Consider the following 40,958-nt stretch of genomic DNA (forward strand, 5'->3'; position numbering starts at 1 on the left):
GGTCGAAGGGGTCGCGACGGTCGGCGACGTGGACAAGGCCGTCTCTGCCGGCCCGGGCCTGCGATGGTCGGTCATGGGGCCGCACATGCTGTTCAACCTCGGCAGCGGCGGCCATGGGCTCGGCGTCTTCTGCGAGCGTTTTGCGCCGTCGTTCCATCGCTGGTGGGACGATCTCGGCCATCCGACGCTCGATCCGGAGACGATCCGGATGCTGGTCGATGGCGTGAAGGCGGAAGAAGACGGCCGGCAATTCCATGACCTGGCGGCGGAGCGCGACCGCAAGATCGTCGAAGCGAGCAAGGCGATCATGGAGGCGGCGTACCCGACCCGCGCGATCGATGTGGTGGGCGAGCGCAAGGTCGCGGCCCGATGAAACCCGCCGGGCGCCGGGCAGGACGCCGCTGCCCGGCATACGTTGACGACACGTCGAAGGAAGGCGCCAGATGCACGCGGAACTCGTGGTCCATGAAGGGCAGGTACGCGCGGAGTGGATCGACTACAACGGGCATATGAACGACGCGTGCTACGTGCGCGTGTTCAGCGAGTCGATCGACCGTTGGCTGGACGGCATCGGGATGGACGACGCATTCAGGTCCCGCGAGCGGGTGTCGGTCTATACGCTGCAGACCGTCGTTCATTACCTGAAGGAAATCGGCACGGGTGCGCCGTTCGTCGTCACGGCCCGCGTGCTCGAGCACGACAGCAAGAAATGTCGGGTTTTCCTGACCATGCGGCACCCGATCGACACCGAACACTTTGCTACGATGGAAGCCCTTTTGCTGCACGTGGACATGACGCATCGGCGCAGCACGGCGTTTCGCGTGCAGACCCTGGCGCGGCTCGACGCGCTGCTCGCGGCGCAACGAGATACTCCCTGGCCGGTGCAGGCGGGTCGAGGCATTTCACTGGTGAAAGCGCAGTGATGTTCGCGTCGATCAACCTGCGCGGCTCAGGCGGCAACGCGCGTTGCGCCGGTCCGGCGGCACGCCCGCTTCGACGCGCCGCAATACGACCGACTTCCGTCCCGAGAGAAGCCCCCGACATGGTTAGCCGCTTGAAGCACCTCCCGCCGCTGTCGTATCTCACCGCGTTCGAGGCGGCGGCCCGGCACGAAAGTTTCACGAGTGCCGCCGAGGAACTGTGCGTGACCCAGAGCGCGATCAGCCGGCAGATTCGGCTGCTCGAGGAAACGCTGGGCTGCGCGTTGTTCGTGCGGTCACACAAGGCCGTATCGCTCACCGACGGCGGGCGGAAGTTTCAGCGGACCGTCAATGCGGCGCTGGATCTGCTCGCGGCCGCCGCCTACGAGTTGCGCGTGCAGGCTTCCACGTCGACGGTCACGGTGTCGGCGGATCTGGCGATCGCATCGCACTGGCTGATTCCGCGCCTGCCGAAGTTCCGGGCCGAGCATCCGGAAATCATCATTCACGTCGATGCGTCGGACGAGGACACGCGAAACCTCCGGGAAGGCGCGGACCTGGCGATCCAGTTCGGCGACGGCTACTGGCCGGCCTGCAACGCGCGGTTCCTGCTCGAGGAAGAGATCTTCCCGGTGTGCACACCGGCGTATCTGGCCCGACTCGCGCCGATGGAACACACGCAGGATCTGCTGCGCGCGACGCTGATCCATCTCGAGACGCGTCATTGGGACTGGATGGACTGGGCCACCTGGTTCGCGCATCACGACATCGCGTTGACCGAGCCGCGGCAGGATCTCTACATCAACAACTATCCGGCGGTCCTGCAGGCCGCGATGGGCGGGCAGGGCATCGCGATGGGGTGGCGTTATCTGGCCGACGACATGCTGGCGACCGGGGTGCTGGTGCGGCCGATCGAGACCTCGGTGCGGACCGGCCGCGGGTTTTATCTGCTGCACCCGAGCGATACCTTGCTGAGCCCGGAGGCGCGGATCTTCTGCGACTGGATCGTCGGGCAATGCGCGCAATAGGGGCGGCCGGCGGCGGGTGTAAGCGGGTGCCGTCCGGCAGGCATGATGCCGGTTGAATAGAGGTTGAGAGGATCGATGCGATGAAATCGACATTCAGTCATTTCGGATTCCTGATATTGGAAAAGTATTCGATGATTGCGCTGACGAGTGCGATCGAGGCACTGCGAATGGCCAACCAGCTGCTCGGCCTCACCCGCTACGACTGGACCATTTACTCGGTCGACGAAACGGCGATCCGCGCCAGCAACGGCATCGTCGCGGGGCCGGCGTGCCCGCTGGACCTCGCCGCGAGCTTGCCCGACGTGATGTTCGTCTGCGGCGGATGGGACGTACGGGACGCCGTGGACGAAGGGACGAAACGACTGCTCCGGACCCTGGCCGGGCGCGGGGTCTCGGTGGGCGGACTGTGCACGGGGGCCTATGCGCTGATGGCCAGCGGCCTGCTCGACGGGTATCGCTGCGCGGTTCACTGGGAAGTGCTGTCCGGGCTGCATGCCGAGTTTCCGGACGTCCGCTTCGTCGACGAACTCTTCGCCATCGACCGCGACCGCCTCACCTGCACCGGTGGCACGGCACCGCTGGACCTGATGCTGCACCTGATTGCGTCGGATCTCGGCCCGTCGATGGCTCGACACATCTCGGAGCAATTCTCGATCGAGCGCGTCAGGGCCGTGTCCGATCCCCAGCCGATTCCGATCGCGTCACGCGTGGGCTTTTCGCGCGAGGAACTGATCGAGACGGTGCGGCTGATGGAGGCGAATATCGAGGAGCCGCTCACCGTGCCGGATCTGGCCCGGTTGACAGGCGTATCGATGCGCCACTTGCAGCGCGTCTTCAGGGAAGCACTGGACGTGACGCCGCACGAGTACTACGTCGGCCTCCGGTTGAAGCAGGCGCGGAAATTGATCCGCTACTCGAACATGTCGATCGCGAACGTCACGAGGATCTGCGGATTCCAGAGCGTCACGCATTTCAGCAAGGCCTTTCGCACTTTTTTCGGACACGCACCGAGTCACGAACGCCGGGCCCGCGAATCGGCCGGTGCGCTGGCCTGAACCCGATCATTTCAACGACGCAACCCGAGGTATCACCATGAATCGAACTGGTATGGCGGCACTGGTCGCCGCGCTGTGCATGTCCGCGGCGGCACCTTCCGCCGGCGCGGCCGAGCCGGCGGCCTGCAGAAACGTGCGAATGGCCGATGTCGGCTGGAGCGACATCGCGGCGACGACCGGGCTGGCCACCACGATGCTGTCCGCGCTGGGCTACAACCCGTCGAAGACCATCGCATCGGTGCCGATCACGTTTGCCGGGGTCAAGAGCAAGCAGATCGACATTTTCCTCGGCTACTGGTCGCCGTCGATGGACCCGATCATCGCGCCGTTCGTCAAGAGCGGCTCGATCAAGGTCCTTCCCGAGCCGAACCTGAAAGGCGCGAAATTCACGCTGGCGGTGCCGGACTACGTGTATCAGGCGGGGCTCAGGACGTTCGCGGATCTGCCGAAGTATGCGGACAAGCTGCAGAACCGCATTTACGGGATCGAACCGGGGAACGACGGCAACCAGTTGATCGGCAAGATGATCCGGGAGAACAAGGACGGGATCGGTAAGTTCAAGCTGGTCGAGTCGAGCGAGGCGGGCATGCTCGTCGAGCTCAACCGGGCCGTTCGCGACAAGCAGTGGATCGTGTTTCTGGCGTGGGAGCCTCATCCGATGAATGCGCAATACAGGATCAATTACCTGTCGGGTGGCGATGACGTGTTCGGCCCGAACTATGGCGAGGCCAAGGTGTTCACGGTCGAGCCGCCGGATTACGAGGCGCGGTGCCCGAATGTCGCGAAGTTTGCGTCAAACCTGCACTTCACGACCGCGCTCGAGAATCATTTGATGATTCCGATCATGAACCATCAGGATCCGAATCAGGCAGCGGCGGAATGGCTGAAAAGGAACACGTCGATGCTGGATGCGTGGCTGGCCGGCGTCACGACGTTCGATGGCAAGCCGGCGCTACCGGCGGTGAAAGCGTATCTCGCGGCGCACTAGCCGCGATTCGACGCAGGCATGCGAGTGTGCGGCGCGGCGCGGAGGGGCGATTTCGCGTCTTCCGCGCGGCAGGGTGCGACGGTGTAGTCGCAGGATCGCGATCGACGCGAATGGCGGTGCCGGGCTTGCTGCGTCGACACGCCGTCAGGTGAAGCGCCGCGGTTACCTGGCGCTGGCGACAGCCAACGGCCATCGGCGCGGAACAATATGTCCGTGGCTTACGACTCGTCGTCGCGGGTCGTTTCGGAACGTGATTTTTCCACCGCGGGAAACGTGCCGCCGCCGCGCGGCCGTTTCGGTTCGATCCGCATCTGCCGGATCACGCGCCGGAAATCGATCTCGTGCGCGGCCATCGTGCCGATCAGTTTCGCGATCACCGCGAGATGGGAGGGCACCGTGCCCTTGCTCGAATAGTTCGTGATCGAACTTTCATTCATCCGGATCAGGCGGGCGAACTCGCGCGCCGTCAACTGCGCTTTCTTCAACTCCTGTTGGAATTCCGCATACGCCATTGCACACATGATGCTTTCGTCTCCGTGAATCAGAAATCGGCCCGCGCGGCGCCGGCGCCGACGGGTGGCGTTCCCGTCGTGCCGGCGCCGCGTCGGGTTACATCTTCACCTGGTCGAGGAAGGTCTTCTTGCCGCTCTTGTAGCCGTAGATCGAGATGATCCCGTGCGTCAGGTCGCCCTTCGAATCGAACGTCGTCGTGCCGATCACGCCTTCGTACTTCGTCGACGGCATCGCCGCGAGGATCTTCGCCGGGTCGGTCGAGTTCGCGCGCTTCATCGCGTCGACCGCGATGTAGACCGCGTCATACGCGAACGGCGCATCGAACTTGATGCCCTGGTTGAAACGCTTCTGGTACTTCGCGAGGAAGTCCGCGCCGCCCGGCATCTTCTCGAGCGCAGCGCCGGCCTGCGAGCACAGCACGTTGTCGGCCGCCGGGCCGGCCAGTTCGGCCAGCGAGTCGGTGCACACACCGTCGCCGGACAGGATCTTCGCGCGCAGGCCGAGCTGCTTCGCCTGCTTCGCGAGCGGGCCGCCCGTCGCGTCCATGCCGCCGTACATGATCGCGTCCGGGTTCTCGCCCTTGACCTTCGTCAGAATCGCGCGGAAGTCGACGGCCTTGTCGTTGGTCGCGTCATGCGACAGCACCTTCAGGCCGAGCGCCTTCGCCTTCTTCTCGAACTCGTTCGCGAGGCCCTGGCCGTATGCGGTCGAATCGTCGATCACCGCGACGCTCTTCACGCCCTTCGACTGCGCATAGCTCGCGAGTGCCGGGCCTTGCTGCGCATCGGTTGCGACGACGCGGTAGGTCGTCTTGAAGCCTTGCTGCGTGTAGGTCGGGTTGGTGGCCGACGGCGAGATCTGCACGATGCCCGCATCGCTGTAGATCTTCGAGGCCGGGATCGACGTGCCCGAGTTCAGGTGGCCGATGACGGCGACGACCTTGTCGTCGACCAGCTTCTGCGCGACCTGCGTGGCCTGGCGCGGGTCGGCCGCGTCATCCTGCGCGTCGAGTTGCAGCGTGATCTTCTTGCCGCCGATCGTCAGCCCCTTCGCATTGATTTCCTCGACCGCGAGGCGCGCGCCGTTCTCGTTGTCCTTGCCGAGGTGCGAGATGCCGCCCGTCGTCGGTTCGACGCTGCCGATCTTGACGACCTGGTCGGCCATCGCGGTCGACGCGGCCGCGAACGCGGCGGCAGCCAGTGCAACGGTGATCAGGGGTTTGCAGCGCATGCCGACAGTGCTTCGTTCCATCTGCCATCTCCGAATTGAATGATCTTTCTATTGACGTCTCGACCGGCCGACGGCGAGGTCGGGGCGATCGGACGAGTCTCCATACCCATCATGGGCTTCACTTGCATCGTGTCCTGGCCTTCGACGTGCCGCCCGGGTGAGCGGGCGAATCGGGGCCTGATACGGTGCAATTCGTGTGAATATATATGAAGCCGATTTTGCGCGCTGCGGCGAATCGCGTCGCGGCGCGGCCGGCGCCCGGATTTCGAAGGGGCAGGATGCCGGAAATCGTGCGCCGCAGCAGGCCGCAGGCTGCGATTCGCTGTCGACGGCCTTACGGCCGCATCCATTATTCGGCCGGTGGCCGGGACGAAGCCATGGACACTGAGGTGCGGTCAATCCGGAACTGTTCGGTCGATTTGTCTGCACAGTTTGGACGATTTCGATTGCGCATCCGGTGGCATGGCCATGCTTCATCGGGATCGATGCCCTCGTCTAACGCAACTAACGGTCAAGTCCGGCAGTCTCGGCGAACGGGCGCGAAGGCGACCGCCCGCGCCACACAATCCGTTTCGCAGAGGCCGGGGGGCGTCCCGACCGGCGCGCTGGCGGATCGCCGGGTCGATATTTCCGGTCGATGCGGCTGCGATCCTAGGAACGTCCGCGCAACGCCACGAAGATCACGCCGGCAATCGCCAGCAGGCCGCCGCATACCGTCTCGATACCGGGCCGCTCGCCCGTGAGCGCCATCGACAGGACCGTCGCGACCGCCGGCGTCAGATAGAGGAAGTTGGCGGCGCGTGCCGCGCCGAAGTAGCCGAGTGCGAACGTCCAGGTCGCATAGCCCAGCGCGGCGGGGAAGATGCCGAGCATCAGGACGGCCAGCGTCGTGTCGCGCGACCCGTTGCCCAGCGCCACGAGCGCGCCCGGCAGCCACGGCGTGAGCAGCAGCGCGCCGGCCAGCAGCGTGTAGGCGGTGCACGCCAGCGCGCCGTACACCGGAATCAGCCGCCGCTGCAGCACGAAATAGCTGGCCGAACACAACGCGGCGCCGAGGATCAGCGTGCTGCCCGCACCGAGGACGAGGCCGCCCGGCTGTCCGCGCGCGATCACCGCGATGCCGGCGAGGCTGACCAGCGAGCCGAGCCAGCCCCAGCGATTGAAGCGCTCGCCGAGAAACACGGCGGCCAGCAGCGCCGTGAAGATCGGCAGGGTGTTCACGATGAAGCTTGCGGCGCCGGCCGAGACGGTCTGCTCGCCGGTATTGAGCAGCGCGTTATAGAGCGCGATGCCGAGAAAGCCGCACAGCAGGAAGCGTAGCGCGTCGCCCCGTGTCGGCACGCGCGGCCGCCGCGCGATCAGCCACGCAATGATCAGCACGGCCGCGGTGGCGAAGCGCGCCGCCGCGAGTTGCAGCGGGGTCAGGCCATGCAGGCCGATCCGGATGAAGGGGAAAGCGGACGCCCACGAAACGATCGTGAAAGCGACCGCGCCGGCCGCGATCAGCGGCTGCCGCGCATGGCGCGACGACGGGGTGGAGAGCGTGTTCATGCGGCAATGATGCGATGTGGCGAGATGCTAAGCTAGCGCACAGATCAGCACGCGGATATGACCATGATTCACAGCTCGGGCCGGCGGCCGGCCGGCGCTTCAACCCGCGCGAAGCGCGCGCCAGCGGCGTCGCCGGCCGCCGCGCCGGTGCCGGGTTCGCGGCCGCCGCTCGCGAGCCTGGAGACGGTGTGCACGGTCGCGCGCGAGGGTTCGTTCCTGGCTGCGGCCGACGTCTCCGGCGTGACGCACGGCGCGATCAGCCGGCGGGTGGCCGCCGTTGAAAACTGGCTCGGCCTGCGGTTGTTCGAACGTCATGCGCGCGGCGTGCGCCTCACGCCGGACGGGCAGCGCTTCGTCGGCCGGATCGAGCAGGCGTTCGCGATCATCGACAGTGCGGCCGATCAGTGGCGCTCGCCGCGTACGCCGCGGCTGGTCAGGATGAGCGTGGTGCCGGCCTTCGCGCAGCTCTGGCTGCTCGAGCGCCAGCACGCGCTCGAGAGTGAGGCGCCTGCGTTGCGGATCGAGCTCGGCATCGAGCTTCGCAACGTGGATATCGCCGGCGGCGAAGCGGATCTGTCGATTCGCTACGGGCGCGGCAACTGGCGTCAGCTCGAAACCCGTGCGTTCATGCCGGAGCGGCTTTATCCGGTCGCGCATCCGCGGCTCGCCGCGCAACTGGCCACGGAGCGCCGCCGGCGCGGCGATGCCGCGCTGCTCGACCTGCCGTTGCTGCACGATTCCGACGTGACAGGCTGGCGCACGTGGTTCGATGCATTGGGCGTGCCGTTCAAGCCGCGCGCGCAGGATCGCCGTTTCGAGGATTACAACCTGGTGCTGGCCGCGGCCGAGGCAGGGCTCGGCGTGGCGCTGGCGCGCGTGCCGCTCGCCGACGCCTATCTCAAGCGCAGCGACCTCGTGCGCGTGAGCCGGCACGAGGTCGATTCGGTGCTCAGGTATTACTTTGTGCACGCGAAGGGGGAGAATCGGCCGGAGGTGCTGGCGTTGATGGAACGGATGCGGGCGGCGGTGGGCGAAGGCCGCTAGCCCTGGCCGGTGTATCGTGACGGCCCGCCACGATACGCTCGTGGGGGCCGAGAAAGCGTTGTGCGATACACGGCACTAGGCTCGGGCCGCCGGATCGACGACAATGCGACCGCGAAAAACGATGAGGTGGAGAGATGAACGAGAATCGAAAAGGTATGCATCCGTGCGGATGCAAGCGAGGTCAACAATGAACAAGCCAGACAAGTCGTCGAAAGCGCGTGCGGCGCTCGACCAGCTGTTTTCGGGCATGGCGCCCGCGGACGAGACGCGTGCGTCACGTCCCGGCAATCCGTTCAATCCGTTCGAAGCGGCGGGAGATGAAGCGTCAGCGGGTTCGGGTGGGCGCGGCGGTGTCGAAGTCACGCTGTCGACCCGGATTCAGTTGCGCGGCTATCCGAATGCGAACGCATTCATGAAGCGCATGGCCGAAGCCTGGGGACTGGAGTGGGGGATGTACGACAGCGTCAAGGCCATCGCGACGCTGCCCGCCGGATGGCGCGCGCGCCGGCTTCCGGAAGTCACGCAGATCGTCGACGGACACGACGTGCTGCGCGCGGAGAGCAGCCTGCAGGGCGGCGAGATGTCGTATCTGAAAGTGCATCCGCGGTACTACATCGACGCACGCAAGGGGTTCGGCTGGGGCAAGTCGTCGAAGGCGTCGGACGATCCGGATCTCGACGGCCCCGACTGGAACTGCTTCGTGGTCGATCGCGAAAAATCCGTCGAAGTGCACGAACTGACGACCTCGTCGCTGAAAGCCGACATGGACAATGCGCGGGCGACGTTGCTGAAGTGGCTGGACGAGAATTATCCGAAACATCGCGATCCGTTCGCGTACTGGTCGGACTGCGAAGGGGCGTCGTAATTTTGCGTGGCCGCCCGGTTCGGTATCGCGGGCACACGTTGGTCGACCGGCGCCGGCGCGGGTGGGGCGCGCGCCGCTTCGACGCATCGGCCGGTTGCGATGGGAGCGCCCATTGAAGCGAGCCCGTCTCGTCCCGGTGCTCTGGGCCGCGTTCGGCGCGGCGGTCGGCTCGACCGTCGTCGAATTGCTGCTCTGGCCGATCGTCGGTGACGACGCCATCGGGAACCTGTTGCGAGACACGCGCCTCACGGCGGCCATCGTGATGGGGCGCCGCGTGCTCGGCGGGTCCGGCGGCTTCGATCCGTGGGTCATGGCGGTGGCGACCCTCGTGCATCTGGCGCTGTCGCTGGTCTATGCGGCCGTGCTGGCGAAAGTGATTCGCACTATGTCGCTCGCAGCCGCGCTACTCGCCGGCGGCGTGTTCGGCCTCATCCTGTACGGCGTCAACCTGTACGCCTTTACCACGATCTTCCCGTGGTTCATCCCGGCTCGCGGCGCGATCACGCTGGTGGCCCATCTGGCATTCGGGATCACGGCAGCGGCTGCCTATCGCATCGCGAGGCGCTAGGCCGGACGTCAACCGCGACAACGATTGCCGGGGTTGTCCGCATCGATCATTCGCACCAGACCCCTGGAATAAGCAGGCGCGCTGCATCGTTTAGCCGGCAGGAGACCCTGTATGAAGCGGCGGCACGTGAGCGCCGCGTGATGAATCGTGTGCAAGCAATCCGGTCAGCCGGGCGCCGCCAGCGGCGCCTGCGATCGAGTGGTCGGGGGCAATCAGGCAGGAGCCGATCATGTGCAACTGGTTTAGATCCGGGATAGGTATCGTCTGTCTCGGCTGTTCCGCGGCGGTCTTTGCGCAAACGTACGACGATCTGGCGGACGCCAGTACGAACTGCCGTGCGGTCGTCGCGCAGGCGAACATCGACGGCACGGAGCAGCAAATCGTGGGGCGTGCGTGCCTGCAGGACGATGGCACATGGCAGTTCGTGCAGAGCCCCGACGGTAGCGTCATGTGGTATCCGGCGGTGGATTATCCGTATGCGGACCTGTGGTACTGGGGGCCGCCGCTTTTCATCGGCGCGGGTGTGGGCTTCGTCTTCGTCGATCGGTTCCACCACTTCCACCATTTTCACCACTTCGATCACGTCGGCCATTTCAACGGGATGGAGCATCGCCGCTTCGGCATGCCGGTCGGTGCCGGTTTTCACCATGGCGCGTTTCCGGTGGGTGCCGGCGGCCACGGATTCGGCGGCATGCATCAGTTCGGCGGTGTGAGTGGATTTGGCGGTGGCGGCATGCGGCGCCATTAGGCGCGGATTCCGGGCAGATCGGCCGCCGCCCGGACATCCGCTAATCGAGCCGCCCGCGCAAGTCGTCGAACGGTACTGCGTTCAGTCTGCATCGGATTGCGCGACCTTCCCGCGGACGACCTCCCAAAGCAGCTTGATATCGAGCGCCTGATCAGCAACGAGCAACTTCAGACGATTGTTCTCGTCCTCCAGCTGTTTGATACGTCGTGCTTCAGCGGCATCCCTGCTGCCGGGCATGGCACGCCACGCATCGAGGCCGTCGTAGGCGATGCCATGCTTGCGATAGGGCTTGTTGGCAGTTGGGCCGACCTCGGCGTGGTCGGGCATTGCGTTGATCCGTTCTGCGTTGCATTCATGCTTGCTCATGTTCGCTCAGGCTCCACGAGATACCGGTTCTTCTATCAGCGACGTCTTTCAAGGGCGCAATGCGTATCGCTCAGGCCGTATCGACCGAGAACGCTTTGCGCTGCGCCGAACCGGCTTGCCGGAGAATAGACGCCGAAATCTTCTCCGCCAGCATGGTTACAGGTGAATTGAGGTTTGCGGATGGGATGGTCGGAAAAATTGAAGCATCGACTACCCGGACTCGTTCGACGCCAAACACCCTGCCCTCCGAATCCGTCACCGTCCCCATGCGCAAGGTGCAGGACGGGTGGTAATTGGATTCCGCGGTTGCTTTCGCCCACGCCAGAATTTCCGCGTCGCTGCGAGCTTGCGCAACGTCGTCTGCCTCCCCCAGAACGCGCTTGGCCATGGCAGGCTGGCTCATGATCTCTCGCACGGACTTGATCGCTTTGATCGCCAGCTTCTTGTCATGGTCGGTAGTCAGATAATTGAAGCTGAACGCGGGTGTTGCCAGTGGGTCGGCGGAGCGTAGCCATACCCGGCCGGTGCTCGTGGGCCGCTGCAGACTCAATGAGCAGTGGTATCCGGGATTGATGCGTATTGCGTCGTGCCCGAAGTAAGGTCGAAACGCCACGCACTCCATCTGAATATCCGGTCGCCCGGAGCCGTCGGTGGAAATCATCGCGCCGGCTTCGAAGAGATTGGAAGCGCCAATGCCTCGACGTGTCAGCATCCATTGCGCCCCGATCAGCGGACGGCGCGGCAGGGACAACTCGCGGGCCATCGAATCGCGCTCGTTCCTGACATGCCAGTCGACGACGAGCGCCGTGTGATCGGATAAGCCGCGTCCGACCTCCGGATGGTGGACTACCGGTGTAATGCCATGGTCGCGGAGCGCGTCCGCATCGCCGATGCCCGACAGCATCAGCAGGTGCGGGGACATCAAGGCGCCCGCACAAAGAATTGCCTCGCGCCCTACGGCGATACGATGATTTCTGCCCTGGCGGGTGGCCTGGACGGCGACACAGGTTGTGCCCGAAAACAGCAGTCGCGTCACCCGGGTATGCAACATGACATCGAGGTTGCGCATGGGCTTTTGCCGCAGATAGGCATAAGAAGCGCTGATGCGCCGGCCATCGCAGATGTTGCGCTGGATTCGATGCATGCCTGCTTGCTGCTCGCCGTTTTGATCCGGATTCAGCGCATGCCCGGCTTGCTGCCCAGCCTCGAGGAATGCCTCGAACAGCCGGTTTCTGCAGGGTGCTCTCTCGACCTTGATCGGGCCGCTCCCGCCTCGCCAGGGACTCTCGCCATCTTCGAATGTTTCCATTTTTTTGAAGAAGGGGAGAACGTTCTTGTAATCCCACCCTGTCACGCCGAAATCGGACCAGGTATCGTAGTCCTCGGCGTTGCCGCGCATCCAGTTCATGCCGTTAACCGATGACGACCCGCCCAGCACGCGGCCTCGCGGCTCGTAAACGGGCCCCGGGCCGTCATCCGAAAACAGCTTCCAGTTCGTCTTGTTGCTGAGCAACGGCAGACCCATCGCGCATGGCATGACGATCCCGATATTGATATCGGATCCGCCCGCCTCGATCAGAAGGATGCTTAACGATGTGTCTTCTGCCAATCGACCGGCAATCGTGCTTCCAGCGGATCCGGATCCGATGACGACATAATCGTAGCCATCGGCCGCTGGCTCCGAAACGATATTCAGCATGGCGCCCCCTGTGTATCGGGAATCACGTTTCATTCAAGGATCAACGCGCGTTCACGGGCAGTTGCAAACTCTTCAGTTCGAAGAATTCATGCATGCCGAAATCGCCACACTCGCGGCCGTTGCCTGATTGCTTGTAGCCGCCCAAGGGCGCTTCATAGCTGAATTCGCCGCCGTTGATCGAGCAGGCGCCCGCCCTGATTTTCCTGGCAATGTCGATTGCGTCCGCAACGGTTCCGGACCAGACCGCCGACGATAGTCCGTAAGGCGTGTCATTGGCCATGAAGATGGCATCCTCCATCCGGTCGTATGAAATCATGCAGATGACCGGTCCGAATATTTCTTCCTGTGCGATCGTCATCCTGTTGTGCACGTCGCGAAAGATCGTCGGTCTTACAAACGCCCCCTTGTCGATGCCTTCGGGAAGATCGGGGCCGCCGGTCACCAATTTGGCGCCTTCCTTCAGCCCCTGGTTGATGTACGCGATGACGGTCTCTCGCTGGTATCGGGAGCTCATCGGGCCCATGTAAGTCGTTTCATCCGCCGGGTTGCCGATCCTGATGCGCTCGACGATACGCTTGGCGATGGTTACGGCCTCTTCGTACCTGGATGTCGGAATCAGCATGCGCGACAAGCAGACGCAAGTCTGGCCGGAGTTGATCATCACGTCTTCGACACCGAACCTGATTGCCGCCTCGAGATCTGCACTTTCAGTGATGATGAACGGACTCTTGCCGCCGAGTTCCAGGCAGACCCGCTTGATCGACCGGGCGGCAAGTTCCTGGATGCGGGCGCCATTGGCCGTCGATCCGGTGAACGACACCATGTCCGCGGCCGGGTGGGTGACCATCAGGTCGCCGAGTACGCTCCCCCGGCCGGTCAACAGGTTGAAGACGCCTTTGGGAAGTCCGATCGAGTCGACAATCTCCGCCAGGATCAGGCCTTGCAGCGGTGTTACCGACGATTCTTTGACCACGACCGTACATCCTGCGGCCAGCGCGGATCCGACTTTGGTCAGCAACTGGAACAGCGGATAGTTCCACGGGGTAATGAGAACGCATACACCGACGGGCTCCCGGATGATCACGACATTGTCGACCTCCGTCGTCTCGTCCAGCATCGCGCTGCGCGCGGCAAAATTCCGGAATGCACCGATACAGGAGGTCTGTATCTGCCGTGTCATGTCGATCGGGCAACCCATCGATGCCGAGATGGCGTTTGCCAGATCCTCACGACGGCTTTCCAGTGCATCGTGGATTTTCACTATCCAGTCATGACGCTCCCTGGATGTGGTTTTTGACCATGTGCCGAATGCTTGCCTGGCAGCGCGGAATGCTTTATCCACATCTTCGGCGGTTGCATTGCATATCTCGGCGATGACTTCTTCGGTAGCCGGATTGATGACCGCGCTGAAATCGCTGCCATGCGGGGTAACCCAGTCCCCATTGATGAACAATTTATCGAAGCGCCGAATCATCGGGAGTCTCCTTCGCTGCCTGGCTGGAATGGAAAATATTCGTTATCGGCGTGCGTCGTAATCGCGCCGATATCGCGAGTTTATTCATCGCAACGCGCAATCTTTTTCTGACCTTGAAATGGTATTCTCTTTCCCCCGGTAGCAGGCACTTCGCGAGTTCGAAAGGTGCCTTGCGCTTTGCGCAAAATATGAATCGAGTGATCCATGGACACCATCGCCGCAGTTCGACTGTTCCTTGAAGTTGCCGATCAGGGGAGCTTCTCCGCAGTTGCGCGCACCCGTCAGGTCGCCATTTCTTCGATCACGCGCCTCATCAACCAGCTGGAGCAAAACCTGGGCGCGACGTTGTTCATCCGCTCGACGCGCCAGCTATCGCTGACCGAAGCCGGGTACCGGCTTCTGCAATCGCGCGTCCAGCTGACCCAACTGGACGAGACGCTGAAGGCGATCAGAGGCGTGACGGAAGATATGTCGGGAAGGATGCGTATCACGGCGCCTGAGAACTTTGGACGCCGTTATCTGATCGACATCATTCCGGCATTGCTTGACGAATTCCCGGAGCTCGAAATAGAGCTTGATCTCAGTGATGAATACCGTGATCTGGTGACTCAGGGTTTTGATATGGGAATTCGGGTCGGCGAGGATCAATCCTTGTCGTTGATTCAGCACCGGCTCACGCCGAATACGCATGTGCTGTGCGCGAGCCCGAAGTATTTGTCTCGATACGGCGTTCCGGAAGAAATCGATGAATTGAAAAATCATCGCTGCATACGGCACGAAATACTTGGTCTCGACAAACATTGGGTATTCGAGGACAAGGCAGGTGTGACGCACTTCCTGCCTCAAGGCGCATTCTCGTCCAATATGTCGGATGCGGTTATTTCTGCGGCGATTTCAAACCAGGGCATTATTCTGATGCCATATTGGCTGGTGGGTGCCGAGTTGGCTGCCGGAAAACTCGTTCCGATCATGGAGACCAGTTCCGCCAAGCCATTGCCCAAATACGGCGATTGGCTCTTTATCGCCTATCCGCCACATAATCGCCATTCGATCAAGGTTCAGACCGTCAGGCAGAGATTGATCGCGTCGTTGCGTGACGTAGGGCATCCGGTCGACGCTGCGCCAGAAAGCCGATAGCGGCCGCATCGGTCGCCCCGATCATCGCATCACCGGCGCTCGCTGCGATACGGTGGACGGCGTGGGTTGGGCGTATCTGATCGTTGCCGTGGACGATCACGCTCGGATTGTCTTCAAAGCGATGCATTCAGACGAAGTGGGCCGATGCGTCGACGTATCAGAACGCCGGGCATCGCAGCGACGCCCGGGCGAGCTGGCAGCATCACGACAACCGGTATCGTGCTCACGGCACCATGCGATGGCATGGCGCGGATGGCCAGACTTCCCGCGTTGAGAAGCTACCTCCTGACGCTTCACGGTTAATCGAGCCGCCCGCGCAAGTCGTCGAACGGAATCATCACATGCGTGCGATACGCGGGCCGCGCTTTCAGCCGTTCGTACCACGCTTGCACGTGCGGGATGTCCGGCCGTGCGATGTCGAGCTCGAAATAGCGATACAGGTGCGTGCCGGCCGCGATGTCGGCGAGCGTGAGCGCGTCGCCTGCGAGGAACGGCTGCCCGGCCAGCGCCGCATCGAGCGCCTGGAAGTGCTGCGCGCACTGCGCGATGCTTTGCTCGACGCGCGCCGTGTCGCGCTGCTCGGGCGGCGTCCGGAAGAAGCCCCGGAACACGCCGTTCAGGAACGTCGGCTGCAGCGTGGTTTGCGACCAGTCCATCCAGCGATCGGCGCGCGACTGCTCGGCGGGATCGTCACGCCAGAAGCCGGGGCGTCCGTAACGCGCGGCGAGGTAGCGCAGGATGCTGTGCGATTCCCAGACGACCGTGCCGCCGTCGTCGATCACCGGCACGCGCCCGTGCGGGTTCATCGCGAGAAAGCCGGGCGTGTCGAGCACGCCGAATTGCCCGCCGGCCGGCACGTGCCGATGCGCGAGCGCGAGTTCGTCGACGAGCCACATCACTTTCTGGACGTTGAATGCATTGCGGCGCCCCCATACGGTCAGCATGCCGGCCTCCTTGTGTCGTGCGGAACGGGATCGCGGACAGTGTAAACGCCGGCAGGCGCGCACCGCGGTGCGCGCCTGCCGAATGTCGTCGTTGTCGTTGTCGTTGTCGCCGTGCGGCGACGCACTCAGAACTTGTGGCGAATCCCGACGATCGCAGAGTTCCTGCGTATCGGTGCCGGAGTTCACGCCATACGAGCCGACCGACGCGGCGGCCTTCACGACTGCGCCGTCCGCGTTGAGCGCGATCAGTGACGACTTTGAAAACGGTGACAACTTCGATTTGGTCTACGGATGGACGTGTCTAAACTCGACTCTGGCACATGGATGCCGATTGGCTCCGGAGCACCTCTGCGCATCTGCCGGACCTGCGTCCCCAAAGGGCGGGCGATGTCCATTCCATCTCGGCCAGAAGTGGCCATTCATATCAATTAAAGCATCAGACGACTTTGATGTATTCGGTGATTTACCGTAAGATGAAACAAATGCGATGGATTGTTGAATCAGTTACTCGATATTCAGGGAAAGTGCCGTGTCTGTACAAATTCAGATTTTGGAAAATGCAACTGAAGCAGAACGACTGAAAATTCTGATCCCGTTGCTGGCCCATAACCTGGCCAACGGCGGGGACGACGCCCATGAAGCATTTGCGCTATTGCTGCGGGACCCCGGCACCAATGAAGTCATTGGCGGACTGTTCGGGAAGATCTCCTATCGATGGCTACTCATCGATCTTGTTAGCGTTCCAGAGCAAATGCGTAACCAGGGTATTGGAGAGCGGCTGATGCGCATGGCCGAAGAAATGGCGCAGAAAAAACACTGCATCGGTATCTGGCTTGAGACCTTCAGCTTTCAAGCGCCAGGGTTTTATCGAAAGCTTGGCTACTCCGAGTTCGGACATCTGGTGGATTATCCACCGGGACATACCCGATTCTATTTCCAAAAGACGTTGTGATGACGGTGCCGTGAATTGGCTTTGTTCCGATAGCCGCCCTTCGTGATCGGCACCAATGGGTCGAGGCCGTGTGGAAACGCAGATTCATCCGAAGCACACTCGGCCACCTGCGCGTCTTGCCTTGCTTTACTGTTTCTGCTGCCAATTCGGCGATGACGAACGCCTGAACGGCTCTGTTGTCTTGTGAACCATCGTCTTCGGTGCGCTTGGCGGGCACAACGGGTAGGTGCTTGCGCACCCGCTTGCCGCGTCGCTTTCATTGATCTCGAACACCCCGGTATTTTCAGCACGCTCTTGAGGTGGTAGGCCAGCACGTGCCGACTCGTCCCGGTACCTACGTTGGCCAGCCTGCGTGCCAGGAAGCGCGGGCAGCCCATCCAGTGCTTGAACGCTCCGAAGACATGTTCGACGGTGGTTCGCCTGCGAACTGTCATCGCGTCCGGGGTCTTGTCGAGCCGAAGTTGGGCTTGCTCCGGCACCGATACATGCTCCTATCGTGAGATTCGTTGTTGCGAGCAATGTAGATGAAGTTTGCCCCGTCAAGTCGGCCATGACACTTCGCGCTCGACGTCATTTGCTTCGACATCCTATTCAACTTTTTCGATCATCTTGAGCATGCTGTCTGAAATGTCTTTGCCCAGGAGGTGGGCGACGACCCAACCGCAGAGGTCTTGGGTGGCCAGACATCCACCGGCCGTGGCGATGCGGCCGTGCGTGACAAGCGGCTCACGGACCGTCTCCACGCCCATTGCCTCGAGCTCCGGAAAAACTCCCGGGTATGTCGTCGCGGTCAGGCCATCGAGCAGGCCGAGCTTAGCCATGAATAGAACGCCCGAGTCGATGCCAGCAATTACCTGCTTTTCGGGGTTCAGCTTCAGTCGACGCATAAAGACCGGATCCGCAAGCTTTGCACGGGAGCCGGGGCCGCTGACGATGAAAACGGCGTCAGCCACCTGAAGTGCTTCCAGATTTGAATGAGACGCGATCGTAATCCCCGTGTTTGACGTAAGTTGTGGCGTATCCGAACAGATTCTCACGGACCACGGGCCTTTGTATGCGACGTAGTCGGGATCCTGAACCCGATTGAAAAGGTCCCACGGCAGGAACAGGTCGACGTCAGTGAAACCATCGTAGGCGAGAATGGCGACCTTCATCCTTGGTCTCCTATAAGGTGTTGGGGACTAGATTCTCCTCAAGCTCGCGGTCTATCTGTATAGTCAGTTAATCGAATTTATGAGCTATACAGATGAAAGATGCCATTCCCTCGTATCAGTCCATCGCTGAACGGCTGCGGGCCGCGATTCGTCGCGGGGACCTCGCTCCAGGGGCAAGGCTCCCGTCGGTTCGGCATCTTGCCCAGATTGAAGAAGTGAGCGCGCCGACGGCGGAGCATGCGCTCCGTTTGCTGGAGGCGAGTGGCCTGGCGGTGGCCCGGCCCCGGTCAGGATTTTTCGTCACTCGGGAAATACCGCCGGAACCGGGTCTTTCGCGCCCGAAATTGAAAGCTCGCCCCGTCACCCTGACGTCGAACATTCACAGGTTTTTCACCCAACTGAGATCGCCTGAGCTCGTGGCACTGGGTGCCGCGTCGCCCTGTGCCGAATGGCTTCCCAAGGCAGCCCTGATGCGTGCCACGGCGAATGTCAGTCGCAGGCTGGGGGCAGCGGCGCTCTCCTACAGTGTGCCCCCGGGCCGCGTCGATCTGCGCAATCAGATCGCTCGACGTGCCGGGCGCTGGGGGCTGCATATCTCGCCCGATCAGCTTGTCGTCACGGATGGTCAAAGCCAGGCCATGAGGCTGGCGCTGATGGCGACCTGTCGTCCTGGCGACATCGTTGCGGTGGAGTCTCCCTGCTACTTCGGCACGCTGATGCATCTGCGGAGTTTGGGGCTGCGGGCAATAGAAGTGCCGACCCATCCGCGCACCGGGATGGAGTTGGGGGCGCTTGAGCAGATTCTGCAATGCCGAAGAGTCAGTGCGGTGGTGTCCATACCCACCGCGAACAATCCCTTGGGATTCACGATGCCGGTGGAGCAAAAGCGCGCGCTGGTTCGTCTCCTGGACGATGCTGGGGTGCCCCTCATCGAGGATGATGTGTATGGTGATCTTTCTGCCGGGAAACCTCGCGCGCCAGCATGCAAGGCCTTTGATGAGTCGGGCAATGTTCTCTATTGCACTTCGGTTTCGAAGACCTTGGCTCCGGGTTGGCGCATCGGTTGGCTTGCGCCGGGCCGTTACTTCGACGCGGTTCTGGAGGCACGCGTTGAGGCAAGCCTGGCCGGTGCGCCGTTGCTTGAGGCAGCCGTAGCCGAGATGCTTTCGACCGGTGACTATGATCGCCACCTTCGTCGCTACGCCGAGCGCATCAAAGCATCGGTGCGCACAATCTCATCGCGCATCGCCGCAACCTGGCCGCACGGTACCAAGCTGTGTTACCCCGAAGACGGATTCCTGCTGTGGGTGGAACTTCCGGAATATGTCGACGCAGTGTTGCTTCACGAGGCCGCTGGCCGGGAGGGGATCAGCATTTGCCCCGGCTCCATGTTCTGCCCTGAAGGGACGAAGTACGCGCATCATGTACGCGTCAATTGCGCGCAGTCGATCACACCTAAATTACTGGCCGCACTTGACCGCGTCGGTGCGCTCGCCACTGCGCAAGTCCCCAGGGCATCCAAGGCGAAGGCAAGAGCGGGCTAGCTGCAGGTCTGCCGCGGGCCGTCGCTGACCTGCCATGAGTGCATTTCAGCCTACGCTGGACCGGGCTGACCGACAGTGGCCTCGCGAGGCGCCTGCCGCCGGGAGTCCGGAAATCGCGGTCAAAATCCGACGTTGTCGCGCCCTTTCAGTTTCAGCATGGTCCGCGCTTCTTCAGGGGTGGCAATGTCCAGCGACAGGGCTTCGATGATGCTGCGTACGCGCAGCACCTGTGCAGCATTGCATTCGGCCAATTTGCCAACCCCGTCCCATAGCGAATCCTCCAGGCCGACGCGCACGTTCCCGCCTATCGAGGCCGAGATCGCCGCTGCAGGCATCTGATGCCGTCCAGCTCCCAGCACCGACCACACATAGTCCCTGCCGAAGAGCCGGTCGGCGGTGCGGCGCATATGCAGGATGTCCTCGGCGTGCGCACCGATGCCGCCCCGCAGCCCAAACACCGACTGGATGAGCAACGGCGGCTTCAGGAGCGCGCGATCGAGGAAGTGAGCCGCGGTGTACAGGTGCCCGATGTCGTAGCATTCGATCTCGAATCGCGTCTGGTTCTCGCTGCACGACTGCAGAATGTAGGCAATATCCTTGAACGTATTTTTGAAGATTCCGTCCTCGCTTCGCTCGAGGTACGGGCGCTCCCAATCGTGTTTGAATTCCTTGAAGCGGCCGAGAAGCTCATACAGCCCGAAGTTCATCGAGCCCATGTTGAGGGAGGCGACTTCAGGCTGCAGTCGCAGCGCCGGCTGCAAGCGCTCCTCGACACTCATCGAGGGGGCACCACCGGTGGTCAGGTTGATCACGACGTCCGATGCCTCCTTGATGACAGGCACGAATCGGCGAAATAGCGCGAGATCCTGCGAAGGCCGTCCGTCCACGGGATCGCGCGCGTGGAGGTGGACGATGGCGGCGCCTGCCTGCGCAGCGCCGATCGCGCTGGAGGCAATCTCTTCGGGCGTAAGGGGAAGATACCCGCGCGAACATGCCAGCATCATGATGACCGGCATGCTCACGGCCATTCAATCCGCCACGCATCTGGCGAAGCGGGTCTATGGCGTCGGACCGATGACTGCCGAGCAGACGGAGCAGCATGCGGAGCAGGCCATCGATGCACTGCTGAACGGCATGCTGGTGCGACGCGCCAATCGCTGGCGGCCATCGCGCGGCAGGTAGTACCGCGTCGGGAGCGATGCGCAGGCTCGGGCAGGGACCTTGGCAGGTACCGAACTCAACGTCGACGAGCTCGTTATCCCGCAGGGCGTTCCACCTGACATCACGTCGCCATTTCAGTCTCGATACACTCGCCGCCGACCTTATCCAGCGCGTTCAGCAGCCCTGCGCGCAGTGCGCTCAGCGCATGACTCTTTTCATCAAGCTCCTTGAGCTTTGCGTGCAGACAGGCGACCTTCCGTGCAGTCCCAAAGTTCGGGCTATCCCAAACCTCGATAACGTCGCGAATTTCCGCCAGCGTGAAGCCGAGCGCCTTGGCGTGGACGATCAGTCGTATCCGCTGCAACGAAAGCGCGGAGTACTGCTTGTAGGTATTGGTTACGTGAGGCTGCGTTGCCTTGTCCAATAGCCCCATTCTTTCGTAGTAGCGAACGGTATCGCGAGAAACGCCCGCCTGCCTGCATAGTTCGCCAATGCGCATGCCACCTCCATCCGAAGTCTTGAAACGATATTAGGGCTTGACCGTAGCCTATAGTCAACGGTTTACCGTGCCGCTCATCCTTGACTCTGTCGGCACGCGATGACAACCCGCTTTGATTTCCGTGGAAAAACAGCACTCATGACGGGCGCATCGTCCGGCATCGGACGTGCGTTTGCTTACGCCCTGGCCAGACAAGGAGCCAGGCTGCTGCTGGTGGCTCGCTCGCACGACACGCTGCACGACCTCTCCGAGGAGCTACGACGCGATTACGCGTGCGACGCGGATTTTCTGGCTGCCGATTTGAGAACATCCGGCGCCGTAGACGCGGTTGCCGATCACCTGAGGGCTAGCGGAAAGGTGGTTGATGTACTGGTCAACAACGCGGGCTTTGCAGCGTACGGGCGCTTCGAAGCCATTCCGTTGGCCCGTCAACGCGACGAAGTGCTGGTAAATTGCATGGCCGCGGTCGAGCTAACCCATCTTGTGTTGCCGGGAATGCAGGCGAAATCCAACGGCGTCGTCATTAACGTTGCGTCGACGGCGGCATTTCAGCCCGATCCGTACATGGCCATCTACGGCGCCACGAAGGCGTTTCTTCTTTCATTTTCCGAAGCCGTTTGGGCTGAGAACCGGCATCGAGGCGTCCGGGTGGTCGCGCTGTGTCCGGGGGCGACGCAAACCGCCTTCTTCGACGTCGTTGGCGCAAAAGAGGCCGCCGTCGGCACGCCGATGCCCGTTGCGCGTGTGATCCAGGAAGCATTTTGGGCGGTGGATCGCAACAGGAGCCACCGGGTCGTGGGGGCGAAGAACCGGCTGCTCGCGAACCTGCAGCGACTATTGAGCCGTCAAGGCGCCGCTCTGCTCGTCGAGAAGATCCTCAGGCCGCGGCAAGCTTAGGAGCTTGCTCTGGACGTTGAATGCATTGCGGCGGACCCATACGGTCAGCATGCCGGCCTCCTTGTGTCGTGCGGAACGGGATCGCGACAGTGTAAACGCCGGCAGGCGCGCACCGCGGTGCGCGCCTGCCGAATGTCGTCGTGGTGGCCGCGCGGCGACGCGATCAGAACTTGTGGCGAATCCCGACGATCGCGAGTTCCTGCGTATCGGTGCCGGAGTTCACGCCATACGAGCCGACCGACGCGGCGGCCTTCACGACCGCGCCGTTTGCGTTAAGCGTGTTGCCGCTCGCCTTCTGGTAGCCGAACAGCGCATACAGGTCGGTGCGTTTCGACAGCGCGTAGTCCGCGCCGAGGTTGACCTGGTTGTAGTGCGCGGAAGACGGGCCCGTCAGCGACGTGTAGTTGTAGCCGACCCCCGCGCGCAATGCCGGCGAGAACTGCCAGTTGAAGAACGCCGAGCCGTTGTTGAACTTCGCGTTCTGGCTGAACGCCGACAGCGTGTCCGCGCCGTACTGCGTATTCGAATACGCGAGGCCGAAGGTGGCGGGTCCGGCCACGTACTGGCCGGCCACGCGCACGATCTGGATCGACTTCGCGCTCGAGAAGCCCTGGTTGATCACGGTGTTGAACAGCGTGTCCGAGCTGCTCGACCAGTTGCGCACGCCGTTCGCCACGGTGGAGCCGCCGTTCGCGTAGAAGAAGCCGGCACCGAGCGACAGCGGCCCGTTCGCGTAACTCGCGCCGAAGCTGTACGTGCGGCCGCTGCCGGTGGCGCCCGCGACGCCGCCGAAGCCGTACAGGCCCTCGAACTGGAAGCCCGAGATCAGCGGGCTCGTGTACTTCACCGAGTTGCTGACGCGCAGGCTGTTGTCGTAGTTGTCGAGGTCACCCGGCGTCGCGAACACGCCGCCGAAGTAGTTGTCCTGCGTGAGACCCTGCACGAGATCGACGACCGGATCGTACTGGCGGCCGAGCGTCACGGTGCCGTACGTGCTGCTTGCGAGGCCGACGACGGCCTTGCGTCCGAATTCGCGCTGGCCCTGGCCGAGTGCGCCGGTGCCGACGTTGAAGCCGTTCTCGAGCTGGAACAGCGCGGCCAGGCCGCCGCCGAGATCCTCGGTGCCGCGCAGCCCCCAGCGGCTGCCCGACAGGTTGCCGCTGCTGAACTTGACGAGGCTCGACGCGTTGCTGCCGTTCGCGTTCTGCGCGTTGTGCACGTAGGCGATGCCGGCATCGACGATGCCGTACAGCGTGACACTGCTTTGTGCGTGAGCGCCGGCGGCATAGAGCGCGGCCGGCAGCGCGAGCAGTGCGAATGAACGGATCTGTTTCATTGTTGGATTCCCCCGTTGGTCGAATGGTCTGGCGAGTCGGTGAACGATACGGACAGCGCATCGTCAAGGGAACCAATAAATTGTCGGATCGTTATGAGGCGGCGCGGAGATGGATGCGCGCGCAACGGGCTGGCAGGAGTCGACGCCGAGCTTCGCGAACGCACGCCTCGCGTAGGTGTCGACGGTGGGCGTCTTGAGTCCCATCGACCGCGCGATGGCGGCCGAGGTCAAGCACCTGGATCAAGCCAGGGACGTGGGAAACGGGCTTTCGGTGGTGTGTTCGAGCATGCTGCGCATCAATCTTTCCATCAACGCGTGACGGGTGCCGGCGCATCCCGCATCGTCCCACCTGTTGTTGAGCTCGTCTGGATCCTTTCTCAGATCATAGAGTTCGCCCCAGTCCGTGCCATCGTAGACGGTAAGACGGTACCCGTCGGACAGAAGCGTGCGGCACCGAATCCGGCTATCGAAACCCAGCGTGATTCGCTGCCCCTCTTCCTCGATCAGCAGGTGCTCGCGCAGTTGTGACTTCGCGCCGGACATCAGGTCGAGCATATTTTTGCCCTGGACGCCGTTGAAAGGCTTTACCCCCGCGCGGGCGAGAATCGTCGGGGCGATATCCACGGTGCTGGTCAACGCGCTGCTGCGGCACGCCCCGTCCGGTAAAGCGGGATCCGACCAGATGAACGGGGTGCGGATGAGCCCGCGATAGTGAATCGGTCCCTTCAGCAGAAGACGGTGATCGCCCATGTAGTCGCCATGGTCGCTCGTGAATACGATGACGGTGTTTTCGCGCAAGCCAAGCGCCGTCAATGCGTCGACGACCTTGCCGATCTGGGTGTCGATGTTCGTGATTGACGCGTAATTCAACGCGATCGCCTCGCGGGCCTCGCGCTCGTCACAGGCAAACGAAGAAGTCGTGCTGAAACTCAGGATGCCTCGTTCCCGCTGTTCGTATAACCATCGAACATGGGGCGGTGGTGCAACGTTACCGTGAAACGAGGCGGGCAATTCGACGTCCTCGGGGGCATACATGTCCCAGAAGCGTCCGGGCGGGGTGAACGGCTGATGCGGGTCGGGGAAAGAGCATTGCAGGAAGAACGGCTGGTCGCGGGACGCGTACTCCTTCAGTTTGTCGATGGTCCGATCCGCGATGTATGCGCTCGGATACAGTTCTTCCGGGACGCGGGTGCGCCACGCCTGGCCAATCTCCGTCAGCTTGTAGGCCGGCGCCGGCATTGCCGCCTAGGGGCCGATCAGGGCCTCGATCTCTGGATGATGCTTGCGTAGCCAGTGTCGATAGTGGCCATGCACCGCGTCGCCATGATCGTCGACAAGGTCGACGTGCTCGAATCCGTAAAACGGCCGGTCGACATCGAAGTCTTCACCCGCAAGCCAGCAGCCCCGTTTTTCCTGGTTATAGCGTCCCGGTTCATCTGCGAAGGCCTCGAGAGTCGGATGAGCTTCCGTATCCCTGTTCAGCGGCCACACCGGCAAATCATCGGTCATGCCCTGGATATGCGCCTTGCCGACGAGCGCGGTGGCATACCCTGCCTGTCGCAGAACCTCGACAAATGTCGTGGCGCGCAACGACAGCGGAATGCCGTTGTGACGGACGCCATGAACGGACGGATAACGCCCCGTCAGCAGGCTCGCACGATTGGGCATGCAGATTGGCGACGCAACATGCATTTCGTCTGCGAGCCAGCCATGGGCGGCGATCCGGTCGAGGTTGGGCGTGGCAACGATGCGATTGCCGTACGCGCCCAGATGATCCGCGCGCTGCTGGTCAGTGATGATGAACAGAAAATTCGGAGAAGTCGGTGAGGTTTTCATATGGTTCGCCAGCACTATCGTTCAATTCGATGAGCCAGTCATACGAAGCATGCGACGGCATGATTGTGTGAAAGCTCAAGGTTACGGGTGTTGCGTGTCATCCGATTCGAGGGCTCGCCGATGTCGTCCCGCTGCGGATGCCGGACGACATGGGCGGAAGAAACAAGGTCGAGACGAGGCCAAGCACAACGCCAAACGTAACGTAATAGGCAATCGAGAGCAGATCGCCTGTTCTCTGAATCAACAACGTAATGATGAACGGTGTGAAGCCGCCGAAAACGGTCGATGCGACATTGTAGGAAACGGAAACGGATGTCGATCGGATCTCCGTCGGGAAAATCTCCGCCACCGTGGTCGAGACCGGCCCAAGGCACATCGCGGACAGGATGCTGAACACGATTTCCGCCGTGAACAAGGTAAAGAAGCTCGGTGCATGCACAACCCAGACAAAGAGCGGATAGACGGATACGAGCATCAATGCGTACCCCCATGCCATCACGGGTTTGCGCCCGAGGCGATCGGACAGCGCACCAAAAGCAGGACACACGATCATTCGCAATATCGCTGTGATCGAGATAATGATGAACGGAATTTGGGGCGAAAGCTTCAGATACCGTGTCGCAAAAGTTGGCATGAACACACCAAACACGAACTGAAGAATGGCCATCCCGCCAACCAGCCCCGTCGTCACCAGCAGCTCCCGAGGATGAGCGCGCAGCACGCTCCACAGTATTGCGGCGGCCGAGCGTTTCCCCGCCGTGCGGGATGCGACCTTGAACTCTTCGGGCTCATCGATTTTCCGTCGCACGTAGAGCCCCACGGGGCCGATCAGCAGACCAAACAGGAACGGCACGCGCCATCCCCACGCATCAAGCTGCGCGGGGGTGAGTGCAAGCGTGATAAGCGCCCCCGTCACAGCGGCCAGAAAGCCGGCGGCATATTGGGAGAACAGTTGGAAGCTGCCGTACAACCCGCGCTTTTCGGCGGGCGCTGATTCGATCAGCAGCGACGTCGCGCTGCCGAACTCGCCGCCGGCCGAAGCGCCTTGCAGCAAACGGGCCACAACCAGCAGCACGCTGGCGACGACGCCTATGCTCTGGTAGGTGGGCGAGAACCCGATCATCGCGGTCGACAGAGACATGAGCGCGATGACCCACAGGAGCGCCGATTTTCTGCCGTGCCGATCCGCATAGATACCGAAAATCACACCGCCGATCGGACGCATGACATACGCGGCGCCGAATGTGCCGGCGCTCATCAGAAGCGCACTGGTCGGACTCGACGAAGGAAAGAAGTGGTTCGAAATGATGTTTAGCATGAAGCCAAACGAAATGAAGTCGTACCATTCCAGAATGTTTCCGGCAGTCGATGCAAAAATGAGGCGCCGGCGCCTGAGAATCTCGTTCATGCTGTCTCCTTGTACCCCGTCTCGGGGTAGCGAATATGTGCCGCCTTCAAATGCGCCTGCGTGAATTGCTTGCTCCATGGCGAATCGCACCCCGGTCCAGCCGAAAGTGCCGCGTATGCGCAAAACCAGCCGATGTTTGCCGGCCATCGTGTTGCAGGTGCGTCCTCGCCCACCATCGGCTCATACACTGCCGCACCGGGCAATGCAGGACGTATGATTCCGGCAAGCCGCACGGGTAACGGAAAATCGGGCGCGAGCCTGTGCCGTGCTCGTAGCGATCGCCGGCCTGTCGCCTGTCGATCAAAAGACATTCCGCATCCCGACGGCAACACCGGTCTGCGTGTTGCGTCCCGGGTAATCCGCGCGGAACACCCCGTTGCCGTGCGTGACATCCACCGTTCCATACACCTCTGTTCGTTTCGACAACGCATACTCCGCGAGCAACGTCGCGGAGTAATTGATCCCGGTTCCGAGCGAGCCGTCGACGTTGGCCGCGTTGCGTGTGTGGCCGTAATAGCCAGCGAATGTCAGGTTCAGCTGCGGTGTTGCCAGGACCGACGAGCCGACGTAAAAGCTATCGTCGATTCGGTTGGGGCTCACGCCCGCAAGCTTGGATGCGCCGGGTTGCTGCATGTCTACGTCGGTAAGACCTGTATGGTCCTGTGCATGCAACCAGCCGCCGAGCAGCTTGACTGCCGCGGTGATCGAGTAGGTCGCGCTCACGTTCGCGATCTTGAACTTTTTGCCCTGATGGTCGTTTTGCTGATAGCCCACGCCTGCGGACAGCGGCCCCGCGTCATAAGAAGCAGCGAAACCGTACATGCTGTTGAGGCCGACACTACCGGCAACGCCGCCGAATCCGTAGATCGATTTCACGCGCAGGTTGCTGAATTGTCCCGAATACTTGACGGAATTGACGGCGGAGAAGAATGGGCCTACGCCGTTGTAGATCCAGCTGTCCTGCCAGAAGTCGCCGACGGTCATCGGGTCGTACTTGCTGGCCATCATTTCGAAGAAAGGGGTTTGTTGGCGACCGAAGGTCAATGTGCCGTACTTGTCGTTCGAAAGGCCGACGTATGCGTTACGCTGGAACAGCGTGTTGCTCGAGTTGTCCAGTTTTCCGGACCAGAGCTGGAACTGATTCTCCAGCTTGAAAATTGCCGACGTGCCGCCACCGAGATCCTCGACACCCTTCAGGCCAAAGCGGCTCGGTGTTTCGACACCTACGCCCATGGCAACTTGTCCGTCGTTGCGTGAATTCGCGTTCGTCAGGTAGCGCAAACTGGTATCGACAATGCCGTACAAGGTGACGGAGCTTTGTGCGAATGCCACGGGGCTGAAAATACCGGCAGCCAATACGGAAACTCCAAACCGATAAACGATCTTCACTTGTACGTCTCCTCACTTGAATAATGATCTTCAACATGAATCGGCTTGATTATTTTTCTTATTTATTGATTTAATTAAGAATTGCAATAAGAAATAAATTGGGGAATTTATTTCGGGCGAGGCATTTGAAATAATGCATCGGGCTTGATCTCGAAGTAGTCTCCGGTTCCGCCTCCGCGAAGGATGGGGCGAGCCACGCCGGGGTCGTAAACACCATCCTTCAGAAACAGCTTTGCGATGTGGACAGCGGTGATCTGCCCGAGCGCCAGCCACGTTTCTACCGGGTTGCCCCCCAGGTCCCGCAACTGATGCATGCCAAGCAGCCTGCATTCGAGCGCAACCGGACTTTCCGCAACACGTGCAACCGAAACGGAGGTGCACGGTAGCGGGGTGAGGTTCGCCAGCAGGAATTCGTCGGTGTCCGCCGGCACCTCTGCGCTGGTCAGGTTGACCTGTTTGGCTAAATTCCTCGTCGCCAGATTGACAACGAATTCGCCAGTCTCCTGGACGTTACGAATGGTGTCCTTCCAGCCGACGCTGGAAAAGGCCACGATCGGCGGTTTGTAATTGAAGACGTTGAAAAAGCTGTACGGCGCTAGATTTGAATGTCCGTCCACCGATCGGGTAGAAATCCATCCTATAGGCCGCGGGCCAAGAATGGACGCGAGCGGATCGTGTTTCAATCCGTGCCCTTTGGCAGGCTCGTAGCTGTAAATTTCGTCGAACATCGGACGCTCCCCTCGCATCGAAGCCGTGGTGCTACTTAGTAGCGTCCGGAAAAAAGGGCCCCGAATCCCGGGATCGCCGTCGTCAGCCCCAACCGCCTGAGCATCTGGTGGCTGGTCGCCACGGCGGAAGAAATCACCGGCACTCCGATTCGGTCTTCGATCGGCTGTATCGACGGCAGCGACGGCATCTGCACGCACGCGGACGCAACGACGGCGTCCACGCCGGTGGTCTTGAGCTTCCGCGTGATCTCGATCGGCGCGCGCGGATCCTGACGTCCCACGTCCAGGTTGTCGGGAATCTCGAGCGAAATGCTGTCTACGACCTCGATTCCCTCGCTCTCGATGTAATCGATGACCAGGCGAGTCAGCGGTTTCATGTACGGCGCAAGGATCGACACGCGCTTCGCGCCGATCAACTTCAGCCCGTCGACCAGGGCGCCCGCGCTGGTTACTACAGGAGCGGCCCCGTCGTTTTCCACCGTGCGTTGATGCAGCCGTGCTTCCGAGATTCGGTGATATCCCGGGCCCATGCTCATGATCGCAACGAGGCATGCATAGCCGAGAACATCGACGCGTGCGTCGGACAACTCCAGCGCGCATCGATCGCTGTCGGCGTCCATTGCCGCCAGTTCTTCCTTTGTCACGTGTTTCATTCGCATGCGACTGGAATGGTATGTGAAGCGCTCTGGGCCAAGGGCTTCGCGTGCGCGCAGCACCGCGGGGATTTCCGTCTCCATCGTCGTGTTGGAGGACGGCACGATCTGGCCGATGCGGAAAGCGCGGCGCGCCGCATCGGGGCGGGGCGACTCGAGAGTCGAACGAGTGTCGGTCATGCCTGTTGCTCCGGAAAATCGCTGTCGAGTTCGATCGGTTCGGCATCGCTCCCGTCGAACCGGACGGGCTGAAGCGGCTTGCGGTTGACGCGCAGGTCGAAGATGTCGAAGCGGTTGTATTGGCCCGCGATGTCGTGCATTTGGCGCGGCTGGATGCAGCGGTTGAGGTCGATTTCCGCGTAAGCGAGACCTTCCTCGTCGACGAGCGGCCGGCCAATGGTTCGCCCATCCGGTCCGAGGAAGCCGGAAAAGGCACTGTTTCGCCGGCCGAGCCGCTCGCGCGCATCCGGGTAGTCGGGCTCGAGTGCCGCGATGATTTCTTCCGAAATCGTCGAGCAGGAAACGATCGTGAACAGCTTGCCTTCGAAGCTGTGCGCAGCGGATCGCACCTTGATCGCTTCGGCCATGTCGTAGTCGGCTGGTGCCACCGGAAGCGAGATGTAGCTGGCAACATGGACCAGTTCACCTTGCGCGATCAGCGAGAAGCGCGCCAGCGTGTTGGTGTTCTCGCCACACGCCAGCGCCCCGAGCGGACCAACGCTGGTTTGATGGACTCGCAATGCGGAAGCGTCGCCCGGCCCCCAACTGAGCTTCTCGGCCCAGGTCGGTACCAGTTTGCGATGACGCCCCAGGATGCATCCGTCGTCGGAGACGGTGACGAGCGTGTTGTAAAGCGTCCCGATCGAGTGAGGGCTGCGCTCGTTGACCCCAACCACGACGTTGATGCGGTGACGCGCGGCGGCTTGGGCGATCTTGGTGATCTCTGGCCCCGGGATCTCGATCGCCGATCGCACCAGCCGTTCGAACCAGGCGCTGCCCCTGACCGGGTCGCCAAGCCAGCTCCAATAGGGGTAGGCTGAAACAAACACCTCCGGGAAGGCGATCAGGCGCGCACCGTTACCTGCCGCTTCGCCAATCAGGCGCACGACCTTGTCGACGGTGGCGTCGGTATCGAGGAAGACCGGCGACGTCTGTACGGTCGCCGCCTTGAATGCAGGAAGTTCAAGCATGTCGATTGCTCCTGTTGGCCGCCGCAATCACTGTTCGCGTCCTGTGCGAGGCTCGTCCCCCACTGCCACGACCGGATTGCGCAGTGAGCCGATTCCTTCGACCCATGCCTCGATCACGTCGCCGGGCCACATCCATTCCTGCGGCGTCCGACCAGCGCCGACTCCCGACGGCGTGCCGGTCGCGATGATGTCGCCCGGTTCCAGCGTGATGGCGGCACTGATGCCGGCGATCAGCGTGTCGATCTTGAACAGCAGGTGGCGGGTGTTGGAGTTCTGCTTCTCCACGCCGTTGACCGTCAGGCCCAGATTGAGGTTATGCGGATCGGCAATCTCGTCAGCGGTAACGATGACCGGCCCGAGGGGCGCGTAAGTATCTTGGCCCTTCGAATAGATCCACTGGCCGGCGCGGCGATTGTCGCGTGCGCTGATATCGTTGATGACGGTGTAGCCGAACACGTGGTCGAGTGCTCGGCTTGCCGTGACACCCTTGGCGCGCTGACCGATCACGACGGCCAGCTCGACCTCCCAGTCGAGTTGGCGGGTGATGCCTTCGTTGTGCTCGATGGCATCACCCGGCCCGATCACCGTCGTCGGCGGCTTGGAGAAGATCACCGGCTGTTTCGGCAGATCCGCTGACGTATCCAGTGAGCGGCTCGACTCCGCCACGTGTTCGACGTAGTTCAGGCCGATGCCGAAGATGTTCTTGCGCGGCCGGGGAATCGGAGCCAGCAATCGGACGTTGGCCAAAGGCAGCGCGACGTGCAGCGGCCATTTGTCCTTGTAATGACTCAGCAGCGCTGTAGTGGTCGTCACAGCGTGTGGTCCCAGATCGATGAAGTCGAGCATGTCGGACGGAATGCCTTCGCCGGCATGTGTGCCGAGGCGCTCGAGATCGATCACCAGGTCTTCGACGATTGCACCCAGACGGGCTGGGGCAGTCACATGAGTGCGGTAGGTAACAAGTCGCATGATGTACGGGAGAAGAGAAATACGGGGCGTTGAGAGAATTCGCGTGACGGGCTCGGCGAGATGTCGTTTACAACACGGGTTGGTGCCCGTCGTTGTCGGCGAGGGCTTCTTCCCGGTACAGCGCGAGCTTTTCCATCACCGGCCGATCGTTGAAACAGAACAGGCACGCATCCTCCGACGCGGATGCATTGACGTGCTCATGCCATGCCCAGGAAGGCACGCAAAAGATGTCGCGCTCCTGCCAGTCGAAGCGCTGCCCATTGATGATGGAGTGCCCTCGGCCCTTGGCGACTTGGTAGAGGAAGCTGCCAGTGTGTCGATGAGCCTTGCCGGTGAAGCCCGGACGAAGCAGTTGCATGCTCGCGCCGATAGTGACCATCACATGGCCGCCATTGACAGGGTTGGTGTAGTGCATCAACGCCCCGTCAAACGGATTGTCGTCACGTGCCCCGGCATATCGCTGCAATGCCTCGTAGGTCGGTTCCCACTGGTATTTGAACAGGGGCGAGTAGGGTTTTGCCCACCCGGCATCGTGAGGACGCAGGCCGGCGGCTCCCCAGATGTTCAGCGAGTCGTCGACCGGAAATCCAACGGCCTGCTGCAAGTCGGGATGGACCGCATAGAAGCCGGCCTCGAGCGCATTGACCAGCGGAATGTCCAGCCCGTCCTGCCAGATGCAGGGCGAGCCATCGTCCTCGACGCCATGCTCGTGCCACGTCCCGTTCGGGGTGAGCACGAAATCGTTGGCTCCCAGTGTCATCTTGTGACCATCGACGATCGTGTATGCGCCTCGACCCTCCATGATGAAACGCAGGGCCGACGACGAATGAGCATGGGCGCTGGCGCGTTCCCCCGGGTGCATGACTTGCAGGCCGGAATACAGCCAACCCACGGCGGCGGCGACATCGCGACGACCAGGATTGTCGAGGTAGATCACCCGCCGACCGGCTTTCTCCGGGCTGACCAGCGAGACTGATCGAAGCACGCTTTCCCGCAGGTCGGCATAACGCCAGAGCACCGGGACGGAATCGGACTTCGGCTGCCACGGCTCGATCTTGTTGGCCACGGTCCAGAGCGCGCCGGTGCTCAGTCGCTCGAGATCCCGGTAGTACGCCACGAGCTCGGGCGAATCCTCGACGTTGGCCCGTCCGACCACGTTCTCCCGATAGGTATCGTAAGTCGTTTTCACATTGGAATCCTTAGAATTCCTGAACTTGATGTAATTGATCGGAGATCGAATAAGGACGATTGCTTATTCCACGATGGCCGCTGCCGGCACCGGTCGCTTTCGAATGAAGGCGTAGGCCACGACTAAAAGTGCAACGAGAGGCACACCGGTCACAACCGTCATCCGGAATGCCGGAACGAAGTACGTCGACCCGATGATGGCGACCATCAAGCTTGCGCCGAGCCAAGTCAAGAACGGGAATGCCGGCAGGCGGAATGCCAAAGCGACGCCATCTCGCTCACACGCGCGGCGGAACCGGTAATGGGTCACGAAAATCATGAACCAGCTGAAAAGCGCGCCGAACATCGCGATCGACATGACGAGAATGAACGAGCCGCCCGGAAGAACAACACTCATTGCTGCAGCAAAAGCGACGCCGAACGACGAGGCGATGAGGCATCGGTGCGGGACACCGTTCGAGCCGACCACGCTCAAGCTGGTCGGGGCGTGCCCGCTACGGGAGAGACTGAAGATCATCCGGGTGGCAACGTAGAGTTGGGAATTCATCGCGGACAGGGCTGCCATCAGAACGATGAAGTTCATCACGCTCGCGCCCCAGGGCAAACCCATGCGCTCCATTACCAGCACGAAAGGGCTCTTTCCGGTTCCAGCGGATTGCCAGGGCACAATCGCCAGCATCAAGCCGATAGTCAACAAATAAAAGAAGACCAACCGGAATACCGCTGACTTGAATGCACCACGGGCCGCGCGCTGAGGATCAGTCGCTTCTCCGGCGGCAACGGCAATGAACTCGATCCCGATGAAGCTGAAAATAGCGACGACGACGGCATTCCACATGCCAGACCAACCGTTCGGGAAAAAGCCACCGTTTGAGTAAAAATTGGCGAACCCGATACCATGATTCGGCGCAGCCGTGAACACCGTATAGCTGCCGAGGAGAATGAACCCGACGATGGCTGCAACCTTGACGACCGTGAACCAGTATTCGGCGAACCCGAATGATCCGACGCTTCGGGCGTTCAAGCCGACAAGGGCAGTGGAGAACACCACGATCCAGATCCAGCTGGGTGAATTCGGAAACCAGAACTTCATGTAGACCGAGATCGCCGTCACCTCCGCACCGATCACCAGTACGACGGAAATCCAGTAAGCGTAGCGGACCACGAAGCCGGCAAGCCCCCCAAGGTAGTGTTCTGCATACGAACCAAAGGATCCTGTTGTCGGGTGGGTTACGACCATTTCGGCAAGGCAACCCATCAGCAGCAGTGCGACGCATGCACCTATCGTGAAACTGAGAATCACACTCGGGCCGGCAACCTGAATGGCCGCGCCGCTGCCCAGAAACAGCCCCGTACCAATCGCCCCTCCGATGGCAATCATGGTCAGTTGTGGCGAGGTCAAGCTTTTCCGCAGCCCGCGCTCACGATCAGCGATCGCCTGAAACTGGTTTACTTCCGACACGGCATCCTCCTTATATTAATGTGGAATGCTTATTTAATTGGATTGACGTTGAGATTCGGAACTGGAACGATCGGTTACGTGAAGTCTCGTCGCTGAGCGTATTGCGGCTTGTCCCAGGCGCACTCTTCCATGATTTGATCGATCTGGTCGACGAGTTCGTCGACTTCTTCCAGCGTGTTGAAGAGCGGCGCGAAGCCGAACCGCATGAAGTCAGGCATCCGGAAATCGCCGATGACGCCGCGCTCGATCAACTCTTGCATGATTGCGTATCCCTGCGGATGTCGAAGCGAAACATGACTTCCCCGTTTGATCGCTTCCTGGGGCGAGGCAATCACGAAGCCGTGACGTGCCAGGCGTTCTTCGCTTCCCTTGATGAAGCGAGCGGTCAACGCCAGGCTGCGCGTTCGAATATCGTCGATCGACACGCCGTCGAAAACCTCCAGCGAGCGGAGCAGAATCGACAGCGCGATCACCTGGTTTGTCCCGCAGAGAAAGCGCTCGATACCTGGAGCGGGATCGTACGATGACGTGAACTCGAACGGTGCCGCGTGTCCGAACCACCCGGAAAGCGGTTGTTCGCATGCCGGAATGTGGCGGGCGGCCGCATACAAAAATGCGGGGGCACCCGGGCCGCCATTCAGATACTTGTAGCCGCAGCCCACCGCGAAGTCGACTCCGTGGGCATCGAGATCGCAGGGCAACGCACCTGCAGAATGGGATAGATCGGCGACCAGCAACGCATCCACATCGTGTGCTGCTTTCGCGAGACTGCCCAGGTCATAGATCTCCGACGTGCGGTAATCGACGTGGCACAGCAGCACTGCTGCCACCTTGTCGTTCAGCGCCTTGGGAATCTGCCGCGCGGGAACGCTGACGACTTCCAGGCCTGTCAGACGCGCGACCTGCTCGGCGATGTAGAGGTCGGTCGGGAACGACGTGGCGTCGGTGACGAGCAGTTTGCGCCCGGGGCGCAGACGGGCAGCAGCCGTCAGCACCTTGAAGAGGTTCACCGAGGTCGAGTCGCATGCCACGACCTGACCCGGCGCCGCACCGACCAGGCGGCCGATGCGATCGCCGACACGCCGGGGCAGCGTGTTCCACTGCGCGCCTTGCCAGGAGCGAATCAGGCCCTCGCCCCACTCGTGTGTCGTCGTGATGTAGGCCTGTGTCTGGGCGGCGGCGGGAAGCGGGCCCAGCGAATTGCCGTCGAAATACCGAATACCCGACGGGAGGGCGAACCGGGCACGCGTCAGCGCGAAAGGATCGACGTGCGAGGCGGGCAGTGCGGTTTGTTCAGCGAAGGTCATCACGCCCCCAGTACGGTACGGATTGCCCAGAGTTCCGGGAAGAAACGGTGCTCGACGACCTGCTTGAGCCAGCCCACGCCGGCCGACCCGCCCGTGCCCGGCTTGAAGCCCAGGATGCGCTCGACCGAAACGAAGTGCCGCCAGCGGTACTGCGAGAACAGGTCGGCAATTTCGATCAATGCTTCGCCTAGGACATAGAGATCGTTGTCGGGAGTCGGGTCCGCGTACACGGCGAGCCACGCCTGCTCGACCTCGGGGTTCGACGCGTAGGTCGCGGCCCAGTCCCGATTCAGTGCATTCGCCGGTACGGCAACGCCGCGGCGGTGGAGCAGCGCGAGTACGTCGTCATACAGACTCGGCGAGTTCAGGGAGTGCTTGATCTGCGGGAATACGTCCGGGTTGTTCACATGAGCGTTGGCGAGTCGAACCGATTTGTTGCCCAGGATGAACTCGACGTGCCGATACATGTACGACTGTTGGCCGGACGAGACGCCGAGGCAGTCGCGGAACTCATTGAAGCCGTTCGTCGTGATCGTGGACAGCACATCCCACGTCTTGACCAGATATTCGAACAGCCGCTTCACCCGAGGGGCCAGCGCGAGCGCGCCCGCTAGATCGTCCTGCTTGATGCGCAACTGCATGTTGTACAACTCGTAGTGAATGGCCTTGAACGTCAGCTCCTTGCACTGTGTCATGAGGATGAAGACCATCTCGTCATGACCTTCGCTGCGCATGTGCTGCAGGCTCAGCAGAAGGTCGTTGCGGTGATAGTCGATGAACGGGTTACTCTTTCCTTCGAAGTCCACCATCGGCTCGCCAGAGGTGGACTTCACCGCGTCCTCGCGACTCTCGTTGGTGGAGGTGGCGATGTTTTTCACCAGCGACAATTCCAGTGCCGGATTGCGAACTTGGGGGATGACACGTACACGAGTTGCAGCCATTACTCTTCTCCGAACAGGTTATCGACCGCTTTCCCCAGTTGGGTGACCGGGTCAGACAAATCGAACAGGATGTCAAAATGGTTTCGGTTTGAAACTTCGAAAAGTTCAACCGGCACACCATGTTGCGCCAGACGTTCCGCATGTTCAGCGCTTTGCCGTTTGAACTCCGACGTTTCGTGCTCGCCCCAGCACACGACGGAGGGCGCGACGTGCCGCACCGGAAGAAATGCCGGGCTTACCGCCCTGGCTTGAATCAGATCCAGCTTCAGCGGTGCGTTGATATACGTATGCGTGATCGGACACAGGTCGTAAATCCCCGAGATCAGGAGATATCCCGAGAGCCGCCGTATATCCGCCGGCGCCCAGTCCATCGTGGCGAGCATTGCCGCAAGATGGGCCCCCGCCGAACTGCCTGCCAATACGAACGAGGTGTCGGGATACTCGTGTGCAATCGTGCGAAGCGCCGAGCCGCATTGGGCGGCGATGTGCGCGATCGATGCGTCGGGCGCGAGCGTGTAGTTGATCGACGCGTATGCGATTCCCCGCTCGAGGAGTTCGCCCGCGGGAAAGCACGATTCGTCGGCGGAGAGTTCTTGCCAGTATCCACCGTGGATAAAGACCAGCATCTTGCGGCGACCCGGCATGTCGGGCTCGAACACGATGACGTATTCGTCGGGCGATGGCCCGTAGGACAACCGCCGGCCGGGAAGGGTATCCAGCACTTCCGCGCTTTTGCTGGCGTACGCGGCGACGGCGTCACGATAGTTCGGCGCGGCGGAACTCGGTGAGTATTCCCGGTCAAGCGAGAAATGTGCGGGGTGTTCAAACATTCGCGGCTCCTGAATGAACAAAATTCTAGGGCCCCGGTCTCGGTTTTTCTTTTCTCTTTTTCCTCGGCGGGCCGGGTAGACTGATAAAATTTGTCCGGCTCGAGTCGAAATGAGACAAGATTTGCCGATATGTTCGAAGAAAGGGATAACCCTTACCATTTTCACGTAGCAAGAGGCAGCCATGAAGCCCGTATCCCTGAGTCCGGCGGACATCCAGATCCTGACGCACCTCCAGTCGGACCCTCGCATGTCGATGGCCGCGCTGGCCGAGGCAACCAACAGTTCCCTGTCGCCCTGCTGGCGGCGCGTCAAGCGGATGGAGGAGACGGGGGTCATCGCGGGCTATCACCTCGACCTGGACCGCAAGGCGCTCGGCCTGGGAATCGATGCGTTCGTGTTCGTCAAGATCTCGTCGCACCGGGAGTCGGACGCGGTCGAGTTCGAACAAGCGCTGCAAACTGTTGACCAGGTCCTGTCCTGTTACATCCTTTCCGGCGTCGAGGATTATCTGCTCAGAGTGGTTGCGGCCGACCTCGACAGCTTTGCCGACTTCAGCAGAAGAAAACTGGCGGCGCTGCCTCATGTGAGGGAAGTAAGAAGTGCATTCGTGATGCATACCATCAAGGAAGCGCACAACCTGCCATTGCCGGGCTAGTCGGTGGGACGAGCGAATCGATCGATTCGTGTCGGGTCATGGCGAAAACCGCGAGCCGTTCGTCCGGGCCGTGTCGACCGATTCGCTATTCAAAAGGCGCTGCAGGCCGGGTTGATGCGTCCATGAAGAGGGACGACGGATGATGGCCGGTTTTGGCTGCTCAAGCGGCTGACACGGTTCCTCGCCGAGACGTGTCTGAACGGCTTCCATTGCGCTCAGGTCAAACCGAACGATGCAGCTCCCGGTGGCGGTACCGTTAATATTCAGTACATCAAATAAATTGTCGAATCGTCATGGCCGGGCGCGGCCATGTATGCATGCGCAACCGGCCTGCAGCCGGACGACGAGCGTTATGCGTCGTGCCGCCGCGACGCGTTTCTCAGGACGAGCGTCATCAGCTGCCGGCGCGAATCGACGCCGAGCTTCGCAAATGCGCGCTTCGCGTACGTGTCGACGGTGGACGTCTTGAGCCCCATCGACTGCGCGATCGCGGCCGAGGTCATGCCCTGGATGAACGACGCGCACACGTGCAGCTCGCGCGCGGTCAGCCGTTCCTGCCATTCCGGCAGCCATTGCGCGACGTGATCGAGATCGAGTTCGTCGCACTCGCTGCCGTCGGCCGACACCGCGCCGAGCAGCCGCTTGTGCGCGGACGCCAGCGGCAGCACCACCTGCGACAGCTGCTTCAGCAGGCTCAACTCCTTCAATGAAAACGGCGGCAGCCGCCGCGAGCGCGCGATCGAGATCGAATAGCGCGTGCCGAGCGTGACGCCGGCGATCACGCATTCGTCGTGGATGTCGCCGCTGTCGAAGAACTGATGGCGGATCTCGCTCGCGACGCGTTGCGCGGACACCTGGACGAGCTGCATGTCGCTTTCGCTGTCGATGGCCGCGTAGGTCGCATCGTCGCTCGCATAGCTCCGGTAGTAGTGACGCATCACCTGCGTGACGAGTTCGGGCTCGCGGCCGAAGCTGCCGATCCAGCCGACGCTGCGCCGGCCCGACGGCGCGACCCGTTCGTAGTCGAGGTGCACCGCGTCGAAGTCGGCATAGCGCACGAGCGTGTCGTAGACGGCGCGCATGAACTGCGGCGTGCCGACGGCCTGCGCGATATCGCCCAGCGTTTCCGTCACGAATGCGACGTGACTCAGCGGCAGATCGGGGGAGGGGAGCGCAGCGTCCATGGCCTCGGGTATCGGGAAATTTCAGGTGGCGCTACTCGTATCACGACGATTTTCGATTGCCTAGATGGGAATCCACTCAAACGGCCCCGGTACACGACCTCGCTTGTCCCGGTTTTCGGGACTGACGGTACGAATCGCGATCTCTACATTGACCCCTGTGCCGAAACCGTCTGACGGCGTTGCCGCAAGTCCACCCGAGTGTGGCGCAACGGCCGATTACAACTCTCTGGAGATCCCCATGCGTGTCCGATTTCGCTGTCGTCCGGCCGTCCGTGCCATGTTCGTCATGTCGGCGAGCCTTGCCGCCGCGGCAAGCCTGCCGGTGCATGCCGGCGATGCCAACCTGAACGTCTACAACTGGTCCGAATACATCGCGAAGGACACGGTGCCGGTGTTCGAGAAACAGGCGGGCATCAGGGTCCGCTACGACAGCTACGACAGCGACGACACGCTGCAGACCAAGCTGCTGGCCGGCAGCTCGGGCTACGACATCGTCGTGCCGACGTCGAACTATCTCGCGCAGCAGATCCAGGCCGGCGTGTACCAGAAGCTCGACAAGTCGAAGCTGCCGAATCTCGCGAACCTCGACCCGGTGCTGATGAAGATGGTCGCGAAGGCCGATCCCGGCAACCAGTACGGCATACCGTGGGCGTGGGGCACGACGGGCATCGGCTACAACGTCGAGGCCGTCAGGAAGCGGCTCGGCGACAGCGCGCCGACCGACAGCTGGGCGCTGCTGTTCGACCCGGCGAACGCGGCGAAGCTGAAAGGCTGCGGCATCTCGCTGCTCGACGCGCCGGACGCCGCGTTCGCGGCGGCGCTGCAGTACCTGGGCAAGGATCCCGAGAGCAAGAACCCGGCCGATTACCAGGCGGCCTACGACGTGCTGAAGAAGATCCGCCCGTACGTCACGCAGTTCAGCTCGGCCGGCTATGCGGACGACCTGGCGAACAACGATGTGTGCGTCGTGCTCGGCTGGTCGGGCGACGTCGGCATTGCGCGGCGACGCACGCTGGACGCGAAGCGCGCGTACGAGATCCGCTATGTGAATCCGAAGGAAGGCGGCCTGCTGTGGTTCGACGTGATGGCAATCCCTAAGGATGCGCCGCATCCGGAAGCCGCGCTGAAGTGGATCAACTACATCGAGGACCCGAAGACCAACGCGGCGATCACGAACGAGATCTTCTACCCGAGCGCCAACAAGGCCGCGCGCCCGTTCGTGACACCGGCGATCGTGCAGGACCCGAGCATCTACCTGTCCGACGCCACGATCGCGAAGACGTCGCTCGCGATGCCGCGCAGCGCCGACATCGCGCGGATGCAGAACCGCCTGTGGCTGCAGTTGAAGTCGGGCGGTTGAGGGAGGCGGCCATGAACCACACCCTGCCCGATGCGCCGGCCGCGGCCGGCGCCACCCGCGCGACGAACGACGCGTTCGTCCGCATCGAAAACGTCGTGAAGAAATTCGGCGACAGCACGGCCGTCGACAACGTGAACCTGACGATCGCGAAGAACGAGCTGTTCGCGCTGCTCGGCAGCTCAGGC

General features: G+C 61.8%; 40 protein-coding genes and 3 pseudogenes (1 of these 43 cut by a window edge). 18 read left to right on the forward strand and 25 right to left on the reverse strand.

The features are described 5' to 3' along the window. The 5 genes from LGN19_RS36050 to LGN19_RS36070 all read left to right on the forward strand — a co-directional run. Positions 1–373, forward strand: partial view of a 3-hydroxyacyl-CoA dehydrogenase NAD-binding domain-containing protein gene (locus LGN19_RS36050; RefSeq protein WP_226219871.1) — the end only. It extends 629 nt beyond the left edge of the window; the window shows 373 of its 1,002 coding nt (coding positions 630–1,002); its start codon lies off the left edge, out of view; the stop codon is at positions 371–373. A 70-nt stretch (positions 374–443) separates the two neighbouring features. After that, the gene (locus LGN19_RS36055) at positions 444–923 is read left to right on the forward strand and encodes a thioesterase family protein (RefSeq protein ID WP_226219872.1); all 480 of its coding nucleotides are present in this window, start codon (positions 444–446) and stop codon (positions 921–923) included. A gap of 131 nt (positions 924–1,054) precedes the next feature. Next, positions 1,055–1,948, forward strand: coding sequence for a transcriptional regulator GcvA (gene gcvA / locus LGN19_RS36060; protein WP_226219873.1), 894 nt, complete (start codon positions 1,055–1,057; stop codon positions 1,946–1,948). 80 nt (positions 1,949–2,028) lie between these two features. After that, positions 2,029–3,003: a GlxA family transcriptional regulator gene (locus LGN19_RS36065; RefSeq protein ID WP_226219874.1), complete on the forward strand. Its 975-nt coding sequence runs from the start codon at positions 2,029–2,031 to the stop codon at positions 3,001–3,003. A gap of 52 nt (positions 3,004–3,055) precedes the next feature. After that, positions 3,056–3,991, forward strand: a complete 936-nt coding sequence (locus LGN19_RS36070) for a choline ABC transporter substrate-binding protein (protein WP_413227267.1) — start codon at positions 3,056–3,058, stop codon at positions 3,989–3,991. A 218-nt stretch (positions 3,992–4,209) separates the two neighbouring features. On the opposite strand, the gene LGN19_RS36075 is transcribed toward LGN19_RS36070, so the two are convergent. The 3 genes from LGN19_RS36075 to LGN19_RS36085 form a co-directional block, all read right to left on the reverse strand. Beyond that, positions 4,210–4,512 (reverse strand): XRE family transcriptional regulator, encoded by a 303-nt coding sequence (locus LGN19_RS36075; RefSeq protein WP_122950192.1) that lies wholly within the window; start codon positions 4,510–4,512, stop codon positions 4,210–4,212. 88 nt (positions 4,513–4,600) lie between these two features. Further along, complete coding sequence (locus LGN19_RS36080; protein WP_043183972.1) at positions 4,601–5,755, reverse strand: branched-chain amino acid ABC transporter substrate-binding protein; 1,155 nt, start codon at positions 5,753–5,755, stop codon at positions 4,601–4,603. Between the two features lie 630 nt (positions 5,756–6,385). Then, positions 6,386–7,285, reverse strand: coding sequence for a DMT family transporter (locus LGN19_RS36085; protein WP_174959850.1), 900 nt, complete (start codon positions 7,283–7,285; stop codon positions 6,386–6,388). A gap of 57 nt (positions 7,286–7,342) precedes the next feature. Here LGN19_RS36085 and LGN19_RS36090 point away from each other — a divergent pair, with 57 nt between their 5' ends. The 4 genes from LGN19_RS36090 to LGN19_RS36105 all read left to right on the forward strand — a co-directional run bounded on the left by LGN19_RS36090 (position 7,343) and on the right by LGN19_RS36105 (position 10,510). Continuing rightward, entirely contained in the window at positions 7,343–8,329 is a 987-nt protein-coding gene (locus tag LGN19_RS36090; protein ID WP_226219876.1) for a LysR substrate-binding domain-containing protein, read from the forward strand. Positions 8,330–8,516: 187 nt separating this feature from the next. After that, on the forward strand, positions 8,517–9,194 hold the full coding sequence (locus tag LGN19_RS36095) for a nitroreductase (RefSeq protein WP_226219877.1): 678 nt from the start codon (positions 8,517–8,519) through the stop codon (positions 9,192–9,194). 112 nt (positions 9,195–9,306) lie between these two features. Next, a complete protein-coding gene (locus LGN19_RS36100) occupies positions 9,307–9,762 on the forward strand; it encodes a sodium:proline symporter (protein ID WP_226219878.1) in 456 nt (151 codons plus the stop codon). 229 nt (positions 9,763–9,991) lie between these two features. After that, entirely contained in the window at positions 9,992–10,510 is a 519-nt protein-coding gene (locus LGN19_RS36105) for a hypothetical protein (RefSeq protein ID WP_226219879.1), read from the forward strand. A gap of 81 nt (positions 10,511–10,591) precedes the next feature. Here LGN19_RS36105 and LGN19_RS36110 read toward each other — a convergent pair whose 3' ends face one another. The 3 genes from LGN19_RS36110 to LGN19_RS36120 all read right to left on the reverse strand — a co-directional run bounded on the left by LGN19_RS36110 (position 10,592) and on the right by LGN19_RS36120 (position 14,046). Further along, positions 10,592–10,876 (reverse strand): transposase, encoded by a 285-nt coding sequence (locus LGN19_RS36110; RefSeq protein WP_174959858.1) that lies wholly within the window; start codon positions 10,874–10,876, stop codon positions 10,592–10,594. Between the two features lie 70 nt (positions 10,877–10,946). Then, the gene (locus LGN19_RS36115) at positions 10,947–12,575 is read right to left on the reverse strand and encodes a GMC family oxidoreductase (RefSeq protein WP_226219880.1); all 1,629 of its coding nucleotides are present in this window, start codon (positions 12,573–12,575) and stop codon (positions 10,947–10,949) included. 40 nt (positions 12,576–12,615) lie between these two features. After that, positions 12,616–14,046, reverse strand: a complete 1,431-nt coding sequence (locus tag LGN19_RS36120; protein WP_413227268.1) for an aldehyde dehydrogenase family protein — start codon at positions 14,044–14,046, stop codon at positions 12,616–12,618. A gap of 207 nt (positions 14,047–14,253) precedes the next feature. Between LGN19_RS36120 and LGN19_RS36125 the strand changes: the two genes are divergently transcribed. Continuing rightward, positions 14,254–15,186, forward strand: a complete 933-nt coding sequence (locus LGN19_RS36125) for a LysR family transcriptional regulator (protein ID WP_122950183.1) — start codon at positions 14,254–14,256, stop codon at positions 15,184–15,186. A 1-nt stretch (position 15,187) separates the two neighbouring features. Further along, positions 15,188–15,489, forward strand: a pseudogene (locus LGN19_RS36130) (hypothetical protein); the annotation flags it as partial. On the opposite strand, the gene LGN19_RS36135 reads toward LGN19_RS36130, so the two are convergent. Continuing rightward, the gene (locus tag LGN19_RS36135; RefSeq protein WP_226219901.1) at positions 15,486–16,130 is read right to left on the reverse strand and encodes a glutathione S-transferase family protein; all 645 of its coding nucleotides are present in this window, start codon (positions 16,128–16,130) and stop codon (positions 15,486–15,488) included. The pseudogene LGN19_RS36130 and the gene LGN19_RS36135 overlap by 4 nt on opposite strands. A gap of 529 nt (positions 16,131–16,659) precedes the next feature. Here LGN19_RS36135 and LGN19_RS36140 point away from each other — a divergent pair. Continuing rightward, positions 16,660–17,082 carry a GNAT family N-acetyltransferase gene (locus tag LGN19_RS36140; protein ID WP_226219882.1) on the forward strand — a complete coding sequence of 141 codons (423 nt, stop codon included), beginning with the start codon at positions 16,660–16,662 and terminating at the stop codon, positions 17,080–17,082. A 587-nt stretch (positions 17,083–17,669) separates the two neighbouring features. Here LGN19_RS36140 and LGN19_RS36145 read toward each other — a convergent pair. Further along, the gene (locus tag LGN19_RS36145; RefSeq protein WP_226219883.1) at positions 17,670–18,236 is read right to left on the reverse strand and encodes a DJ-1/PfpI family protein; all 567 of its coding nucleotides are present in this window, start codon (positions 18,234–18,236) and stop codon (positions 17,670–17,672) included. A gap of 92 nt (positions 18,237–18,328) precedes the next feature. On the opposite strand from LGN19_RS36145, the gene LGN19_RS36150 reads away from it, so the two are divergent. After that, positions 18,329–19,780, forward strand: a complete 1,452-nt coding sequence (locus LGN19_RS36150; protein WP_226219884.1) for a PLP-dependent aminotransferase family protein — start codon at positions 18,329–18,331, stop codon at positions 19,778–19,780. Positions 19,781–19,899: 119 nt separating this feature from the next. Here LGN19_RS36150 and LGN19_RS36155 read toward each other — a convergent pair whose 3' ends face one another. Continuing rightward, entirely contained in the window at positions 19,900–20,796 is an 897-nt protein-coding gene (locus LGN19_RS36155) for a 3-keto-5-aminohexanoate cleavage protein (protein ID WP_226219902.1), read from the reverse strand. On the opposite strand from LGN19_RS36155, the gene LGN19_RS36160 reads away from it, so the two are divergent. Next, a complete protein-coding gene (locus LGN19_RS36160; RefSeq protein ID WP_226219885.1) occupies positions 20,795–20,962 on the forward strand; it encodes a hypothetical protein in 168 nt (55 codons plus the stop codon). The genes LGN19_RS36155 and LGN19_RS36160 overlap by 2 nt on opposite strands. Before the next feature lie 100 nt (positions 20,963–21,062). Here the strand turns inward: LGN19_RS36160 and LGN19_RS36165 are convergent, their stop codons facing one another. Beyond that, positions 21,063–21,440 (reverse strand): heavy metal-responsive transcriptional regulator, encoded by a 378-nt coding sequence (locus LGN19_RS36165; RefSeq protein ID WP_226219886.1) that lies wholly within the window; start codon positions 21,438–21,440, stop codon positions 21,063–21,065. Positions 21,441–21,539: 99 nt separating this feature from the next. Between LGN19_RS36165 and LGN19_RS36170 the strand changes: the two genes are divergently transcribed. Continuing rightward, positions 21,540–22,337 (forward strand): SDR family NAD(P)-dependent oxidoreductase, encoded by a 798-nt coding sequence (locus tag LGN19_RS36170; RefSeq protein WP_226219887.1) that lies wholly within the window; start codon positions 21,540–21,542, stop codon positions 22,335–22,337. Between the two features lie 163 nt (positions 22,338–22,500). Here LGN19_RS36170 and LGN19_RS36175 read toward each other — a convergent pair whose 3' ends face one another. The 14 genes and pseudogenes from LGN19_RS36175 to LGN19_RS36240 all read right to left on the reverse strand — a co-directional run bounded on the left by LGN19_RS36175 (position 22,501) and on the right by LGN19_RS36240 (position 37,574). Continuing rightward, positions 22,501–23,673: a porin gene (locus LGN19_RS36175; RefSeq protein ID WP_226219888.1), complete on the reverse strand. Its 1,173-nt coding sequence runs from the start codon at positions 23,671–23,673 to the stop codon at positions 22,501–22,503. 63 nt (positions 23,674–23,736) lie between these two features. Then, on the reverse strand, positions 23,737–23,904 hold the full coding sequence (locus tag LGN19_RS36180; protein ID WP_226219889.1) for a LuxR C-terminal-related transcriptional regulator: 168 nt from the start codon (positions 23,902–23,904) through the stop codon (positions 23,737–23,739). Positions 23,905–23,913: 9 nt separating this feature from the next. Beyond that, a pseudogene (locus tag LGN19_RS36185) lies at positions 23,914–25,509 on the reverse strand (sulfatase). A gap of 97 nt (positions 25,510–25,606) precedes the next feature. Beyond that, a complete protein-coding gene (locus LGN19_RS36190) occupies positions 25,607–26,917 on the reverse strand; it encodes an MFS transporter (protein ID WP_226219890.1) in 1,311 nt (436 codons plus the stop codon). Positions 26,918–27,217: 300 nt separating this feature from the next. Further along, entirely contained in the window at positions 27,218–28,306 is a 1,089-nt protein-coding gene (locus tag LGN19_RS36195) for a porin (RefSeq protein ID WP_226219891.1), read from the reverse strand. Positions 28,307–28,413: 107 nt separating this feature from the next. After that, positions 28,414–29,034 (reverse strand): flavin reductase family protein, encoded by a 621-nt coding sequence (locus LGN19_RS36200; protein WP_226219892.1) that lies wholly within the window; start codon positions 29,032–29,034, stop codon positions 28,414–28,416. A gap of 35 nt (positions 29,035–29,069) precedes the next feature. Continuing rightward, positions 29,070–29,867, reverse strand: a complete 798-nt coding sequence (locus LGN19_RS36205; protein WP_319000678.1) for an Asp/Glu racemase — start codon at positions 29,865–29,867, stop codon at positions 29,070–29,072. Then, positions 29,864–30,877, reverse strand: a complete 1,014-nt coding sequence (locus LGN19_RS36210) for a carbon-nitrogen hydrolase family protein (RefSeq protein WP_226219893.1) — start codon at positions 30,875–30,877, stop codon at positions 29,864–29,866. Before LGN19_RS36210 ends, LGN19_RS36205 begins: the two co-directional genes overlap by 4 nt. Before the next feature lie 27 nt (positions 30,878–30,904). Next, on the reverse strand, positions 30,905–31,846 hold the full coding sequence (locus tag LGN19_RS36215; protein ID WP_226219894.1) for a fumarylacetoacetate hydrolase family protein: 942 nt from the start codon (positions 31,844–31,846) through the stop codon (positions 30,905–30,907). Between the two features lie 67 nt (positions 31,847–31,913). Continuing rightward, positions 31,914–33,035: a cupin domain-containing protein gene (locus LGN19_RS36220; protein WP_226219895.1), complete on the reverse strand. Its 1,122-nt coding sequence runs from the start codon at positions 33,033–33,035 to the stop codon at positions 31,914–31,916. A gap of 63 nt (positions 33,036–33,098) precedes the next feature. Further along, positions 33,099–34,496: an amino acid permease gene (locus LGN19_RS36225; RefSeq protein WP_226219896.1), complete on the reverse strand. Its 1,398-nt coding sequence runs from the start codon at positions 34,494–34,496 to the stop codon at positions 33,099–33,101. A gap of 74 nt (positions 34,497–34,570) precedes the next feature. Further along, on the reverse strand, positions 34,571–35,803 hold the full coding sequence (gene kynU, locus LGN19_RS36230) for a kynureninase (RefSeq protein WP_226219897.1): 1,233 nt from the start codon (positions 35,801–35,803) through the stop codon (positions 34,571–34,573). Beyond that, positions 35,803–36,744 carry a tryptophan 2,3-dioxygenase gene (locus LGN19_RS36235; protein WP_226219898.1) on the reverse strand — a complete coding sequence of 314 codons (942 nt, stop codon included), beginning with the start codon at positions 36,742–36,744 and terminating at the stop codon, positions 35,803–35,805. The genes kynU and LGN19_RS36235 overlap by 1 nt, the downstream gene beginning before the upstream one ends. Further along, positions 36,744–37,574, reverse strand: a complete 831-nt coding sequence (locus tag LGN19_RS36240; protein ID WP_226219899.1) for an alpha/beta hydrolase — start codon at positions 37,572–37,574, stop codon at positions 36,744–36,746. Before LGN19_RS36240 ends, LGN19_RS36235 begins: the two co-directional genes overlap by 1 nt. 181 nt (positions 37,575–37,755) lie before the next feature. On the opposite strand from LGN19_RS36240, the gene LGN19_RS36245 reads away from it, so the two are divergent. Beyond that, positions 37,756–38,229 (forward strand): Lrp/AsnC family transcriptional regulator, encoded by a 474-nt coding sequence (locus LGN19_RS36245; RefSeq protein ID WP_226219900.1) that lies wholly within the window; start codon positions 37,756–37,758, stop codon positions 38,227–38,229. Between the two features lie 350 nt (positions 38,230–38,579). Here LGN19_RS36245 and LGN19_RS36250 read toward each other — a convergent pair whose 3' ends face one another. Further along, the gene (locus LGN19_RS36250; protein WP_122950180.1) at positions 38,580–39,413 is read right to left on the reverse strand and encodes a helix-turn-helix transcriptional regulator; all 834 of its coding nucleotides are present in this window, start codon (positions 39,411–39,413) and stop codon (positions 38,580–38,582) included. A gap of 238 nt (positions 39,414–39,651) precedes the next feature. Between LGN19_RS36250 and LGN19_RS36255 the strand changes: the two genes are divergently transcribed. After that, complete coding sequence (locus LGN19_RS36255) at positions 39,652–40,773, forward strand: polyamine ABC transporter substrate-binding protein (protein ID WP_413227265.1); 1,122 nt, start codon at positions 39,652–39,654, stop codon at positions 40,771–40,773. An 11-nt stretch (positions 40,774–40,784) separates the two neighbouring features. Continuing rightward, positions 40,785–40,958 (forward strand): annotated as a pseudogene (locus LGN19_RS36260) (polyamine ABC transporter ATP-binding protein); the annotation flags it as partial.

The organism is Burkholderia sp. AU30198, assembly GCF_020419825.1.
GTDB lineage: Bacteria > Pseudomonadota > Gammaproteobacteria > Burkholderiales > Burkholderiaceae > Burkholderia.

Excerpts from the sequence above, each read along its gene's own strand:
- LGN19_RS36055 (WP_226219872.1), top strand. The coding sequence starts at position 444 with ATGCACGCGGAACTCGTGGTCCATGAAGGGCAGGTACGCGCGGAGTGG.
- LGN19_RS36065 (WP_226219874.1), top strand. The coding sequence starts at position 2,029 with ATGAAATCGACATTCAGTCATTTCGGATTCCTGATATTGGAAAAGTAT.
- LGN19_RS36070 (WP_413227267.1), top strand. The coding sequence starts at position 3,056 with ATGGCGGCACTGGTCGCCGCGCTGTGCATGTCCGCGGCGGCACCTTCC.
- LGN19_RS36075 (WP_122950192.1), bottom strand. The coding sequence starts at position 4,512 with ATGTGTGCAATGGCGTATGCGGAATTCCAACAGGAGTTGAAGAAAGCG.
- LGN19_RS36080 (WP_043183972.1), bottom strand. The coding sequence starts at position 5,755 with ATGGAACGAAGCACTGTCGGCATGCGCTGCAAACCCCTGATCACCGTT.
- LGN19_RS36085 (WP_174959850.1), bottom strand. The coding sequence starts at position 7,285 with ATGAACACGCTCTCCACCCCGTCGTCGCGCCATGCGCGGCAGCCGCTG.
- LGN19_RS36090 (WP_226219876.1), top strand. The coding sequence starts at position 7,343 with ATGACCATGATTCACAGCTCGGGCCGGCGGCCGGCCGGCGCTTCAACC.
- LGN19_RS36095 (WP_226219877.1), top strand. The coding sequence starts at position 8,517 with ATGAACAAGCCAGACAAGTCGTCGAAAGCGCGTGCGGCGCTCGACCAG.
- LGN19_RS36105 (WP_226219879.1), top strand. The coding sequence starts at position 9,992 with ATGTGCAACTGGTTTAGATCCGGGATAGGTATCGTCTGTCTCGGCTGT.
- LGN19_RS36110 (WP_174959858.1), bottom strand. The coding sequence starts at position 10,876 with ATGAGCAAGCATGAATGCAACGCAGAACGGATCAACGCAATGCCCGAC.
- LGN19_RS36115 (WP_226219880.1), bottom strand. The coding sequence starts at position 12,575 with ATGCTGAATATCGTTTCGGAGCCAGCGGCCGATGGCTACGATTATGTC.
- LGN19_RS36125 (WP_122950183.1), top strand. The coding sequence starts at position 14,254 with ATGGACACCATCGCCGCAGTTCGACTGTTCCTTGAAGTTGCCGATCAG.
- LGN19_RS36135 (WP_226219901.1), bottom strand. The coding sequence starts at position 16,130 with ATGCTGACCGTATGGGGGCGCCGCAATGCATTCAACGTCCAGAAAGTG.
- LGN19_RS36145 (WP_226219883.1), bottom strand. The coding sequence starts at position 18,236 with ATGAAGGTCGCCATTCTCGCCTACGATGGTTTCACTGACGTCGACCTG.
- LGN19_RS36150 (WP_226219884.1), top strand. The coding sequence starts at position 18,329 with ATGAAAGATGCCATTCCCTCGTATCAGTCCATCGCTGAACGGCTGCGG.
- LGN19_RS36160 (WP_226219885.1), top strand. The coding sequence starts at position 20,795 with ATGCTCACGGCCATTCAATCCGCCACGCATCTGGCGAAGCGGGTCTAT.
- LGN19_RS36155 (WP_226219902.1), bottom strand. The coding sequence starts at position 20,796 with ATGCCGGTCATCATGATGCTGGCATGTTCGCGCGGGTATCTTCCCCTT.
- LGN19_RS36165 (WP_226219886.1), bottom strand. The coding sequence starts at position 21,440 with ATGCGCATTGGCGAACTATGCAGGCAGGCGGGCGTTTCTCGCGATACC.
- LGN19_RS36170 (WP_226219887.1), top strand. The coding sequence starts at position 21,540 with ATGACAACCCGCTTTGATTTCCGTGGAAAAACAGCACTCATGACGGGC.
- LGN19_RS36175 (WP_226219888.1), bottom strand. The coding sequence starts at position 23,673 with ATGAAACAGATCCGTTCATTCGCACTGCTCGCGCTGCCGGCCGCGCTC.
- LGN19_RS36190 (WP_226219890.1), bottom strand. The coding sequence starts at position 26,917 with ATGAACGAGATTCTCAGGCGCCGGCGCCTCATTTTTGCATCGACTGCC.
- LGN19_RS36200 (WP_226219892.1), bottom strand. The coding sequence starts at position 29,034 with ATGTTCGACGAAATTTACAGCTACGAGCCTGCCAAAGGGCACGGATTG.
- LGN19_RS36205 (WP_319000678.1), bottom strand. The coding sequence starts at position 29,867 with ATGACCGACACTCGTTCGACTCTCGAGTCGCCCCGCCCCGATGCGGCG.
- LGN19_RS36210 (WP_226219893.1), bottom strand. The coding sequence starts at position 30,877 with ATGCTTGAACTTCCTGCATTCAAGGCGGCGACCGTACAGACGTCGCCG.
- LGN19_RS36215 (WP_226219894.1), bottom strand. The coding sequence starts at position 31,846 with ATGCGACTTGTTACCTACCGCACTCATGTGACTGCCCCAGCCCGTCTG.
- kynU (WP_226219897.1), bottom strand. The coding sequence starts at position 35,803 with ATGACCTTCGCTGAACAAACCGCACTGCCCGCCTCGCACGTCGATCCT.
- LGN19_RS36235 (WP_226219898.1), bottom strand. The coding sequence starts at position 36,744 with ATGGCTGCAACTCGTGTACGTGTCATCCCCCAAGTTCGCAATCCGGCA.
- LGN19_RS36240 (WP_226219899.1), bottom strand. The coding sequence starts at position 37,574 with ATGTTTGAACACCCCGCACATTTCTCGCTTGACCGGGAATACTCACCG.
- LGN19_RS36245 (WP_226219900.1), top strand. The coding sequence starts at position 37,756 with ATGAAGCCCGTATCCCTGAGTCCGGCGGACATCCAGATCCTGACGCAC.
- LGN19_RS36250 (WP_122950180.1), bottom strand. The coding sequence starts at position 39,413 with ATGGACGCTGCGCTCCCCTCCCCCGATCTGCCGCTGAGTCACGTCGCA.
- LGN19_RS36255 (WP_413227265.1), top strand. The coding sequence starts at position 39,652 with ATGCGTGTCCGATTTCGCTGTCGTCCGGCCGTCCGTGCCATGTTCGTC.